Genomic DNA, 47,117 nt, shown 5'->3' with positions numbered 1-47,117 from the left:
TCAACTTCGACGGCAGCTGGACAGAGGCAAGCAGTGGCTCCGACTTCTGGTATTTAGGCGACTTCAACGGTGACAACCGAGACGACATCTTCCGCTACGTGCCAGGTGTATCCGGAGCCGAAGTTTTCTTGTCGGACGGAAACTCGTTCGAGCCTGCCGGTAGCTGGACAGGGGCTGGATCCGGTGCTGACGGCTGGTATGTCGGTGATTTCAATGGTGACGGTGCGGACGACGTCTTCCGCTATGTGCCCGGCCGGTCGGGAGCCGAGGTCTTCCTGTCGGACGGGAACTCGTTCAACTTCGCCGGCAGCTGGACAGGCGCAGGCAATGGCACCGATGGCTGGTACGTAGGCGACTATAACGGCGACAACCGGGACGACATTTTCCGTCAGACAGACACCTTCGTCGTTTAAGCGGAATACCGAATAGGTTCCGGACTTCTGTGCGGGCGACAGATGAACGCTTCATCCTGCCCCTCCAAGGGGCAGGCTTCTGCGACAGAAATCGACTAAATGAGATTGGGGAGAGGCCGAAGCGCACTCCAAGCCCATAGATCCAACTTCGAAACCTTGCGCCTAAAGCAGCCTCATCAGCCGTGCCGCGGCCATCATGAGTTGAGCATCGAGCAGCTCCTCGGCCGCGTCATAGTGAACCGCCCACCGCTCGTACGTGGCCTACCGCATCCCCAAGGAGCCGCGCATTTGCCTTCGCTTTCCTAGTCTTGAATTCGGAACCGAAATCCCTTGGCTAGTCCCATTTATTCGGCGGTGCCATTGCTGCTCAGCATGGCGCTTAGACCCCTCGATAATATGGCACATTCAACAGCAAATAACTGAGGCTCCGACGCTCTCGCAATGCTCGCGGATAATTAGTGAGGGAATAAATCGGCGAATGCCTCCGTTTTCTGTTCATGCGCCCTGGATTGACGAGGCAGAACTGGCCCATGAACCATTCCCAAGTGACAGGCAAGATTGAAGCACAGGCTGCTAATCCTTTGAGAATTCCAAGCGCTGTCCCCTCATTGCGATGCGCGGATCCCTCTTCTGCGTGTCTGTCAGCTCCTTCATAGAAGCAGGCCTTCTGCTGGCCGGCATCTGACACAGCTGCAACCCTAGTGCTCCCCAGGTCAAGGATAAATCCTGTTTCCCTCATAGAGGCTAAGATGAACGACCAAGTCGAACTAGTGGCACAGGCGATCTACGAAGCTGAGCACGGAGTATGTCTGTGGGAAGGCGAGCCTGCACGACACAAGGAACGATTCCGAGAGTACGCCCGCAACGCTATTGAACTGCTGGACGAAGACATCGGTGTTCTTCTTCTCGCGTTGCAAGAAGCCAATGCAGGCGCACGCTTGAGGCGATCCAAGGGCAGCGTTCGCAGGGACCCAAACTAACATGTGTCGGTTTGCCAGCCTCTTGAAGCTTAGCAGCGTGAGGAGCATCCGATGATGGCGTTAGCGTTGAATGCTGAGAACAGAACATCGGGAATCCGATCCGTGATCACCTCGGGCAGCACCACCTCTGTCACGAGATGGTAGGCGACCATCTTCCAAGAGAACTGGGCGGTCTGGCCCGGCGCTGGAAAGGACCCTTCAGACCCGCGCTGAAGGCTCTGTTCCCGAGTTCATGGCACAACTGATGAAGGCGGTGCTCAACCTGAGAGCGCCGGCTATGTTCCGGACTTACGACGTGCATCGGGCCGAGGATCTGGTTCAGGAGACAATCCTAAGGGCTTGGGACGAAAGAAGCAGCTTTGAGCGAGGCACCAACCTGGCGGCTTGGCTCCTCGCGATCCTGCGCGACGAGTTCTTCTCTTCCTGCTGACTAAGCACCCGCGGCAAATGACACGTTATCAGCGGAGAGCCACAACTGTGCCGCCAGCATTGAGCCGGCATGCCACGCGAGACTGGCGGACTTGGCGAGCATTCGCCCGGGCGTAAACAACTCTTACCTCGATAGGAGCCATGAGTCCTCCATCCTGCGTCCGGCTCGCCCGTCCGGCGCTCGCTGCGTCCACCCGCACAGCTCCATGGGGAAGTGCTGCCGTCGCAACGGAGGTGCGACATGCCTGGACAATCTGGCTGGGGACGCCGGGCCGCCAAGCGAATGACCCCGCAGAGTCTCTTGTAGAGCCTGATGCTTCAAAACGGGGCAAGAGAGGGGACGGCAGAGCCATTGCGGTACTGCTTCCCCTTACTCCGAGCGATGTCGATGTCGGTGTCACAGTTGCTGGAATGGAAGCAGCCGGTGTCACTCGCGGACTTGCTGGGCCTGTCGGATCTGTTCCTGTGGGTGCTGATGCTGAAGTTGATGCTCCGCCAGGTTTTCCGCTGCTGTTGTTGCTGGCCTGACTGCTTGTGCCCCCAGTGCCTCTGGCACCACCGCTACCTCCGTTTACAGTGCCTTGACTGCCACCCTCTCCGACATGTCCTCCGCTGTTTCCGGCTCCCCGACCGCCACCGCTGCTATTCCCATTGTTGCGACCGCCACCTCCGGCACTTCCACCACCTTTGCCGCCTTCACTACCTTCGCTGCCCTGACCGCCGCGTCCCCCGGCATTTCCACCACCGCCACTGTTTCCGTTGCCTCCGCTATTTCCGTTGCCTGAGCCTCCGCCTTTGCCGTCGCCACCGTTGTCACTGCCCTGACCACCGCCACCGGCATTACCGCCGTTCCCTCCTCCACCTCCGCCTTTGGCGAAGGCAGGCTGAGCTGCCAGCAACGCGATGGTAATGAGTGAAACGAGCGATATCCGAAGCATGGATCCTCCTGACAGATGCGCCAGACATATGCGTTGGCCCGGATCCCGGCGCTTAGCTCTAATCTGCCCCATCTCCCAGACATGCCGGGTCACAGGCATGGTCGCGCAGGCCCAAGTCATTGTTGCAGGCGTTGGATCTCCGTTGTGATCAATGAGACCATGAGGCGATTAGATTTCACCATAGCCTGTTGTCCGGCAGCAAAGCACCTGGCAGACGAAGAACGCCAGGACTGCGTGAGTTCTGAACGTCTTCCACGAGCAAACGAGGTCCTTGGCTTGGGCTGGGAGAAGCCTTGTCGATCGACTGGGCGGCTTGCTCTCGGGACACATCCCCCCGCTTTACCAGTCTCCGGGCGTCAGACCCCACTCGGAGTCGATGGCTGCGAATTGCAGCGGCTTCTGCGTTATTGTCTCGTTCAACCGGTGCTCTTGCCCTAGGCGGCAGAGAGGCTTGCCGAGCATTGCGGTCCGTTGCGCTTGGATTTATCGCCTGTAGAGTATCTGGTTCTGCCTCATTCTCTTGCCTGTCTGATGGAGCCGGGTACGCAGTCAGAGGCAGGGGGAGCTGGAAGATTCGAGTTGCTGGAAGCAGTTCTTTGCGGTTCTCATAGAGAGGAGCGACAACTTGTTCCTCCTTTGGCCGAAGTTGACTCTCGGTGTCTGCCCTGTTGCCCTCTAACGTGATGAGTGCGGCGAGCCGACCTTGCGCGGCCTCCAGCTGTTCGTATGCCGAAAGAGCCTTTTTCCTCTCGCTCTCTGCTGCATTCTGAGCATCAATGAGACTAGCTCTCAGCTTCGCTAATTCCACATGAGAGGCGGCCTCCCTCAACAATGCATTGTCTGTCTGTTCCTTCTCCTCGATAGCTTCACTCTGATGCTCGGCCCTTTGCAGCGCATTCGCCTTCGAGTCAGTAAGCTGTTCCCGCAGAATTATTACCTCCTCCTGCTTTTCTTCATATTTCTCCTTCTGCCTGGCCAGCTGCTCTTGGAGAGTCGCTATTTGAATCTGCGCAGCGCCTGCACGATCCCTCTCGCGCTCAAAAGCCGTCTGTAGTGAGGCAATCTTGAGCTCGCCGACTTCAGCGACATCAGCAGAATTCTGCAACGCCAGCAGAGGCAGGCCTTGCCATCTGCCAGCAGGCGAGAGGAGCCAAGTGAATGGCACCGGATCGCCGGCAGAGGCTTCGCTTGGGACAGAATGAGCGTTCATCATTCCCGAGAAGTAGTCTTCTGTTGCACGCCTGCCTCCTGCAAAGCCGGGCAATAGGTACGCCGTGGTACCCCCAAAGATGAGGATACCAACCATGCCCAACCACCACGGACTTCCGAACCGGGGTGAGGCAAAACTTTCGCGGTGTGCCGCACGTCTTTGCCAAACCATAGAATGTCCTTGGTCGTCTCAAATCGGTTGCAGCTATAGTTACCGCTCAGGGTACATGGCCAGACCGAAGCTGAAAATTTGCCATAGTGAACTGTTGAACTGTATTGTGGCTTCGTCTTGGCTCCTCATTGGCAATTCAGGACGATGATACTTATGAGTTTACTCATGTCCGGAAAGAGGAGATGATTTGTGCCTTCTGCTTAAGGTTGGCCAGGTACTTGGTTTGTCCCTGATGCAGTACGGCATGAATTAGGCTGTCATTGGCGGTCAGTCGAAATTTCTTGGCTAAAGCCGCTTCATCAGCCGCGCCGCTGCCATGATAAGGTGAGCGTCCAACATATGCTCGATCAAAAGCTGGCTCGTTCTATGGCTTAAGAGGATCACATCGGTCACGTTCTTTTTCGATCCACCATAAGGTTAAGCGGCGGGAATATGGTCCCACCGGCGCTAATACCACAAAGGTGTCTCAAATTATCAGCCGTGTTGGAACGAGACTATGCTTAGACCATGAAGTACAGATCGAGATCAGCGAACACATCGACCTTGTCGTAGATGCCTGCAACGACGCTGAGGGTATTGCCGGTGCCGATAATAAAGGCTTTTGCCGCCTGTTCGCTCCCAACAGATCGGCTCCAGCAACAAAGCGGCTCCTTTTGATAATCTGCTCAAGGGATGTGGTTCGTTCCGGCGTGAACATATGCCCGCATAACGCCCAAGTGACTGTCCCGGCAATCTGGCGGTCCACCAGTTCACTGACCCGTATCGGCCAGAGGATGCTCAACAAACATTCTACAGCTTCATTCCCGTCTATATAACATGCGATCCAACAGGTCTTCGGCCTCCGGATACACCGGCAGCGAAAGACGAAACCCGCTTCGAGATGGAGCTGAAGTCACGATGAAGTTTTGCCTGAAGGCGCCGCCTCCCCAAGAGACAGCATCAATCTGTTCGCCCAGTTGAAGAAGGCGGCGCCGTTGATGACGTCCACGATCTCCAGATCGCCCAAACCATTCTTGCGCAGATCCTCGATCTGAGCATCGCCAAAGTCGAGGGGTGTCGCTGTCAGCGCCACGGAGGCGTCGACGATGGCGTCCCAGCGTGGGTCGACACGCGCATCCACGCCTTCGTCGAGAAGGCGCTGAATGTCGTTGCCCCGCTTTGAATACTGCGTCGCAAAGCGCGAATGAACGGACGCGCAGTAAATGCAGCCATTGGACCGAGAGGCGGCCGTCGCTGCAAGCTCCCGCTCGGCTCGCGGCAAGCCATTGCTCGTGTTGTAGAAGATGTCCTTGTCGGCCTTCGTTCTTGCCTGAAGAACATCGGGATCGCGCGCAAGCAGCAGGAAATAAGGCGACCTGGCGCGCGACGGATCGACAAGCCCCGCCCAATGTCTTTCAGTCAGCTGATCTGAAGGGAACGGCTCCAGCCACGGCAGCCATCCCAGCTCAGCCTGGGTGAAGGCGGAAGGCTCGCGATTGTCAGGATAGGTCAGAGTTGTCTCGGTCATGGAAGCCTTTTCCTTTAAAGAGCGCCGGAGGCCAGAAGAGCCGTGAACACAGGAGCCTCGCCAGATGAGGCCGACGTGTGGTTTGACGTGGCGGCAAGGGCACGCAGACCTGCGACAACGCGGATCTGGAACGAAAGAAAGGCCACGAGCTGCGACAGGGTCACGATATCGGTTGTCGACCACCCGGCACCGAGCAGCTTCTGTAGGGCTTCAGGATTAGCGTCACGGGGATGGAACACCAGCAGATGCGCATGCTGCAAGGCAGCAGCCAACCGAGCTCCGAGGATTTCCTCGTGTCCTGGGAAAACGCGATAATCCGGCCCCTCTTCATCCTCGGTCGAAAGAGGCCCTTCCGGATAGCGGCCATAAGGCCCCTTCGCCAGACCTCGCGTGATCTCGGCATCGACGATGTCGGCAATATCGGGACGATCGAGTTTCTGCAGCGCGGCAGCATAAAAGTCCGCGGCAACGCTTTGGCGGTGGAGACCCGTCACGAACGTTGCGACGGCATATCGCTCGAGCGCGGAAACATTGCCGGCATCATCCGGATCGAAGAGGGCCGAGTAACTCTTCTGTGCATTCTCTCGCGCCTGAGGGCGCTGGGAGCGGAGTTCATCCAGATGTGATCCGGGCTGGATATCGGCCAGGTGATCGATGATATCGAAGCTGATGGTGCTCATGGATCTTCTTCCAGTTCTATTGATTGAGTGCTGCCTCAGCGGACGAGGGCAACGCGCTTTTCGGGCTTGGCGTGCAGCTTCTGCCAACCGAGAGCCGGCGCCACCTCACCGGCAATGAGTTCGATGGACCGCAGGATGTCATCGTGGGGCGGATCGACCGAGTGAACCTGGAAGACGACATCCGTCACGCGCGGCAGCGTCGTATCCTTGCTCAAGCTTTCGATGACGTCCGTAGGCGTACCTACATGCGTATCGAGAGCGGTGATGAGATCGGCCAGCTTATCGCCGGGGATCACGTGTCCCTTGGCGGCGAAGTCCTTGGCGACGCGGCGCAAGCCGATCTCCGCGAGGCGAAGTGCATCCTCGCGCTTGTCCGCCACGAAAAGCGAGCGAGACGCCATGATGCGCGGCGCTCTGCCAACCGGAAGGGCCTCGAGATAAGCATCGATAATGGGATGCTGAATCTCCGGAAGAGTTGCGTTCGGCGCATCCTTCGGCCGGGGTTGCGTGCGCGAGAGCATGAGACCGTCCCCAGCCTTGCCGGCTCGGATTCCGCCCGAGGTCGAGAAGGTCGCCTGCCAGACCCGGTCGTTCAGATAAGGGGCTGCAGGGTAGAGGGAATCACCGCCATCAAGAGGTTTTCCGTTCCAGGCGTCACGGACGAGCGCAAGAGCGCGCTCGTAGATCTCCGAGCGGTTGGCGCTGTCGAGACCGAACGCCGTGAAGGACGACGGTGTACCGCCCGTTCCGACACCGACCTCCAGGCGACCGTCGGAGAGAAGATCGAACACCACGGCATCTTCCGCAGCGCGGATCGGATGTTCGAGCGGCAATGTCACGACACCGGTGCCGAGGCGGATCTTTGACGTTTGTGCAGCAACGTGAGCCAGGAAGACGAAGGGAGACGGCAGGCCGCCTTCAGCCTCATGGAAGTGATGCTGAGCCACCCAGGCCGTGTCGAAGCCTTGCCGCTCTGCGTGAATGATCTGCTCGGCTGCCAGACGGTAGCGCTCACCCGCACTGCCTTCGTCCAGAAGACGGGTAAAGAACCCGAGCCGCTTCGGCTGCGATGATGTGGTCATTGGCTTGCTCCATTCAGAACCGAGTTTTCGAGGAAGGCATTGCGCTGCCCAGGGATTGCGGCAATGAGTTCGCGCGTGTAGGCGCTGCCAGGGTTCTGGAACACGTCCTCCACAGGGCCCTCATCAACCAAGCGGCCGTTATGCAGAACGGAGACCGTATCCGAGATCTGCCGTACGACGGCGAGATCGTGGGAGATGAAAAGGTAGGTCAGGCCAAGTGCCTGCTGCAGCTCGTCGAGAAGCCTCAGGATCTGCGCCTGCACCGTGACGTCGAGAGCCGAGACGGCCTCGTCCAGCACGAGAATCTTCGGTTCGAGCACGAGCGCGCGGGCGATGGCGACACGCTGCCTTTGCCCGCCTGAAAGGGCATGCGGCTTGCGGGCCAAAACCGCTTGGGGGAGGCCGACCCGGTCGAGGATGGCTTCAACCTTTCGGACCCGCTCTTCTCTCGGCAGAGGATCGAAATTGAGCAGCGGCTCCTCGATCACCTGAAAGATCGTCTGGCGCGGATCGAGCGAGGCAAAGGGGTTCTGGTAGACGAGCTGGATCGTCTTGCGAAATCGGCGGAGGCTCTCTCCGCTCAAGCTTGTGACATCGATTCCATCGACGACGATTCGCCCTGAACTTGGCTTATTGAACCCGACGATGCTGCGGGCCGTCGTCGTCTTACCCGACCCGGATTCCCCGACGATGGCGTGCGTCGTTCCTCTTCGGACAGTGAACGAAATGTCATCGACCGCTCTGAATGTCGCTCGCCTGGCGCTGAGGTGAAAGTCCTGAACCAGGTTCTCGACGATAACGGCATGGTCGGCATCGGCCGGCGACCCGTCTTTCACGCGGGAGATAACATACCGGCCCTTTCCCAGGGAGGGCGCATCGGAAAGGAGCTTGCGCGTGTAGTCGCTGCGCGGCGCAGCCAGCACCTCATCGGTCGGGCCCTGCTCCTGGACTCGTCCGTTCTTCAAGACGACGATCCGGTTGGAGCGGTCGGCTGCCACACCCAGATCATGCGTCACCAGCAGAACGGCCGTGCCGTATTCGTCCCGTAGCTCATCGATGAGGTCGAGAATGCGCTTCTGCACCGTCACATCGAGAGCGCTCGTCGGCTCGTCCGCGATGATCAGCGCCGGCTTCAAGGCAATGGCAATGGCGATCAGGACACGCTGGCGCATGCCGCCTGACAATTCATGCGGATATTGCTTGGCGCGCAGCTCCGGCTGAGAGAGCCCGACACGGGCGAGAAGCTCGATGACGCGCGCCTCGATCTCCGTCCCCCTGCCCTGCCGATGAATCTGCAAGACTTCGGCCACCTGCTCGCCGATGGTTTTGACCGGATTGAGGGAACTTGTCGGATCCTGTGGGATCAGGCTGATCTTGCTGCCACGGATGCTGTCGAGCCGCTTTTGCGGCCATCCTGAGATATCCGTTCCATTGAGGCGGATGGAGCCGGATTCCACACGACCGTTCTGGGCGAGAAGCCCAATCGCGGCTTGCGCCGTCGTCGTCTTGCCTGACCCGGACTCGCCGACGAGAGCCACCACCTCGCCCGGACGCACCTCAAGCGAAACATCGTGAACGACACGGTGATCCTCGCCGTGACTGCGATAGGAGACAGCCAGGTTTCCGATCTCGAGAGCCGGAACGTTCGATAGCCTCGAAGTGGGAGAATTGATGTTGAGAGCCGTGCTCATGTCCGCACCTTTCCAAAAGACTGGCTGATGCGGTTCGCAGACAGGACCACGAGGATCACAACGAGTCCAGGCACTGTGGTGAGCCACCAGGCGCGGGCGATATAGTTGCGCCCTTCGGCAATCAGCAAGCCCCATTCCGGCGTCGGCGGAGGTGCGCCGTAGCCCAGGAAGCCCAAGGTGGAGATGGTGAGGATGGCCCAGCCGAATTGCAGGGCGGCGAAGGCAATGACGGACGTCAGAGAGTTCGGCAGGATATGGCGCCACAGCACACGGCTGAAGGTTCCGCCGCTGCCGAAGGCTGCCTCCACATAGTCGCTGGCACGCACGCGCACCACCTCGGACCGCGCAAGCCGCGCGAAACTGGCAATGGCGGTGACACCCACCGCAATCGCTGCATTGACGGTGCCGAAGCCAAGCAGGATGACGATGCTGAGCGACAGGAGAAGCTGCGGGATCGATAAAAGCACATCGACCCCGCGCATGATCACACCATCCATCCTGCCACGAGCGGAACCTGCGATGAGGCCCAAGGCCGTGCCAACCAAGAGGCCGACACCGACAGCAACGAAGGCTCCGGACAGCGACTGACTTGCCCCATGGATGATGCGCGCGAGAAGATCACGACCAAGGGCATCGGTTCCCAGCCAATGCTCGGTACTGGGAGCGCGCAGTTGCTGACGCGCCACGCCGACGGTGCCGCTGTGGCTCGTGAACCATGCAGGAAAGAGCGCCCACAGGACAACGACGGCGATCACGCACCATGAGGCGACAAGCCCGAGTTGAATGCTCCTGGCCTTCGTGACCAATCGTGCCCCTGCCAGCGCCAAGGATGAACGAAAAGAGGACGAATTTTCCAGGATGCCTGCATCACCGCGCAGCAGGCTTCGTCCCGTTGTGTTGATGCCGCTCATGCGACAGCTCCCTTTTGGATCCTGAGACGTGGATCGAAGATGGGATAGAGAAGATCCACCGTGAGATTGATGAGGACGAAGGCCGCTGCCGAGAAAACGACGAGCGCCTGAAGCACCGCGATATCCTGGCTGCTCACAGCATGTTGGGTGAGGCTGCCGATCCCATTGAGGCCGAAGACCGCCTCCGTGACGACAGCGCCGGCAAGAAGCTCACCGAAGAGGATGCCGCCAATCGTGAGGGTTGGCAGAACAGCGTTCTTCGCCACATGCTTCCACACCACCCAGCCATGGGATGCTCCCTTCGCACGAGCAACGGCAACGAAAGGCTCGGTGAGAACGTGATCGATGTTGCGCATCAGCACCTGAGCGAGCGGCGCCGAGATCGGAACAGCAAGCGTCAGGACGGGAAGAACGAGCACTTCCCAGGGGCCGGGACTAATGACGGGAATGAGTTTCAGCTGAAACGAGAAGACTTGGATGAGCAGGATGCCGAGCCAGAATACGGGCGTGGAGATGAAGAGCGATGGGATGGAATGAAAGAATGCGCGCAGCCGGGGAAGCGGGAGCAGCACGGAAACAAACGAGATGGAAATGGCCAGGATCACGGCCAGCAGAAAGCCGAAAGTGGCAAGCCACAGGGTCGGCGGCAAGTTCGCCAGCAACAGAGCGCTGACAGGAACGCCCGCCTGAACGGAATAGCCGAAGCGACCGGTCAGGAAGTTGGCAATCGTGTGCAGATACTGAGACCAGAGCGGAGTATCGGCTGCATATGAAGCGCGGATATCCGCGATCTGCTCGGGTCCCAACCCCAGCTCGGGATTGAGGAACTTGATGAGAATGGCATCGCCTGGCAGCGCCTGGAGAAGAATGAAGGAAACCGTGAAGGCTGCCCACAGAACGACAAGGGCCTGCCCGATCCGTCCGATCACATATCGCGACATGAGACATCCTGTCTGAGAAGATCGAGTTAATCCGCCTTGCGGCCGGATGCCTTTCTCGACACCCGGCCGGTTTGCTTGGTCGTTAGCGACGGGGTGCCAGCCAGGTGTTGTAGAAGCTGGGGCGCCCGACGGCCTCGAAGGACACGCCTTTCACGTAAGGCGCAGCGGCGAAGGCCTGCGGCTCCTCAAAGATCGGAATGGCGTAGGCCTGATCGATCACGTAGCTCTGTACGTCGCCGGCAATCGCGAGGCGCTTGGTGCGATCGGGCTCAGAGGCGAGCTTCTCCAGAAGCCCATTCAGCTTGTCGTCAACGAAGGATTGAACCTTGTCGCTGTTGCCGCCCTTCTGCAGCAGCACATTGCGATTGGTCGGGTAGTACTGGCTCTTGATCACATCAGGATCGGCCCGGCCGACCATCGCCGGAGAAACCGGCGCCTTGACGGGATCGAGGTTGTTCACCGTCGCGCTGCCGGAATCGGCGGTGAGAACGTTGAGTTTTACACCGACCTTGCCCCATTGCTGAGCAACGAGCTGCAGCGTTTCCTTGTTCTGCGGCTGCGGCAGAGACTCGTAGGCCGAGAGCTCAAGCGTCTGCCCATTCTTCTGGCGCAGGCCGCTCGCTCCCACTCTCCAGCCGGCCTCATCAAGAAGCGCCTTCGCCTTCTCAAGGTCATGAGTGAGCTTAGAGGAGAGGTCCACATAGCCGAGTGCCGTCTTGGCGATGATCGAGGTGGCCTTCGGGTAACGGGTCGAGAACAGAGTCGAGACGATCTCATCCGTATTGGTGGCATGCAGCAATGCGCGACGCACGCGGACATCAGCCACCAGCGGGTTGTCGGGACGGAAGACGACGCTGTTGTTCACGCCACGGGTGGACGGGGCATAGATCAAATAGCCCTCATCCTCGACCTGCTTCTCGTCATAGGCCTGGATCTGGCGGATGACATCAGCCTGGCCTGCGAGCAGGGCACCGATGCGCACGCTGTCTTCAGGCGTGACGATGTACTTGATGCCGTCGAGATAAGCACGCCCTTGGTGGGAGAGCTTTGCAGGACCCCAATTGTAATCGGCCCGGGCTTTAAGCGTGAGCTCGCGTCCGAGCGTTTCACTCGCGACCACGAAGGGACCCGAGCCGATGATCTTGGTCGCATCGCCCAGAGCCTCGTAGGGCAGCGCCAGAGTCGCCGGGGAGACGAGTCCGGAGCCGATCACGGATGTCCCCTGCAGGAAGCCGGGCGACGGCTTCTTGAAATAGAACTTGACCGTATAGGGATCGATGACCTCGCTGCGGTCGTAGTTGTTGATCACTTCGGAGATCGGGAGCTTCAGCTCCTTGTTGCCGCGCCCGAAGGTGTCATAGTTCTTGGCCACAGCCGCGGCATCGAGCGGCGTGCCATCCGAGAATGTTATCCCTTTCCGGATCTTGAACGTGTACTCGGTGGCGTCGGCATTGACCGTCCACGATTCAGCAATCCAGGGTTCGATCTCGAGAGTTTGCGGATTCTGATACGTAAGCTTGTCAGTAATCTGGTTCAGAATGCCGCCGTTCGGATAGAAGCCGCCCGCCGGAGGATAGAGGTTCGTGTGGGCCTGCTGCTCGAGGTAGATCAGCGTACCGCCCTTGACCGGTGTCTCATCCGCGCCGGCTGCCCATGCAGTGGCGGCCCAGCTTGCACTTCCTGCCAGCAACGTGGCCCCGAGCAACGCGAGGCCAGCTCTGTTTCTGAAACGAGATGTAAGTGACATGACGGTTCCCCTGCCTGTGCTTTGAGCCTGACTGACCCTCGGATTATCCAGGCGGAAACCTTGAAAAAGCAACGGGAACGTTCTTTTTTTAGAACAACCCCCATGAGCAAGATATTCTCCCGATTGGGGCGGGAGGAGCATAATCCGTTATTTACTCATCTATTTGCTCATCTTTTAATCGTAGCAACTTGCCAGCGGCCAAGCTGGCTGAGGCTTGATTCATCCAAAATGTTCGTTATAAAGAACCTAACCATGATGAGAGTGATAGGTTCTAAAAGGTCGGCTTATCGAGAGGTTTCTTCTGCCAGACCAGGATCGAGCATGGACGCGACGGACACGAAAATCCTGATGCTCTTGCAAGAGAATGCCAATATCTCGATTGCAGAGCTCGCTCAAAGCGTAAACCTGTCGCAAACTCCATGCTGGAAGCGCGTACAGCGCCTTGAGGCAACAGGCGTCATCCAGAAGCGTGTTGCCCTTCTGGATCCGGAGAAGATTGGTTTCGGACTGACGGTGTTCGTTTCCATCCAGATCTCCGATCATTCAGGAGAATGGCTGCAGCGCTTCGCAGATGTCGTCTCCGCGATTCCGGAAGTGATGGAATTCTACCGCATGGCCGGAGACGTCGATTACATGCTGAGAGTCGTCGTGCCGGACATGGCGGCCTATGACAGCTTCTACAAGCGCCTGATCGATGCGATCCCGCTCAAGAACGTGACGTCGCGCTTCGCCATGCAGCGAGTCAAATCCACGACCGCCTACAATCTTGCACCCGCTGTAGGTCGCTGACAGGTCGTGCTGCGCGAAGGCTACGCGACAGACCGCGTGCTTTAACTACATCGATGCCCTGATGGACGAGAGTCGACAATCGATTTTGTAGCGCGACATCCTCGATGCGCACGTTGATGAAGCTGCTTTGTATGTTCATGTGCCAGGAATGTCGTAGACGGCACTGAAGGTTGCCCTGCAGACCTCGTATAAGACGATGCCCAACATCATGCTGGAACCACAGGAATTGCGGAATGTGACGGCCTCTATTACGAGCCTACAGCACCAACGTTAAGGATCTACCCTCGCAACGCTCTCAAGGCGCTCAGGATAACGGCGATTCGACAGCCTCGGCCGCTGGAAGTCAGAACGATCCGCTTGATCCCAAGCCGACATGGGATCTCGGATCTGTTCCGCCGCTATCGGCTGCAACGGCGACCAGCACTGCTCCCACAGGGCGATCACCATCCGCCCGGGCTCAAGAGATCCGCACAAAGAGCAGGCCAGGAGATGATTTACTGGTAGCGTGTATCAGGTAAGGCCGTCTTGAGCAGATCACATCAATGATTTCGATCAAAGGACGGCCTGGGGCGATAAAGCCTCTCCCCCTTGCAGTTTGAAGCCATCAAAGCGCGATCCCGAATGAAGCATCGATCCGAGATCGTCAGTGGCGACACACTCATCCCTCGCAGCAGATCAGCCCCAGATTTCCTTGGCGGCATCGACGATCAGACGCAGCTTCGCCCACTGCTCTTCCTCTGCGGGAATATTGCCCTCCTCGGTCGAGGCGAACCCGCATTGAGGGGAGAGGCAAAGCTGGTCGAGATCGGCATACTTGGCCGCCTCATCGATCCGGCGCTTGATATCGTCCTTGCTCTCGAGTGTGCCTGTCTTGGAAGTGACGAGGCCCAGGACGACGGTTTTGCGCTTGGGGAGATAGCGCAAGGGTTCGAATCCGCCGGCCCTGGCCGTGTCCCGTTCCATGAAGTACCCGTCGACCGGCATGGCGTTGAACAGCGTGTCGGCGACGGGATCGTAACCGCCCGATACGATGAAAGTGGAGCGGACATTGCCGCGGCACAGATGCATCATAATCGTCAGATCATCAGGCTTGCCCTTCAAAGCCTCCCGCACCATGCCGGCATAGATGTCGGGCTGCTTCTCCGGATCGTCACCTCGCTGGCGCAGCATCTCGCGCTAATCGATAAGGGATCGACTCGGCCCCGCATGGACGATCGTACCGCGATCAAGGACGATGGCGCTATCCGTCACACCCAGGATCCTTTGGGCATGCTGCTCGACCACAATGGTGGACATGCCTTCATCGCGGATAATGCGCTTCAGGGCAGCCAGCAGTTCCTCGATGATAATGGGCGCAAGACCCTCCGTCGGCTCATCCAACAACATGAGTCTCGGGTTGAGCACGAGCGCACGTGCAACCGCCATCATCTGCTGCTCGCCACCCGAGAGCTGATTGCCCATGTTGGAGCGGCGTTCCTTCAGACGCGGGCACATCTGATAGACTCGTGCTCACCGCCACAACGCACGAGGCCATGGGCCGCGTTGGTCTTGTGAAACCCTATATGCGTCCGATCTGGCCAGGCGCTCAGGTGGCCGGAAGTGCTGTGACGGTGCTGGCGCAGCCAAGCGACAACTGGATGATCCATGTGACCATTGAGCAATGTCGTCCGGGCGACATTCTGGTCGTAGCCGTGACCGCCGATAACACCGACGGCATGTTCGGCGATCTCGCGACCTCTCTCAAGGCCCGGGGAGGAATCGGCTTGGTGATCGATGCTGGCGTGCGGGATGTCAGGATCCTTTCTGAAATGGGTTTCCCCGCATGGCCCCGCGCCGTCTCCGCGAAAGGAACCGTGAAGGCGAGCATCGGCGAGGCATGTGCGGGAGCCGATATCGTCACCTCGGCCATCACGGCCGATGCCGCGGTCACGGCCGCCGAGCAGGCGGCGCCCTCTCTCGAACCTGGCCAGATCTATATCGATCTCAACTCGATCTCACCGGCGACGAAGGAGCAGGTCGCAGCCCCCGTCCGCCGACGGGGAGCCGACTTCGTCGAGTTCGCCGTCATGGCGCCAGTGAGCGAACCCGGGATTGCGGTGCCGATCCTGAGCGGTGGCGAGAGAGCCGAAGAGGTCGCGCGCCGGCTGAACACGCTTGGCATGACGATCACGGTTGTCAGCACTGCCATCGGAACGGCGTCCGCCCCGAAGCTGTGCGGCAGCATTGTCATCAAGGGCATGGAAGCACTGATGGTAGACTTTACCCTTGCGTCGCAGCGAGCCGGTGTGGCGACGGTCATGCTCTCCCGCGTGCGACAGCACGGCATCCGTCGCGCGGCAGAAATGCGCGAGGCCAGCCGCATGATCTCAGAATCTGGCCTCGACGGCTCGCTTGCCAAGGCGATTGCCGACTGACACGAAAGTTTTGCACGAGGAAACGCCGAGCCGAAAAAGGCGTCCCAAGAAGGATAGCGATCATGCAAGCGGAACCCGTTCTCGACCTCGGCCATCTGGGCCCATCTCGAACTGCTCACGCCGAAGCCGGAGGAAAGCCTCCGCTTCTTCGTCGACGTCATGGGTATGACGGAGAGCGGCCGGCAGGGTGATTCCGTCTATCTTCGCGGTTGGGACGATTACGAGCGCCACACCCTCAAACTCACAGCCTCGAAGAAGCCCGGCATGGGGCATATGGCGTTCCGCGCCCGCGGCCAGCAAGCATTGGAGCGGCGTGTCGCGGCTCTCAAGGGGTCAGGCTATGATATCGGCTGGACGGATGGAGATCTCGGCCATGGACCGGCCCTCCTCTGCCGCGATCCTGACGGACACATGATCGAGCTCTATTATGAGACAGAGTGGTATGATCCACCGCCGGATCTCAAGCCCGCGCTGAAGAACCAAGCCCAGCGCTATCCCGCCCGCGGCGTCAATGTGCGCCGGCTCGATCATCTGAACTGCCTCGCATCCGATATTCGAGCGAACCGTCTCTTGTTCGAGGAATATCTCGGCTGCCGTCTCACCGAACAGATCGTCATGGACGACGGCACCGAAGCGGGCATGTGGATGACGGTGACCAACAAGAGCTACGACTTCGCCTTCACCCGCGACCATATGGGAGCGAAGGGCCGCTTCCATCATCTGACCTACGCTCTCGACAGCCGTGAGGATATCTTGAGGGCTGCAGACATCTTCCTCGAGGCTGGCGTTCCCATCGAATCCGGCCCGCACAAGCATGCGGAGCAGCAGACGTTCTTTCTCTACGTCTACGAGTCTGGCGGCAATCGCGTCGAGGTCTGCAACACCGGCGCGCGCCTCATCCTCGCCCCTGATTGGAAGCCGATCGTCTGGACGGAAGAGGAACGCAAGAAGGATCAGGCTTGGGGCATAAAGGCCGTCGAATCCTTCCACACCTATGGCACGCCTCCTGTGGAGGAGATCGAATAGGCGGCCTAAAGCATCGGACGTGAAAAGTGGAATCCACTTCTGGGACCCATCCGATGCTTCCTCTTTCAAGCAGAGCATCGTCTGCGCGGAAAACCGGGTCCACTTTTCGCTGATGCGGACCTCCGGTTCCGCACGATGCTCTAGAGCCGTTCCCCTTGCGTGGAACCGGCTCTCCTTCTGGCTCTACCGCATTTTCTGACGGCGAACCGGAGCCACTTCGCCGGAAAATGCTCAACTTATTGGCTCCATGAATCGCTGCGATGACCGCATCCGTGACCTGACGCGTTGTCGCCGATCCGCCGAGATCCGGCGTGTGGAGATCGGGATCGGCCGTGACGCGTTCGATCGCCTTCATCAGGCGCTCGGCTGCGTGCTTTTCTCCGAGATGTTTCAGCATCATCGTCGCCGACCAGAAGGTGCCGATCGGATTGGCGATGCCCTTGCCGGTGATATCGAAGGCCGAGCCGTGAATGGGCTCGAACATGGAGGGGAATCGGCGCTCCGGATTGAGGTTCGCCGTCGGGACGATGCCGAGGGAGCCCGCGAGCGCCGCAGCGAGATCGGAGAGAATATCGGCCTGCAGGTTCGTCGCAACAATGGTGTCGAGGGACTAGGGCTTGAGCGTCATGCGCATGGTCATGGCATCCACGAGCATCTTGTCCCAGGTGACATCAGGGTAGTCTGTCGCCACCTCGGCGGCGATTTCATCCCACATGACCTGCCATGCCGCTGCGCGTTCGACTTGGTCACGACAGTGAGAAGCCTGCGCGGATGCGAGCGAGCTAGCTCGAAGGCAAAGCGCATGATCCGCGTGACACCCGCCCGGGTGAAGATCGTCACTTCCGTCGCAACTTACTCAGGCAATCCCCTGTGTGAACGTCCTCCTTGGCGGGCATATTCACCCTACGAGTTCTCGCGGACGATGACCCAGTCGAGATCCTTCGCTTCCACATTCCTCAAAGGACTCGTGATGCCCGGCAGGATCCCGGTCGGGCGGACATTGGCATATTGATCGAAAGGTTGGCAGATCGCGAGGCGAAGGCCCCAGAGCGTGATGTGATCGGGCACATCCGGCGCGCCGACGCGCTGAAATAGATCGCGTCGAAGGGCTGAAGGATCTCGCGGCCGTTCTCCGGCATCATGATCCCGTGCCGCTTGTAATAATCCGAGCCCCAGTCGAATGTCTCGAACGCGAGGTGGAAATGTCCCTCACGTTCGGCAAGCGCGTGCAGAACCTCGACGCCTGCTGCAATGACCGCCTTGCCGATCCCGTCGCCTGGAATGGCAGCGATCCTGTAGCTCTTCACGACAATCTCCTCCCTCTCGAAGCCGTCAGCCAATCGCCTCGGCCACAGCCTTGCCCGTCGTTCCGGTGTCGGCATTTCCTCCAAGGTCACGGGTTCGCAATGTCCGCTCGCTCAAGGTGCTCTCGATGGCGGTCACGATGGCGGCCGCAGCCTCGGTCTCCCCGAGATGTTCCAGCATCATCGCGCCGGCCCAGATCTGACCGATGGGGTTTGCGATCCCCTGCCCTGCAATGTCCGGAGCCGAGCCGTGAACCGGCTCGAAAAGAGACGGAAAATCGCTGTTCGGATTGATGTTGCCCGAAGGGGCGATACCGATGGTTCCCGTACAGGCCGGACCGAGATCGGACAGGATGTCGCCGAAAAGGTTGGAGGCGACGACCACGTCGAACCAATGGGGGTGCAACACGAAATGGGCGGTCAGGATGTCGATATGGTACTTGTCCCATTTCACACCTGGATACTTCCTGGCCATCTCCTCCACACGCTCGTCCCAGTAAGGCATGGTGATCGAGATGCCATTGGACTTCGTGGCCGACGTCAGATGCTTCTTGGGCCGCTTCTGAGCAAGCTCGAAAGCGAACTGGAGGACACGGTCGACGCCGATACGCGTCATGACGGTTTCCTGAATGACCACCTCACGCTCGGTGCCAGGAAACATCTTGCCGCCGATGGAGGAGTATTCACCTTCCGTATTCTCGCGAACGACCCAGAAGTCGATGTCACCGGGCTTGCGGTTTGCGAGCGGAGAAGGAACCCCGGGCATCAGGCGCACGGGTCTCAGATTGACGTACTGGTCGAACTCGCGCCGGAACTGAAGAAGCGAGCCCCAGAGCGAGATATGATCCGGGATCTTCTCCGGCCATCCGACGGCTCCGAAGAAGATGGCGTCGTGACCACCGATCTGCTCCTTCCAATCCTCCGGCAGCATGTGGCCATGCTTCTCATAGTAGTCGTAGGACGAGAAATCGAAGTGATCGAGTTGCAGATCGAAACCGAATTTCGATGCAGCGGCTTCGAGCACGCGCACCCCTTCCGGAACGACCTCCTTGCCGATTCCATCGCCGGGAATGACGGCCAGCCGGTACTTTTTCTTCTGATGGAGAGACATCGCGACACCTGTGCTTCAATCGGGAGACCTGGTCTTCCGGCGGACGCTTCCCCAGCCGCCGCCAGCGGTCTATCTGTTCAAACTCTTAAAGAGCCGTCACGCAGCCAAGCGGTTTCCGTCCGATCCGGCAAGCCTCGCTGCCAAGCGCACAGCATTTTCCAAGGCGCCTGTCGACGCAAGGCCTTTGCCGACGATGTCGAATGCGGTGCCGTGCGCCGGCGTCGTGAAAACGGTGTCGAGACCAGCCGTCACCGTGACGCCACGGTTGAAGCCGCGCAGCTTCGTCGCGATCTGCCCCTGGTCGTGGTACATGGCGACGACTCCGTCATATTCCCCGGCGAAGGCCTTGAGGTAAACCGTGTCGGCCGGGAATGGGCCGCGACAGTCGATGCCGTTCTGCGCGGCGGCAGCCACTGCAGGAGCGATGATCTCGATTTCTTCCGTCCCGAACAAGCCACCCTCCCCGGCATGGGGATTGAGCGCAGCAACGGCAAGGCGCGGCCGCGCGAATCCTGCGCGCCTCATTGTGCGGTCGGCGAGTTGTATGGCATCCGTAATGCTCTGGAAATTGATCTGATCAAGAGCCTGCCGAAGAGAAACGTGAGAGGTCACGCGCGACATCCATTGATTATCGAGCACGTTCATCTCGGAGAAATAGCCGCGATGGTCCAGGAGGTGAGCGAACATCTTGTGCTCGTCGGGATAGCGCCAGCCGCCGGCATGCAGCGCCGCCTTGTTGAGCGGCGCGAAGGTGATCGCGTCAACCTCTCCCCAGCGAGCCAGGTCGATGGCATGGGCCAGGGTTTCGCCCGTAAGGCGCCCGGACTCCGCCGATACGACTCCGCGGGGGATCTCGGTCGGGTCGATGTTCTTCAAATCAATGAGCGGTACTTCCGGACGGCTCCAATCGATCCCGGCAACCGAAGAGGCCGCGTACCAGGACAGAGAGACGCCGGCATCCCGCATGCCCTGCTCCAGCACTCGCGCATCGCCGACGACGACCAGGCGGGCCGCATCGTTCAAGCGCCCATCGGACAGGACCCGGGCACATTGTTCCGGCCCGATCCCCGTACAATCGCCGAGCAGCAGTGCGACCCGGGGCAGCCTCTGTCCATCAGCATTCAAGGTAGCCACGATCAATTTCCCTCGGTGAGTTCGCTTCGGGATGGTTCAGAGTGAACAGCGCTCTGATCTCGTCCCAGCAACCTTCGCCAGAAGCATGGCAAGTCAGCAGAAATAGTCAATCGAAGATTGTTGACAATTTACGGAATAGGCTCGACCTTGGCGCGGCCAGCCAAATCAGCGGTCAGCCATGAATCAGCCCCTGTTCGAGCAAGATGCCTCCATGCCGCCTTTGCGCCCCCACGGCAGCGCGCTCATGGAAGGCTTCACCCACAGGACCATCAAGACATCGGGTGCCGAGATCCATGTCGCGACAGGAGGAAGCGGCCCGCCGCTTCTTCTCCTCCATGGCAATCCCCTCACCCATGTCAGCTGGCACAAGATCGCTCCCAGCCTCGCGGAGAGCTTCACCGTCGTTGCCCCTGACCTGCGCGGCTATGGCGACAGCTCGAAGCCCGATGGCGGCCCCCATCACGAGGCCTATACGTTCCGCGCCATGGGGCAGGACAACATGGAGATCATGGCAGCCCTTGGCTTTGATCGCTTTTCGGTCGCCGGGCATGACCGGGGCGCACGAGTTGCCTTCCGCATGGCGCTCGATCATCCCGATCGTATCGAGCGTGTTGCTGCTCTGGACATCGTGCCGACTCATCATGTTCTGACCAATGTGACGCTTGGATGGGGCCTGGAGTCGTATCACTGGTTCTTCATGGCGCAGAAAGCTCCTTTCCCCGAGAAGCTGATCTGCGCCGACCTCGATTATTACATCCATTACAAGCTCAACAAGAAAGGCGTGGGACTCGAGATCTTCTCGCCCGAGGCCATGGCCGAGTATGTGCGGTGCACGACTCCGGAGCAGATCCATGCGGTCTGCGAGGATTACCGGGCGACCGTCACGCTCGATCTCGCCATGGACCAGGCGGACTTCGGCGTGAAGAAGATCCGCTGTCCCGTCCTGGTGCTGTGGGGATCGAACAGCCATTGCGGCCGGCATTTCAAACCGCTGGAGGCCTGGGCCCCATGGGTGCCGGATCTGAGAGGTTGGGCGATCCCCACCGGCCACTATCCGGCGGAGCACCGGCCCGATCTCGTCTATTCTGCGTTCTGGACCTTCTTTTCAGGAGCCGAGCCGCTGCCATTCCATGAGGAAGAGGTCGAGCCCGCAGCATAATCATGCGAAGCATCGATGCCGTTGCAGCAAAAGCGCTGATCCACGCTCCTGGAGAGCTCGCTTTCCTGGATGTGCGTGAGCATGGTCTCTACGGAGAAGGCCACCCTCTCCTGGCCGTCTGGTGTCCGTACAGCCGGCTTGAAGTGGTGGCGCCGTTCCTGATTCCCAATCCAGGAGTTCCCGTCATCCTGATCGATGCCGGGAACGGCATCGCAGAGAAGGCGGCAGAACGACTGGAGCAGTTGGGCTACCAGATCGTCATGGTCGTGGTGGGAGGCGTCCAGGGTTGGAAGCAGGCGGGCTTTACCTTGTTCGAGGGAGAATACGTTCCGAGCAAGACATTGGGTGAGCTTGCGGAGCACGCCTTTCATCCGGCGACGATTGCCCCTGAGGCCTTGGCGGAATGGCAGAGGGAGGGACGCGAGCACCTCTTGTTCGACGTGCGCCCACCGTCCGAACATCGCAAGATGACATTGCCGGGAGCCCAGTGTTTGCCGAATGGCGAACTCCCGCACCGGTTTTCAGCCGCCGTTCCCGACACCTCCAATCCGATTGTTCTCACCTGTGCCGGCCGCACCCGGAGCCTCATCGGCGCCATCAGCCTGAAGCTGCTCGGGATCGAGAATCCTGTCTATGGCCTGCAGAACGGCACACAAGGATGGACCCTCGCGGGTCTCGATCTCGATCGTGGGCGAGAACCTGAGGAGTTCCCGGCTCTGTCCCGCATGGACCTGGAGGCGAGCCGCCGTCGTGGACAGGACTTCGCGCGAAATGCCGGCATTCCCGTCATTGGCGCGAGGGAGCTTGGCGCGCTGGCTGCGGACAGGAGCCGCACGCTGTATCTGCTCGATGTCCGGAGCGCGGAGGAGTTCGCGGCTGGACATGTGAAAGGCGCAATCCATGCGCCATGCGTGCAGATCGTGCAGGCCACCGATCGGTGGATCGGCGTCAGGCGGGCACGGATTGTCTTTGCCGACGACACGGGCCTGCGTGCCTCCCTCGCTGCGTATTGGCTCAAGCTGTTGGGCTACGAGACCTATGTGCTGCCGGGTGCGGACGGCTCCCCTGAATTTGAGGAATGGCAGGTCTCCGGGTGGAGGCCCTCGATCCTGCCTCGCACATTGCAAGGGATCGCGCCGGAAGAAGCCGCGACAGCGGACGCTGCGGGCGACGCGATCCTTCTCGATCTGCGATCATCGAGCGAGCATCGCCGAGAGCACCCGGCCGGCAGCCGTTGGGCGATCCGTCCTGAGCTGACGAGCGCTCTCGGTTTCTGGAAAGGGCAGATTTGTCTGATCGGAGACGATGATGAAGTCGTGGGCCTCGCAGCCCTCGATCTCAACGAGATGGGATATGCGGATGTGCGCATCGTGAAGGGCGGCTTTCCTGCATGGAAGGCCGCGGGACTTGCCATCGATTCTGGCTGGCCGGAATCGGCGCTGCATGCGATCGATTTTCTCGCCTTCGTTCATGACAGGCACGACGGCAATCTCGATGCGGCACGGCGCTATCTCGCTTGGGAGACCGGCCTCGTGCACCGTCTCGATCCTCAGGAACGCGGCGAATTTCTGGTGTGATATCTTTCGCAGAGACACGGCAGCCTGCCCCCGCGGCTGCCGTGTCCTGCTCCGCAGCGATCGCCAGTTATGCGACTGCGCGGGTTTCCTCCTCGATTCCCTGAATGATGGCCCGCGTCATGTCCTCGGTTCGTCCATGGCCGCGAATATCTGTCGTGCGGCTCGCCGGATCCATCAGAGCCCGTGTCGTGGCGCGCTCCATGGAGGCCGCGGCGGCAACGGCTTCGGGAACATTGCGGTCACGTCCCAGCCAGTCGAAGAGCATGCGGGTGGACTCGATCATGGCGTATGGATTCGCAATACCCTTGCCGGCGATGTCGGGTGCCGAGCCGTGGGTTGCTTGAGCCATGGCGATATTGCCTTCACCGATGCAGAGACCTGGAGCCATACCAAGCCCGCCGACAAGGCCCGCCGCTTCATCGGACAGGATGTCGCCGAACATGTTCGTGGTGACGACGACGTCGAAACTTTGCGGGTCTCTCACGAGGCGCATGGCGAAGGTGTCGACGATCACGTCGTCGACGAGCACGTCCGGATACTCCTTCGCGGCGCGCCGACATTCCTCCACGAACATGCCGCACCCGAGTTTGAAGACAGTGTCCTTGTGAACGAAGGTCAGATGCTTGCGTCGATGCCGAGCCAGCTCCAGAGCGGCCTTCGCCACCCGATAGCTGCCTGCGCGCGTGATGACTCGGACCGAGATCGTCACATCCTCCGTCGGGCGAAACTCGCCCGAGCCCGCAACCACGTTGCGGTCCGGCTGGAAACCCTCGTTGTTCTCGCGCACGATGATGAGATCAACCCCATCATGCAGGCAGCCGATATCCGGATAGGACCTGGTCGGCCGCACATTGGCGAAGAGATTGAAGTGCTTGCGAAGGATCGGATGCGGGTTGATCGCACCCGGACCGCGGGGATAGGCGCGGTGACCGATCGGCCCGAGGATCCAGCCGTCAAGGGTCGACAGCGTCTCAAGAGTTCCGTCGGGCAAGGTGGAACCATGGGTGTCCAGAGCGCGCCGTCCGATCGGCATCGGGCGCCAATCGATCGACAGGTTGTGCCGCCGCGCCGCTGCCTTGGCCACCTCGACGGCGGCCGGAACCACCTCATGCCCGATGTCATCGCCCTCCAGGATTCCGATCTTGAGAGTCTTGCTGCTCACTGTGTGTCTCCGCTTCTGGACCAGCGATGCCAGGCAGCCCGGCAAAATGGTGTCCGATGTTGTTGCAGTGAAAAAGGCAGCTCCGCTCCTTCGGGGAAGATTGCGCGGAGTTGAGGGCCCGGCATTGCCGGACCCGATTGTCGTGAAATGGCGAAACGACCGACTTAGGATTCGACGCGCAACTGGCTCGTCAGCTGATTGATGGATTTCAGCGTCTCGAGATCCCTGACCATGGCGACGATGTCTTCAGCCCGCTGGCGTGGGAAGCGCGCGAACTCCGCGCATTCGCGGAACTTGTCAGCCACCTCATCATAGGTCATCGGGTTGGATGGGCTGCCCTTGCCGAAATCCGCGCGGCCGGACACCTTGCGTCCATCCGCAAGCTCGATGTCGATGATTGTCGTCATCTTGTGATAACCGGCGCGCTCGGCCTCGTCATCGACGACGAAGTCGACTTTCTCGATCATCGCCTGCACATCGGGGCGCAGAACCACCTCATCGGTGAACTCGCTCAGGCCTGCCCTCCCCTCCAGCAGGAGGATCGCCATGCAGAACTCCATCGAGAACTTCGCCTGCAGCTCATTGGTCGGGCGATGATGAATCAGAGCATTCGGCATGTTGGAATTGGTGCCGACGCGAACACGCCTGACGTCATCGGCACGAATTCCATTCTCGCGGATCAGCCTGAGCATTTCAGTCATGCCCGGATGCGTCAGAGAGCCTGATGGATGAGGCTTGATGGAAATACCGGGATCCGCGAAGGTCCAGGGTGCGCCGAGCTTGCCAACGATGGCATTGGCGTCGAACCCGCCGCCTGCAGCCCGGAAGAAACCGCGCGGGGCTTCGAGGATCTTGTCGGTGGCCGTCCAACCGTAGTTCGCAAACTGAGCTGCAGCCACGCCGCTCTCGGATGAGCGCCCTGCATGGAACGGTTTCGTCATCGTGCCGAAGTTTTCGCGCAGACCTGCGGACTGACTGCCGGCAATCGACAGGGCTCTGTTCGTCGTTTCTGCATTCAGCCCCATCAGGCGCGACGAGGCTGCCGCTGCGGCGAATGTTCCGCAGGTTGCGGTTGCGTGGAAGCCTGTCTGGTAATGGCGGGGATTGATCGCTTCCGCGATCTTGCACTCGACCTCGACGCCGAGATGATAGGCCAGCATGACCGAACGTCCGTCCGCACCGACCATCTCACCGACCGCAAGGGCCGCCGGAAGCGCAGGAGCCGTCGGATGGGTCAGAAGGCCATAGACGCGGTCGGCCGCGACGGCCAGCTGAGTGTCGTCATAATCGTCCGCATGGATTCCCACACCATTGGCGAAAGCGGCGAACCGCGGCGCAACCCGCAGGGACGTGCCGATGACCGTCGATGGGCCGGCTTCCAGCCCGAGATCCGCCAAATGGCGGCGGACCAGCTCACCCGATTTTGCAACGGAGCCCGAAAGAGCCAGCCCGATTCCATCGAGGATGGACTTCTTGCCGAGTTCAACGACGTTCTGCGGAAGATCCACGGCCGCCGTGTTGCAGATGAAATCAGCGACGTACCACGTGAGCGCGCGATCCGCGGTTTCGACCTTCGTGTCCATACTTTTCCGTCCCTCGTGTCTACCCATTCGGGCCTTTTGGCTCTCTGAGCATTTTGCATTCATTGTTTATTGTCAACAATCTTTTGCAGACTGGCGCTGGAATGCGGTATCATCTAAAGGAAAGCCCGACACAAAGGTGGTGGCACTATGGATACGACCTTAGATCCAGGACTTGGTCTCAGAATTCGACGGACAGAATCCTTGACCTCCCTGATCCGGCGCGAGCTTGAGCGCATGATCGAGGTTGGAGAGCTCAAGGCTGGCGACCGCCTCAACGAGAACGCTCTTGCGGCGAAGCTCGGCGTGAGCCGTGGCCCGGTTCGGGAAGCATGCCGGGGTCTCGAACAGAGCGGTCTCGTGCACGTCATCGTCAATCGCGGCGTGTTCGTCCGGGAAATCAGCAACCGTGAAGCAGCCGAACTCTACGATATCCGCGCTGCGCTCTACGCACTCGCGGGCAGGCTCCTGGCTTCGAAGATCACCAAGAAGCAGGTCACGGAGCTGCGGCGCATGGTCAGGGAGATGGAAGAGGCCGCCGACAAGGGTGAACTCAACGTCTTCTATCCGCTCAATGTGCGCTTCCATGAGGCGATCGTTCAGTTCAGCGGCAATGGACGCCTCCTCAGCATGTGCACCTCAGTCCATCGTGAGATGCACCTGTTCCGGCGCCGGACGCTCGACATGCCAGGCCGGATGAAGATCTCCAATGCCGAGCACGCGAGCATTGTCGATGCGCTCGAAGCGAAGCACGGGGATAGAGCGGCCCGGCTGATGGAAGATCACGTTCTGAAGAGCCGCGAGCTTCTCTTTGGTCCCCTGGGGACCCCGGCCGACTGAGCTGTTGGGCTCAGCCGGCCAAGCCTTGCCTTCGCATTAACGCGCAGCTGGCAGGCGCTGCCCACCCAGCACGGGAAGCCGGTTGGCAATGATGACGACAGCGAACGAGATCACGAGCAGCATGATCCCGAGGACGGAGATCGCGCCGAGATCGCCGCTTTCGTTGAGGTCATAGATGATGACGGAGACGAGCTTCGTCTCGGCCGTCGTCAGCAGGATCGTCGCCGAGAGTTCACGGATGGTGCCGATGAACACGAAGCACCAAGTGGCGACGACATTCGAGCGGAGGAGCGGAGCCGTGATGAGCCGCAGAGTGGTCATCCGGGTCCCGCCCAGGATGCGGCTCGCCTCCTCAAGCTCGGGATGCACACTTTTGAAGGCCGATGACAGTTGCTGATACCCTGCGGGCATCTCAATCGTCAGAAAGGCGATGAGAAGGATCCAAAGGGTACCATAGAGCATAAGGCTCGGATTGGAGTAGCTCAGGAACAATCCGACACCGAGAACGATACCGGGAATGGCGACGGGCGCCGTCGCGAGATACCCGAGCAGCTGACTTCCCGGAACGGATCGCCGGGTTACCAGATAGGCAATCACGAGAGCAATCGCCGTCCCGATCGTCGCTGTCAGAAAACCGAGCAGGAACGTGTTGCGGAGAGCGAGCTTCGTGGCCGAGAACTCGAAGAAGACGAAGTTCACGTGATGCAGCGTGAAGCTGCTCCAGGTGAGCGGCTCGGCAACCGTGCGCGTGAGAGCCGTCTTCAGCAACGCCGCATAGGGAAGAAGAACCGTCAGCAGCAGCACGGATACCACGAACGCAATCGCGAGCCAGCGCCAGCGCCCGAGCTTGGCGATCCGAGGATCGCTGCTCTTGCCGCCGAGGGTCGTATAGCCGCGACGTCCCAGGATCCGAGCCTGCCCCCAGAGAAGCATGATGGTGACGATGAGCAGAGGCAAGGCCGCAGCCGCGGCAAGGCCGGGCTTGGGCGGGTATTGGAACAGGCTCCAGATCTTCGTGGTGATCACATGGAAGCCGGCGGGAAGCGCCAGGATCGCAGGTGAGCCGAACATGGTGAGCGCCTGAAGAATGGCGATCATCGTGCCGGCCAGAATTGCCGGGAGGACCAGAGGAATCGTCACCCGCCGCAACGTCGTCGAGAGGCGCCCGCCCAGCATCGAGGATGCGTCTTCAAGGTCCGACGGAACACGCTCCAAGGCATTCACGACCAGGGTGAAGACATAAGGAAACGTGTAGCATGCGATTGCGAACACCAAGCCTTCGAACGTGTAGATGTCGACGAGATATTCGTAAGGTTCCAAGCCCAGGAGGCTGCGGTAAGCCACATTGATGAGACCGCTGTTGGGAGCGGCCAGGATCTCCCAGGCAATCGCACCCAGAAACGGTGGCGTCACGAAGGAGGCGGTGACGAGCGCTCTGATCGCCGTACGCCCGGGCAGGTCCGAGCGCGCGACGAGCCATGCGAGCGGTGTCGCGATGACACAGGAAAGGACCCCGACGCCGAGGGCCATCCCAAGCGCCGTCAGAAACGGACGGCGCAGGGTTGGATCGGTCACCAGAGCCGAGAAGTTGGCCAGGGTGAACTGGCCGTTCTGGTCCAACAGGCTGTAGTAGGCGAGCCAGAACAGGGGCAGGACGACAAGAAGGCCCAGCGCCAATACCAGCACGACGAAGATCGGTCGAGACAAGTCGATGCGTCCGTGCCGTGCCGGCATCGGAAGTGAGATCGAGACGTTCATTCACTGCTCCGGAAAATCTAACCCGCACTACCGCCGAGGATCGATGCTCAGGTGCCGAAGTTCACCTCGTACTTTTTCTTGATCTCCTCGATCTGAGGCTCGAGCTTCGTCGGATCAGAGTAGAGAATCTTGATCTGGGACAGTGGGGTGCGCCCCTCCTTCTCCTTGACCTCAGGATGGAACGAGCGCAGCCCGCCAACATCGCTGATCAGCTGCTGAGTGTCGCGGGAGAACAGGAACGCATAGAAGAGCTTCGCGGCATTCGGGTGAGGAGCATTCTTCAGAAGGCCCGCATGCCCGATGGCGATCGGCGTGCCTTCCGTGGCGTAGACGACCTCGACAGGAACGCCCGACTCCTTGAGCATGAACATGTTGTACTCGTTGCCGTCGGCCATGACGGAGCGCTCGCCCTGAGCCAGTTTCTTCGGCGGCTCGGTGGACGATTGCACCTGCATGATACGCTGCTTTCCGAGCTTCTCGAAGTAATCCCAGCCAAGAGCTTCACTCAGGGCGTGCGTGCCCGTCATGATGGTGCCGCTGTAGCCGGGGTGCGCCTTCACGATCCGATTGCGCCACTTGGGATCCAAGAGATCAGCATGGCTCTTGGGCGCTTCTTCCTTCTTGACCTGCTGTGTGTTGTAGCCGATGACCGAAAGATGCGCGCGGTAAGCGGCGAACTGCCCGTCGGGGTCCTTCACCTGCGCCGGCCATGACTTGGCGACATCGCTCGGAACCGCTGGCTGGAGCCAGCCCTGCCGCTTGAACAGGAGGAAATGAACGGCATCGGAGGTCTCAATAACGTCTGCCTTGTGAATGCCTGAGCCGTATTCCTGGCTGATGCGCTGGAAGACGCGCTCGGAACCAGACCGCTCGACCTGCACCTTGATACCGGGATGCTTGGCTTCGAAAGCATTGCCGACTTTTTCCGAAACCTGCACGTCTGTCGCCGTGTACCAGACGACGGTTCCCTCTTTCTTGGCCGCGTCGATCATCTCCTGATTGGGCTCGTAAGGAGCTGGCGCCTGCGCCCAGGCGAGACCGCCGGCACCGAGGAGCGCGAGGCCGCTGACGAGCGCTCCGCTCAGAACAGTTCTGCGTTTCATCATGTCTTTCCTCCCTTAATGTGCGAGCGCACGGCAGTGCTCCGGCGGAAGATGGAGCCAGACCGGTTGCCCTTGTGGGACGGCGATATCCGCCGGCGTGACGGTGCGGATCGCCTCCCCATTGCTCAGCGTGACCAGATAGTCGCGGTGAGATCCGAGATAGACCTGACGGGTGACCGTGCCGGGCACCCAGTTCGTTTCGCCAAGCGCGGGAGCGGTGGTGGCGAGATTGATATCGTGGTGCCGGATGGCAACCGAGGTGGGACCCTGAGCGGCAAAGTCGCCGCTTCCACAGCGCAGCACGACACCCCCCACGTCCACGGCATCGCCCGGTAGGCGCTCGCCCTTCAGAACGTTGGCGCCCCCGATGAATTTCGCCACGAATTCCGAGCGCGGCCTCTTGTAGATGTCTTCCGGAGAACCGGCCTGCTCGATGCGTCCCTGGTTCATCACGACGATCAGATCAGCGGTCGTCATGGCCTCGGACTGATCGTGCGTCACGTAGACGGTGGTGTATCTGTACTGGTCGTGGAGCCGCCTGATCTCGAAGCGCATCTCCTCGCGGAGATTGGCATCGAGATTGGACAAGGGCTCATCGAGCAGCAACGTCTCCGGCTCGACCACAAGGGCGCGGGCGAGAGAAACACGCTGCTGCTGACCGCCGGACAACTCGCCGGGATAACGGTCGGCAAGAGGCTTCAGCTTGGCGACATCGAGAATGCTTTCGACGCGCCGGGCGATTTCTTCACGGGGGAGTTTCCGCAGGCGCAGGCCATAAGCGACGTTCTCGAACACCGTCATGTGCGGCCAGAGCGCATAGCTCTGGAAGATCATCGACATGTTGCGCCGCTCAGGCGGCTCGCTACGCCCTGGAGACGAGATCGTGCGCCCCCCGACCCTGATCTCGCCTTCACTTGGCTCCACGAAACCAGCGATCAGGCGCAGGGTCGTGGTCTTCCCACAGCCGGATGGTCCCAATAGACAGACCAGAAGGCCTTTTGCGATCGCGAGGTTGACATCGTTGACTGCGGCGAATGTGCCGTACTTCTTGGAAAGACGCGTCAGCTCGACGTAGCTCATCTCACCTCCCTCTTTAGCCGGCATGCCGGCCAGCACCTCTTTGAGTGCCCTAGGGTGAGCTTCAGCGACATATCCCGGATTGTCAACAATTTACTTTCCGCAAGTTCGCTGACTTGCCTCCGAGGAGACTGGCGTTGCTGAAACGTGAACGCGCGGGAATGCGGCCGGAACCAGGATCCCCGGGCCAACGCGTCCTGCTGCATGCTGGAAAGGGCAGCGCCGGGATGATGCTCAAGTTCGGTCTGGCTTGCCTGCCTCAGCTTCGATGACATTCAGCAGGCGATCCCGTGCCGAGACGACATGGCGGCAATGCGCCTCGTGAGCCCAGACGGGATCCCGGGCCGTTATGGCAGACAGCATCTCACGGTGCTCCTTGTTCGAAACGCCGAGACCTCCACCCTGGACGAGACTGCGGGCTCGGAACAGGTGCAGCTTTTTGACGAAGCTCCGGTATTGCTGCGCAAGCATGGCATTGCCGGCAGAATCCACGATGAACTCGTGAAAGGCCAGGTTGAGTGGATAATAAGCGTCGAAGTTGCGTTCCCTGGAGGCTTCCTCCATCCCGGTGACGTAACCGTTCAGACGCTCAAGCTGATCTGCCGTGACCCGCTCGGCGAGAAGCTTTCCGGCAAGGCCGAACAGCGCAGAACGGATCTCGTAGACCTCCCTCACCTCCTGAACCGACAGGCGGCGAATGAACGAGCCTCGGTTTCGAACCGAGACGATGAGCCCCGAACCCTCCAGGGCGCGGATCGCTTCCCTGACCGGACCTCTGCTCGTCCCCAGCTCCGACGCCAATTTGTTCTCGTTGATCCGTTCACCAGGGGAGAACCGCCCATTGAGGATCAGGCGTTCGACTTCGCGTTCCACGACGGCAGCAAGGGAAGATGTGCGAAGGACAGCCAGTTCTTCTGAGGGAGAGCGAAGCATCATCGAATGGGACACCTTCGGCATGGGTTGTAGGACCCACTCAGGATAAAGCATTTTTTCGTTAACTGTTGACAATTTTTTTGGGACCCTCCATCACCCTAGTGAAGCGCAATCGGAGCCGCATCCGCTTCGGGTTACTTGGAGAACACCAAAAATGGATTCCGCAGTTATCGACCGGTCGAAGGTCACACAGGTTCTCGCGAACTTCGTCGTCGCGTCGAAGGCAGACGACATACCCGAGCACGTCTATACGGAAGCGGTTCGCTCGTTCCTGAACTGGGCCGGTTGCGCTGTCGGCGGCTCAATTCACCCGACCCTCGACCGCACGCTCGCCGCGATCCGCCCTTTTGCGGGCCAGGGACAGGCAACGGTTCTCGGTCGGGGTGACAAGCTCGATCTGCTCCACGCTGCGCTGCTGAACGGCATCTCGTCACACGTCTTCGACTTCGATGACACGCATCTGAAGACGATCATTCACCCTGCTGGTCCCATCGCCTCGGCCCTCCTTCCGCTCGCCGAAACGCGCCTCATGAGCGGCAGGGAATTTCTGCATGCCTTTATTCTCGGCGTCGAAGTGGAATGCCGGATCGGCAATTCCGTCTATCCGGAACACTACGACCGGGGCTGGCACATCACGGGAACGGCGGGTGTCTTCGGAGCGGCGGCTGCAGCCGGCAAGATTTTGGGCCTGAATGCGCAGCAGATGACGTGGGCGCTTGGCATTGCGGCGACTCAGTCGTCGGGTCTTCGTGAGATGTTCGGCACGATGTGCAAGCCATTCCATCCGGGTCGGGCCGCCCAGAACGGGCTTCTCGCGGCTCATCTGGCAGCCCAGAACTTCACCAGCTCCGAGCGAGGCATCGAAGCTCCACGAGGATTCGCACATGTGCTGTCGACGAAGTTCGACCCTGCAGAGATCACGGAAAGGCTGGGAGAGACCTGGGAGATATCGCTCAACACTTACAAGCCCTTCGCCTGCGGAATCGTGATCCACCCGGCTCTGGATGGCTGCATTCAGCTGAGAAACGCCCATGGCCTGACAGCAGAGAACATTGCCTCGATCGAGTTGAAGGTTCACCCCCTCGTGCTCGAGCTGACCGGCAAAACCGAGCCCAGGACCGGCCTCGAAGGAAAGTTCTCTGTCTACCACTCCTGCGCGGCAGCGATCGTCTATGGCCGTTGCGGCGAACATGAATATGCAGATGAGGTGGTGACGGATTCCAAGATCGTCGCCTTGCGGCGCAAGGTGAGAGCCGAGGCGGAAAAAGGCATTCACGAGGATCAGGTCAAGGTCACGATCACCACGACGGACGGGAAGGCACATGAACTTTTCGTCGAGCACGCGATCGGCAGCCTTGATCGCCCGATGAGCAACGAAGAGCTCGACGGAAAGGTGCGCGACCTCTGCGAACCCGTTCTGGGAGCATCGGGCGCAGATCGCTTCATTGCACTTTGCCGGGATGTTGCGAACGCTTCCTCGCTTATGCCGATCATCGAAGCGGGCATCCCGGCCCGATAAGCTCAAACATTCAAGGCAGGTCCCGATGAGGACCTGCCCTTTTGCAATCATCTGTCTCTGAGAACGAGCGCGGACGACATATCCGCGCTTCATTCATGTTCAGCCGCGAAATGTCTCGATTCCAGAAAGGCTCGGAGCGTCGAAGAGACGCTCGCACCATTGCGAAAGAGCGTCGGCTTGGGACGGCGTCCAGCCGCCATACCGCGTATTCGCGTAGAACTTTGCGAGGATCTCCTCACGAGAAAGCGGCTCTCGCGCACCACCGCGCATGTGGGGCTGATGCGCACTTCGGATGCTTCCATCCCTCAATCTCGCAATGACAGTTCCGGTATAGTTCCTCGGATACTCGTCATTCGGGTCGATCTCGTATCTGACCTTTCCCGCAAGCGCCAGGATCTGGGGATCCCGAATCCTTTCCTCGGTAAACTGACCCAGCCCCGCCGCTTGGTCGACGAAGCCGGCTGCAACACCGAAGGGAACGCTGAACTTGGCGGAATATGGAGTCGATGGACGACGCTTCTCCGCAAGAGGCTCCCACAGCCGGTGTACGGTTCCCTCTCCGACCTTGCAGAGGACATCCTCGATGTCCTCAGGCTTTACGCCCTCCCGCGCGAGACGGATAGCGCAGTCTATGAACGGTTGAACCATCGTGCCGCATGCATAGGGCTTGAAGGCAATACGACTGGCCTTCCACTCGCGCCCCAAATCGGATGTGATGCGCGAGTAGTCCGGGGTGATGTCCGGCACGCCGAAGGCAAAGAAGAAGCCGTGCTCACCTTCGAAAACGGTTCTGGGCCCTTTGAATCCTGCGCGCCCGAGCGATGCCGCGCGCAATCCCGCCTGAGCAGCCCAGCCGGGATGGATGCGCTTCGTCCAGGTTCCCTCAGCCAAATACTCGATGATGCCCGAGGCGAAGCTCGCAGCGATGCCGAGCGAGTCGACAAGCTGAGTTGGCGTCAGGCGCAGCGCCGTGCCGACTCCGGCAGCGGCACCGATGGCGCCGATGATCGCTGTCGGGTGAAATCCAGCCCGGTGCTGTGCCGTCGGCGCGACGATGGCCATGCGGCACATCAGTTCTGCGCCAGCCGCTATTCCTCTCAACGCATCGGCGCCTGTTCTTCCGTGACGCTCACAAGCGGCCAGCACGGCCGGTACGATGACCGCGCTGGTGTGCACGGGCGTGCCTTCAAAGGTGTCGTCATAATCCTCACCATGCGACGCCGTTCCGTTGATCAGAGCAGCACCCGCTGCATCATAGCCGCGCGCGTGCCCGAAAGCCGTGCAGGATCCCCCCTCCTCCCAGGCGGATACGATGGCTTGTACGTAGTCCTCATGACGGGCCGAGACGGCCAATCCGGCGTGGTCGATGAGGGCCGCTGTTGCAGCGTTCCGAAGCTCCTGCGGGAAAGAAGCATCGTCCAAGGCCGATACCCAGCTTGCAAACTGCTCCGCAATCGCCTGGCCGGGCGGAGGCGTGTTCTCTTTTGCCATGTCGTCTATCCGTATCGTCAGGTCAGGATTGAATGCATCGTCTTATGAAGGAAAGGATGCTGCATCGTGCTTGTTCTCCTGAATCTGCGATTCAGGCAAAACAATCGGCTTTCTGTAGCGCCGGACCTCCCTCAGGGCAGAGAAGAAGATGATGAGAGCAGCACAGATCAGGAGACCCAGGCTCACGCGATCCTGCAGGAAGACGATGTGGTCACCGTTGGTGATCAGCAACGCGCGACGGTAATTGGACTCGATCATGTATCCGAGCACGAGGCCAAGGATCAGGGGCAAGTGCGGGAAACCGAGCACGCGCATCACGTAACCGACGATGCCCGCCACAAGGACGATCGAGAGATCGAAGAGGCTGTGGTCGATCGAATAGACGCCGGACACGACCAGGCCGAAGATGGCGGCCATGAGATATGGCTTCGGCCGCTGCACGAGCCAGATGCACGGCCCTAGGATCACGATACCGAGCAGGAACATCATGATATTGGCCGTGAACAGGCCGCCGAAGAGCCCATAGACGATATCGGGATTGGTGGTGAACAGAAGCGGTCCTGGCTGCAAGCCGTGAACGAGGAAGCCGCCGAGAAGAATGGCGGTCGAGTTCGACCCCGGAATGCCGAAGCTCAATGTCGGCACGATTGCGGTCGCAGACACGACGTTGTTGGCAGTCTCGGGCGCAATGACGCCCTCCTCCGATCCTTTGCCGAATTTCTCGGGCTCTTTCGACCAGCGGCGAGCTTCGTTGTAGGACAGGAAGGCCGCAACGGAACCGCCCCCGCCGGGAATTGCACCTTCAACGGCTCCCAGAACGCAACCAATGCCCTGCGCCTTGCGCAGACGCCACAGGGTCGCGAGGCTGGGAAGCTTGAGGCGCGCGTTCGTCGTATCGGGCCTGCTGCCTTCCGTCCAGCGCTCCTCGCCCGCTTGTGTCATGAGCTCCGCAACCGCGAAGATGCCGAGCATGATGAGAATGAAGTGAATTCCTTCGAGCAGATTGGGATTTCCGAAAGTGAACCTGCTCACACCCGAAATCGGGTCCGTGCCGACGGTGGCGATCATCATGCCGAGCACACCGGCAATAAGACCTTTCAGGAGTGCTCCCTCCGACAAGGAACCGATGATGCTGATGCCCAGAATACCGAGAGCGAAATAGGCCGGAGGCGTGAAGACCAGCGCGAGACTTGCAAGCGGTTCGGTCAGCGTCGACAGCAGGATGAGACCGAACAAGCCGCCGATCGTTCCGCCGACAAGCGAGAGACCCAAAGCCTCGCCGCCCCGCCCCTGACGCTGCATCTCATATCCATCGATCACCGTCGCCGCGGCGGAATTCGTGCCGGGAGTCCTGATGAGAATGGCCGGAATGGAGCCGCCATATTCGGCCCCCACATAGACAGCCGCGAGGAGGACCACTGCAACGAGAGGCGGCAGATTGTAGGTGAACGGCAAAAGCAGAGCCATCGCGATCGAAGGCGAGATGCCCGGGAGAGCTCCTCCGAGGATGCCCCATAGGACGCCGCCTACAGCGGCTGCCAGAACGGGCATGGATGTCACTGCTTGCCAAGCGTAGAAGAGGCCTTCCATCGATACGCTCCTGAGACAATTCAAGGAGTGGGCAGCCGACTACTCGTCGGCGCCCATGCTCAGCCAATGAGACTCGGCCAGATCCCTGCCGGCAGAGGCACTTCCAGAAGCCTGACGAACAGCAGGTAGAATCCGATCGCGCCGAGAACGGCAAACAAGAGCAGTCCACGGGAAGGACGCTTGCCGTTGTAGAGAGCAACGCTCAGCAACAGCAGAGCAATGCTCGGGATGTAGCCGAGATAAGGGACGATCGCGACATAGACGGCTCCGAGAACAATCATGCCGATTGCCCTGAGATGGCGTGTGTAATCCACCGTCTTGGTTTCGCGCCTGGGTCCTACGACGGGTCCCGCCATCCGCGCCGTCAGCAATGTCTGGGCCAGATAGCCGATCGACAGAACGCCCAGTGCGATCGCCAGCATCTTCGGAAGACCATCCGCGCCCACGCTGCCGCTGAGGCGGCTTTTCGGGATTGCATCAGCGCCCAACCAGAAAATCACCGAGAAGACGAGAAGAAGAACCCCTGTGATCAGATTGCTGCGCATCATCACTCTCCCGAAAAGCCTCGCTTCTTGCTCAAACAGGTCACTCGGTCGTGATGCCGTACTTCGTGAAGAAGGCCTTCTGTCCTTCCGCGAAATCAGCGGTGAACTTCTTGTATGTGGCCTGATCCATATAGGCCGGGATGAGGGCATCCTTCTCATACCAAGCCTTGAACTTCGGGTCCTGAAGCACCTTCTGGGTCGCATCTTCCCACGCTGCTACAATCTCGCGCGGAAGTCCCTTCGGTCCCGCGATGCCACGGAACTTGCGGACAACGAGATTTATTCCCTGCTCTTTGGCAGTGGGCACGTCGGGGAATTGCGGCAGCCGCTGTTCGGTATAGGTCGTGATCAGCCGGATCTTCTTGGCATCGATCTGTCCGCGCAATTCGGCAATCTCGCCGATGCCGACATTGGACGTGCCGTTCAGAACGCTCAGCATCACGTCGCCACCGCCGTCATGCGTGATGATGGTCACCTCCGTGCCGGTCTCGGCCTTGAACTGCTCCATGACCTGACGGTCGAGGGAGCCCGGCGTGCTGACGCCGACACGCACCTGGTTCGGGCGTTTCTTGGCATCCTCGACGACATCCTTCAGCGTCTTGTAGGGGCTATCCGCGCGCACGAAGACGATCTGCGGATCCTGGAAGAGGTTCACGACCGGATCGAGATCCTCAAACGTCTTCTCAGGTTTGCTGAGCAGCGACGTGTTGATGTAGCTCGGCGTCGTTCCATAGAAGACGCTGCCATCCGCGGGCGATCCTGCGAGATACGCGATCGCCTTGGCACCGGCGCCGCCGCGAACGTTCTCGACGACGAACGTTACGTCCATGATGGGCGAGAGGTGCTTGATCAGCTCGCGCAGGAAGACATCGGTCCCGCCGCCTGGGCTGGAATGCGTCACGAGCTTCACGGTCTTGTGCGGGTAATCAGCAGCGAGAGCGGGCTGCACCAACAGGCCGACGGCCGCCAAGCCTGCGCAGAATGCTGTTTTAAGCCGAGAGAATGTCACCGTTTCCTCCTTGTTCATCGAAGCCGCCTTTCCGGCGGTCTATGGGTCAGCTTATTTTGCTAACTGTCGACAATTTTAGATACCACACCAGTCCTGCTTGAATGGCAAGAGCTATTCTGGAACTTACTACCGTTACGGCACAGCTAGCCGGCTTACGGCATGTACAGGCCGCCATTCACATGAATGGTCTGGCCGGTAATGAAACCACCGGTTGGAAGGCACAGGGTTCGCACAACTTCCGCCACATCTTCTGGCGCGCCATCATGGCCGACCAGGGGCTGCCCGCCACCCGGGAGCGACACGCTGTGCCCGGAGGTTGCCGAGCGCTTGCCGCCGATCTTGCCGGGAACGACGCAGTTGACCGTGACTCCCTGCGCAGCGAACTCGACCGCAAGCGCCCGGGTCAGCCCTGTCAGGCCACTCTTGGCAGCCGCCACATGGGCGCGGTTGTAAGCCCCCGTATGCGCGCTCACCCCACCGATATTGATGATGCGCCCATATTGCGAGCGGACCATGTGGGGGAGAACGGCGCGAGATCCCAGAAAGGCTCCTTCGAGGATGACGCTCGTGATCTCACGCCACTCGGTCAGCGTCATCTGCGTGAATGGCACTTCCCGGCGGATCGCTGCATTATTGACGAGGATGTCGATCCGTCCAAACGCCTCCAGGGTCGCCGAAACCATTCCGGCGACAGCCCCTTCGTCTGTGACATCCGCGATGTGAACCATGGCTCGCCCACCGATGGCCTCGATCTCTCGTGCCGTGGCCTCGGCTTCGTCTCGGGAAGACCGCGCGTTGATGACGATCGCAGCCCCGTCGCGGGCCAGGGACATCGCAATGGCCTTGCCTATGCGTCGCACGCCGCCCGTCACGATGGCGACCTGTCCATCAAGCAGTTTACTCTCGGCCACAGCTTCCTCCCCATTTGCTCCGTTCGCCCGAGCCAAAGCTCAGCGGCTTTGCTGGACGGTCCACCGATCTTGTCGCAGGAGCTTTCCGCTCTCTTCCGGGAAGCCAGGGCGAGTTCGTTCCGAGCGGCCCTTCAACGAACTCTTTGCCTCAAGCCTCCGCGACCTTATGGCAACCGCAGACAACTTATTGTATACATTAGTGCACAGTGTATAAAGCCGGTCAAGATCACCTCTTCGCATCGGATCTATTTGCCCCTCAATGGTGCCGGCGGCCGCCAAGGATGGCCGCGACGCCTGAAAAGAGACCTATCCAACTGAAGAACCTGTAGAAATAGAGTGTGAAGCCGTTCACGAAGAAGGCACGAATGACATGGAAGGCGATCACGAGCGCGACGTTGAGGTGAAGCACCTGCGCCGTCAGAGCCATCTCGGCCATCCCCCCGGGAGATGAACCGAGCGCGACACTCGCAAGATCGATTCCGGTCAGGGCCGACACGAATCCGGCATAGGCGAAGAGCAGGATGGACAGCAGGATCGTGAACAAGCTGCTCACGATGAAGATGCGCGGGAGCCGTACAAGGCTTTCCCGCCGGAAGCGAGCGCCGATCGAAAGCCCGATCAGGAATTGCCCAAGCGCGAACAGACTTCCCGGCATGCGCCCTGTCAGCAAGCCCGCTGCCGCCACGATCCCGGTGCCAAGGATTGCTCCGACAGTCCAGGGATTGTTGAAGCGCAGCAGCCCTGTGATCACGACGCCGGCCAGTCCGGCCGCAAGCGCCGCTATGACGTGCAGCCAGGAAAGCTGGATCTGACCCGCCTGGTTTATCAGGCCTCCGTCGATGCCCAAGGCTATGATCAGAGGGGGCATGAGACAGACCAACAGAGCGACGCGCAGCGCTTGAGAAACGGCAATCGGCTCCGGCTCGGCGCCCACGGAGACGCCGATATTCGCCATCTCGGAGAGCCCGCCTGGGGTGAGAGAGAAGAAGGCCGTCTTGTGATCGATCTTGCTGATCATGGACATCGGCACGGACAAGGCTGCCGCAAGCAGGATTGCGACGAGCGCCGTCACAACCATCCATGGGGCCCACATGACCAGGACACCAACGGCTGCTGCGGTGATGTTGAGGCCGACACTGGTGCCGACGATAGCCTGTCCAAGACGTCTCCCGAGAGCAGGCGCGAAAACGGGATACCCGGCGATGGAGATCAAGGCCGTCGCGATCAAAGGCCCGAGAACCCAGGCCAGCGGCACATGAGCATGGGATGCAAGCCAGCCTAGTCCGACGGCCAGGACAAGGCTCGGGATGACACGCCAGGACGGGAGGAGATCGTCTCTCAGGCGCATAGGTCTAACAGGCCGCGAATGTCGCCAAACTGATCGAGGTGCCAGACCACGTCACGGATGCGCGACGCTCTCTCCTGCCCGATCACCGGCATCGCGTTCGCCAGGAACTTCGCTTCAATGGCAGCATCGGACATCGGATTGTCCACGGTGCCGCTCGCATGGACGACCTGATGTTCGTAGCGGTCGCCATTGCGCATGGCGACGGCAGCCCAGGCCTGGTCTTTCCCAAGGCTCTCATCCGTTTGGACGCCGACACGATCACGCAGAGCGGCGACATCTGGATGGCGGGCCCGCTCATCCGTGTATTGCGCAATGCCCGCCGCACGGTCCAGGAAGGCGACGGCCGCGGTATGAGTGAGACTGAATTTTGATTTGAGACCTGTCTTGGGATCGGCAACGCCGGTGATCGATACGGCCAAAGGATTCACTCGCAGTTCGATCGTCGCGACCTGATCCGCAGCAGGCGCTCTTGCGGCGAGCGCAATCATCGCGTCGATGGTTGGATGCAGCACGACCCCGCACGCATAGGGCTTGTGGCCATTTCGGGTGATTTCCCAACGCTCGCCGAGCTGGTCGAGAATAAGCTCGGTCTTGGCGATGCTGCTGTAGATCCGGCAGAAACCGCGCTTCCCCTCGAGGATTTCATCCGAGCTGTCGAAACCCTTCTGTGCGAGCAGCGCAGCCAGGACGCCGCTCGATGCCGCCTTGCCGGCATGGAACGATTTGCACATCGTGCCTCGGTTTTGCTGCATGCCCGCCGCCTGCGTCGCCGCGATGCCAAGAGCATGGACCATCTGCTGAGAGTTCAACCCTAAGAGCTGTCCCGCAGCCGCTCCAGCGGCGATCGAGCCGAGCGTTCCTGTCAGATGCCATCCTCCCGCATGATGCGCCGGCGCCCCCTGCCCCGCGCGAACACCTGCTTCGAACCCAGCGGCATAGGCTGTCAGGAGATCCCTGCCAGTCACCGCATTTCTCTCAGACAGGGCAAAGAGCGCCGACAGGATGGGGGAGCTGGCGTGAAGCACAACCCCTCCCAAATGAGTGTCGTCGAAATCGAGCACGTGGCCCATCTGACCATTGGCAATCGGCGCATCGAGCAACCCGAGCTTGGTTTGTCGTCCAAGCACCGTTGCCCTTGCGGGGCCGCCGACCTCCTCGAGAACGGAAAGCAGCTTGGTGATCGTCGGGTGCCTGCTCCCGGCAAGAGCACAACCGAGCCAGTCGAGTACGCCCCGCCGGCCCGCATGCACGGCGGCCTCAGGCAGATCCTCGAACGAGAGCACCGCCAGAAAGGCACACAGGTCTTTGGTGATGTTCAGATCAAGGGCCGCAGCCCCGTATTCTGCCCGAGTGACCTGACTGCTCATTTGGCTGCTCCTCCTCAACAGGCAAAGCGATCTTTTGTCCGGCCACAGCCTTGTATTGCTTTGCATGCACGAGTATTCATGTGCGAAACTCGGATTGTCAACAATCTACAGCCAATCTCAGGATCTAACGAAACTCCAGCAATCAGCCGATCCGCTGAGGGGAAGGATCATGATGAACAGGGCGAAGCTGCCTGCTTCTAACGATCTGGGCGGACACAGAGGGCAATGAGCTGGAGGAGGACCCAATGCACAATCAGTCAGCCCACGAGATTTCACATGAGAGCTCCGTTCTCTCGGAATACATCGCCGGCACGCTTGATCGCGACATACCGCGGGACGTTGCGCTCAAGACGAAGCATCACATCCTCGATACGATTGCGGCTATCCTGTCGGGATCACGCTTGAGAGCAGGCCGCCTTGCGGCAGCTTACGTTGGCTCCTTTGGAGGCAATCCAGAAGCAGTGGTCCTCGGAACCTCCCTTGTTCTGCCGGCCGCCAGCACCGCTCTTGCCAATGGCATGGCCGGTCATGCCGATGAGACGGATGACTCGCATCTAGCAGGGCGGTTCCATCCCGGCTGCGGGATCGTACCCGCAGCTCTGGCGATCGCAGAGCACCAGGACCGCAGCGGACAGGATCTCCTGCGTGCCGTGGCACTTGGCTATGACATTGGCGCCCGTACCACGATGGCACTTGGCTTCAACCGACCCGACACCGCCCGTCACAGCACCCATAGTCTAGGACCCGCCTTCGGCGCAGCCGCTGCGGCTGCCGCCCTTTTCCGTTTCGATGCAACGCGTGTCCGGCATGTCTTGTCATATGCGACCCAACAGGCATCGGGCGTTCCATTCTGGCAGCGCGACAAGGAGCATGTGGAGAAAGCTTTCGACTTCGGCGGCATGGGCGCGCGCAATGGTGTCGCGGCGGCAACCATGGTCGCCGCTGGTTTCTCGGCCGTAGATGATCCGTTTTCGGGTAAACACAATCTCTTCACCGCTTTCGGTGAAAATCCCAATCCATCCCAACTGACGGACGGGCTTGGGTCTCGTTTCGAGATCATGCGGGCCTCCATCAAGAAGTGGTGCGTGGGATCGCCCATTCAAGCCGTGCTGGATGCGACGGTAGCCCTGATCGAAACCAATAATCTGAAAGCGGAGCATGTCAGGCGCGTGATCATCACGATGCCCGACGATCGGATTCACATCGTCGACAACCGGACGATGCCGGATGTCTGCGTTCAACATCTCGCCGCGCTTGCACTCGTCGATGGCACGGTGACGTTCGAGAGCTGCCATGACCGCGAGCGGATGAATGACCCAGCCGTCACGGCCATTCGCAGGCTGATCGAACTCGTTCCAAGCGCCGAGCTCACGATTGCCACTCCGGCCCGACAGGCCATCGTGGAGATCGAGACGACCGATGGTCGCCACCTCCGGCATCATGCCAAAGCTGTGCGTGGCACACCAGACAATCCAATGGACGGCAGCGAGATCGAGGCGAAGGCTCTCGATCTCATGGAACCCATCATCGGGTCCGGGCGGGCGGCTGAACTGATTCACAACGTGCTCAGGCTCGACGAGCTCACGAAGGTACGCGATCTGCGCCGGTGGCTTGCTGCCTGAACGTTGCAGAAGTCCGACATTATAAGGCGCGCCATAGGCGCGCCTCACAGTTTTAAATCTGGCTGTGATTACTTCACCAGCCCGACATCCTGAAGCACTGCGGCGGTTCGAGCCTGCTCTTGTTTCACGAACTCGTCGAGAGCCGGCCCCGTCAGGAAGATGTCATCCCAGGCTTTGGTCTTGAGCATTTTCTTCCACGCGTCGGACTTGGCGAGATCCTCGAACATTTTCGTGAGGCGAGCGCGCTCATCGGCACTGATGCCGGGCGGAGCGACGATCATGCGCCAGTTGGAAAGCTCGAGATTGATCCCACTCTCCTTCAGGGTCGGCGCATCAACGTCCGGCAGGCGGTCCGGGGTGGAGATCGCCAGCAGACGCAGCTTGCCCGCCTTGACCTGGCTCATGAACTCGCTGAGCGAATTGATGCCGGCCGTCACCTTGCCGCCGAGAAGCGCACCGAGCGACTCGCCGCCTCCAGAAAATGCAATGTAGTTGGTCTTGCTGGGATCAGCCCCGACATTCTTCGTGATCAGCGCAGCAAGGATATGGTCCGGCCCGCCGGCCGAACCACCGGCCCAGGTGACCTTTGCCGGGTCGGCTTTGATTAGCTCGCCGAGCTCTTTCATGGTTTTGATCGGAGAGGACGCCGGAACGGCAACCGCCTGCCACTCGCCGGTCAGTCGTGCAATCGGGGTGACCTGATCCAAAGTGACGGGCGACTTGTTGGTGATGATGGCACCTACCATGACGTATCCGCTCGCCATCAGCTGGGTTGCATCGCCTTTCGCGCTGTTCACGAATTGAGCGATGCCAATCGTGCCACCTGCACCCGGGACGTTTGCGACTTGCACGGATCGGGCCAAGCCCGCCTCCGTGAGAGCCTGTCCGACTGCCCGTGCCGTCTGATCCCATCCACCGCCAGGAGCAGCGGGCGCCATGATCTTCAGGTTGCCCTCCTGGGCGCTACCTGCCGACGGCAGAGCCGCGCCAGCAATCAACGCCAATCCTAATAATGTCCTCCGGTTAAACCCCATATTCGCCTTCTCCTTGTGAGATGTTGTGACCGCCATCTTTGTCGTGGCGGCTTTTGTGGAGTTGATACTGGCTCAATCGCGCCCTCAGATCCCTGCTTTGGCGTCAGGAACTCCAAGTGCTCGAGCCTTCGATGGCGTAGGCTCGTGAAGGGCACGGCGCTCCTTCGCGTATCGAATGAGCGCGCCGAAACGGTAGATGCCGTGGACGAACTTGCTGTAGGGCATCGTGATGAAAAAGCCGAACACGAATCCCATGTGCAGCGCGAGCACCGTTCCCATGGCGGGGGTTGCCCTCAGCACCAGAAGCAGCAGGCCGGTCAGGCTCACCAGGAACAGCATCGCGGTGAAAGCCATCTCCATGCTGCGACCATTCTCATCGCGCAGAGCCGGATCGCGCTTGACCTTCGCCCACATGAGACCCGCCGGCCCGATGACGAGCCCGATGCCACCCAAGGTTCCGAGGACGACTGGAAGGTCATACCAGGGATAGGGTGCCTGCATGCCGAGCAGGTAATGGTAGAGGGTCGCCGTGCTCGTCGCGGCGAGACAGAGAAAGAAACCGTAGAAGGTCAGGTGGTGATAGAGGCGGCGACGGTCGGTCGGCCGGTCGTCCTCGTTGAAGCAGCCCGGTCCGCCGCCGTCGAGATATCGCAGCGCCATCGTGTCCTTCATCGCCTGCCAGACCGAGACACTGTTGGTCAGCGTTTCGCGCGTCTCGCCGATGTCGCGCCAGAACATGCGGAAGCCCATGATCATGGCGGCGATGGCATAGAAGAACGCGGCGCCAAACACGCCCGCCATCGCGTTGTGCGACATGATGCGGTAGAACGCCCCCGGCCCCGTCTGCACTCCGAACATCACGGCCGGATCGTTGATGGCCATCAGGCCGAAGAAGAAAAGCCCGACACTGAGCGCAGCGATGAGGCTGATCGCGAGCCCATTGCGCTCGAAAATGGGAGCGAGGGCGCGCGGCCAAACGTAGAACTTGTATGAATCGTTACGCACCTTCGCCAAGGTTTGGGGAACATTGACGTTGAACTCATGTGGCGGCGAGAACTGGCAATCGGTGTAGCACGCGCCGCAGCTATGGCAGAGATTGGCCAGGTAGTTAAGGTCGCCATCCGTGAAAGCGCGCCGCATCTCCATGGCCGGAAACACTGCGCACAATCCTTCGCAATAGCGGCAGGAATTGCAGACCGTCATCAGACGATCGGCTTCTTCAAGAGCTTTAGTTGCGTGCATTTTTTGCGGCCTCCCGCCCGGCAATCCGTCCGAAGACGCTGCCGATTGTCATTCCAATGCCGGCGGCATAGCCTTTGCCCAGCACATTTCCTGCCATGATCTCTCCGGCGGCGAACATGTTTGCTGACGGCTTGCCATCGGACATGAGCATCCGCGCCTCTTTGTTCACGCGCGTGCCCAGATAGGTGAAAGTAATGCCCGGGCGAACCGGGTAGGCATAGAAAGGAGCGGTGCGGATCGGCCGCGCCCAATGGCTCTTCGGCGGCGTCAGCCCCTCCGTCCGGCAATCGTCCAGGATCGTGTGGTCGAACGTGCCGGGCCGCACCGCCCGGTTGAAGGTTTCAACAGTGGCCTCGAGCGCCTGAGGGTCGAGCCCGAGCTTTCCGGCGAGCTCCCGGATGCTGTCCGCTTTCACGGGCGGATAGAGCGATGGCATGAAGAGCTCAAGAGAGGGCTCGTCGAAGATGATGTAGGCGATCTGATCCGGTTGAGCCGCGACGAGGCGGCCCCAGATCGCGTAGCGCTTCGGCCAGACATCCTCGCCTTCATCATAAAAGCGCTCAGCGTTCTTGTTCACCACGATGCCGAAGACGACGCAGTCGAGGCGGGTGATGATGCCGCCGTCGAACTTCGGCGCACGCGCATCGATGGCGACGGCGTGGCACTGCGTCGGATCACCGATCTGCTGCACGCCCTTGTCCAGCAGCATCTTGAGCACCGAGCCACGGTTGTAAGGCGTTCCGCGGATAAGGAAGTTGTCGGCAACTTCTCCCCAGTACTGCTTCAGCCATTCGATGTTGGCCTCGAAGCCTCCTGCGGCGGCAACCAAGGCGCCGGCACGAACGTCATGCCGCTGCCCGCCATGGGCAACCGTAGCGGACGTGAACCTGCCGGCCTGAATGTCGAGGTCGACAACCTCCGCATCATAGAGCACGTTGACGCCCAGGCGCTCCGCCGTGAGATAGAGCGCGTTCAGCATCGCTCGTCCGCCCCCTAGGAAGAACGAGTTCGTCCGCCCGAGGCTGAGCGTTCCGCCCAGAGAAGGCTGCCAGCGGACCCCCTGCTCGACGATCCAGTGCAGGATCTCTTTCGACTCACGGATCATGAAGCGGGCGAGTTCTTCATCCGTCTGGCCGCCCGTCACCCGCAGCAGATCCTCCCAGAACTCGTCCTCCGTGTAAGGGCCTGTCAGGATTTCGGTCGCCGTGTCATGGGCACAGCGCATGTTGCGGGTATGCCGGGTATTGCCGCCCCGGTAAAATTTGGGTGCGGCCTCAAGCACCAGCACGGAAGCACCTGACCGGCGCGCGCTGATGGCCGCACAGAGTGCAGCATTGCCTCCACCAACAACCAGGACGTCGTACTTCCGCGTCAACTCGACTGGAACGCTCTGGTCTTGTGCGTTCGTACGCAATGCCGAGTACGCCCCCTCCGATGGCGGCAGGTCTCTCGACAGGGCGGTTTCAACCTTCATCTGCCTCAATCTCCAGCAGGCTTGCCAGCGCAACTCCAGGCGAGACCGTTCCCCGATATGGATCATGCGGTCTCAGCATCGCTTTCTCTCAATGGCGGCAGAGCTCGCCCTCCCCCTTGAGATATTGAGCACGTTTGTATACAAAAATATCCAAACGGATGAACTGGTCAAGTAAGATCTTCTTTGCTTCAAAGGTTGGAAGCATCAACCCGGGAGCTTGGATGTCAGATCAAGGGCCTACCCCGTTGGAATTGGTCGACCGGGATACGGGAATCCCGCTGAGCGAAGCCGTTTATCG

Annotated in this window: 37 protein-coding genes and 5 pseudogenes; 12 read left to right on the top strand and 30 right to left on the bottom strand. The window is 60.2% G+C overall.

Annotation, left to right across the window (positions count from 1 at the left end; all coding sequences use genetic code 11):
• From AA309_RS01840 to AA309_RS01830, 3 genes are all read left to right on the top strand, one after another.
• Positions 1-413 (top strand): FG-GAP repeat domain-containing protein (locus AA309_RS01840; protein ID WP_047187279.1); only part of this gene is annotated, 413 nt, incomplete at its 5' end.
• 749 nt (positions 414-1,162) lie between these two features.
• Positions 1,163-1,393, top strand: a complete 231-nt coding sequence (locus tag AA309_RS01835; RefSeq protein WP_047187278.1) for a hypothetical protein — start codon at positions 1,163-1,165, stop codon at positions 1,391-1,393.
• 232 nt (positions 1,394-1,625) lie between these two features.
• A complete protein-coding gene (locus tag AA309_RS01830) occupies positions 1,626-1,823 on the top strand; it encodes a sigma factor (RefSeq protein WP_052954425.1) in 198 nt (65 codons plus the stop codon).
• A gap of 570 nt (positions 1,824-2,393) precedes the next feature.
• Here AA309_RS01830 and AA309_RS01825 read toward each other — a convergent pair.
• The 9 genes from AA309_RS01825 to AA309_RS01785 form a co-directional block, all read right to left on the bottom strand.
• Positions 2,394-2,663 carry a hypothetical protein gene (locus tag AA309_RS01825; RefSeq protein WP_052954424.1) on the bottom strand — a complete coding sequence of 90 codons (270 nt, stop codon included), beginning with the start codon at positions 2,661-2,663 and terminating at the stop codon, positions 2,394-2,396.
• A gap of 272 nt (positions 2,664-2,935) precedes the next feature.
• A complete protein-coding gene (locus AA309_RS01820; protein ID WP_047187277.1) occupies positions 2,936-4,066 on the bottom strand; it encodes a coiled-coil domain-containing protein in 1,131 nt (376 codons plus the stop codon).
• Positions 4,067-5,033: 967 nt separating this feature from the next.
• Complete coding sequence (locus tag AA309_RS01815) at positions 5,034-5,648, bottom strand: alkylhydroperoxidase domain protein (RefSeq protein ID WP_047187276.1); 615 nt, start codon at positions 5,646-5,648, stop codon at positions 5,034-5,036.
• Between the two features lie 14 nt (positions 5,649-5,662).
• Positions 5,663-6,328, bottom strand: a complete 666-nt coding sequence (locus AA309_RS01810) for a CMD domain protein (protein WP_047187275.1) — start codon at positions 6,326-6,328, stop codon at positions 5,663-5,665.
• 35 nt (positions 6,329-6,363) lie between these two features.
• A complete protein-coding gene (locus AA309_RS01805; protein ID WP_047187274.1) occupies positions 6,364-7,410 on the bottom strand; it encodes a putative FMN-dependent luciferase-like monooxygenase in 1,047 nt (348 codons plus the stop codon).
• Positions 7,407-9,101: a dipeptide ABC transporter ATP-binding protein gene (locus tag AA309_RS01800; protein ID WP_047187273.1), complete on the bottom strand. Its 1,695-nt coding sequence runs from the start codon at positions 9,099-9,101 to the stop codon at positions 7,407-7,409. The genes AA309_RS01805 and AA309_RS01800 overlap by 4 nt, the downstream gene beginning before the upstream one ends.
• Positions 9,098-10,012 carry an ABC transporter permease gene (locus AA309_RS01795; protein WP_084730798.1) on the bottom strand — a complete coding sequence of 305 codons (915 nt, stop codon included), beginning with the start codon at positions 10,010-10,012 and terminating at the stop codon, positions 9,098-9,100. The genes AA309_RS01800 and AA309_RS01795 overlap by 4 nt, the downstream gene beginning before the upstream one ends.
• A complete protein-coding gene (locus AA309_RS01790; RefSeq protein ID WP_047187272.1) occupies positions 10,009-10,953 on the bottom strand; it encodes an ABC transporter permease in 945 nt (314 codons plus the stop codon). Before AA309_RS01790 ends, AA309_RS01795 begins: the two co-directional genes overlap by 4 nt.
• An 82-nt stretch (positions 10,954-11,035) precedes the next feature.
• Entirely contained in the window at positions 11,036-12,700 is a 1,665-nt protein-coding gene (locus AA309_RS01785; protein ID WP_047187271.1) for a TIGR04028 family ABC transporter substrate-binding protein, read from the bottom strand.
• Between the two features lie 321 nt (positions 12,701-13,021).
• Here AA309_RS01785 and AA309_RS01780 point away from each other — a divergent pair, with 321 nt between their 5' ends.
• A complete protein-coding gene (locus tag AA309_RS01780) occupies positions 13,022-13,489 on the top strand; it encodes an Lrp/AsnC family transcriptional regulator (RefSeq protein ID WP_047187270.1) in 468 nt (155 codons plus the stop codon).
• Between the two features lie 675 nt (positions 13,490-14,164).
• Here AA309_RS01780 and AA309_RS01775 read toward each other — a convergent pair.
• Together AA309_RS01775 and AA309_RS37155 are read right to left on the bottom strand one after the other, a co-directional pair.
• Positions 14,165-14,653, bottom strand: a pseudogene (locus tag AA309_RS01775) (uroporphyrinogen decarboxylase/cobalamine-independent methonine synthase family protein); the annotation flags it as partial.
• A 12-nt stretch (positions 14,654-14,665) separates the two neighbouring features.
• A pseudogene (locus tag AA309_RS37155) lies at positions 14,666-14,995 on the bottom strand (ATP-binding cassette domain-containing protein); the annotation flags it as partial.
• Here AA309_RS37155 and AA309_RS37555 point away from each other — a divergent pair.
• The 3 genes and pseudogenes from AA309_RS37555 to AA309_RS01760 form a co-directional block, all read left to right on the top strand.
• Positions 14,995-15,546, top strand: a pseudogene (locus AA309_RS37555) (4-carboxy-4-hydroxy-2-oxoadipate aldolase/oxaloacetate decarboxylase); the annotation flags it as partial. The pseudogenes AA309_RS37155 and AA309_RS37555 sit on opposite strands and share 1 nt — an antisense overlap.
• Before the next feature lie 9 nt (positions 15,547-15,555).
• Positions 15,556-15,903, top strand: a complete 348-nt coding sequence (locus AA309_RS37550) for a DUF1932 domain-containing protein (protein WP_425286843.1) — start codon at positions 15,556-15,558, stop codon at positions 15,901-15,903.
• 62 nt (positions 15,904-15,965) lie between these two features.
• A pseudogene (locus AA309_RS01760) lies at positions 15,966-16,929 on the top strand (catechol 2,3-dioxygenase).
• Between the two features lie 226 nt (positions 16,930-17,155).
• On the opposite strand, the pseudogene AA309_RS37145 reads toward AA309_RS01760, so the two are convergent.
• From AA309_RS37145 to AA309_RS01745, 3 genes and pseudogenes are all read right to left on the bottom strand, one after another.
• Positions 17,156-18,236, bottom strand: a pseudogene (locus tag AA309_RS37145) (tartrate dehydrogenase); the annotation flags it as partial.
• 25 nt (positions 18,237-18,261) lie between these two features.
• The gene (locus tag AA309_RS01750; protein WP_047187269.1) at positions 18,262-19,344 is read right to left on the bottom strand and encodes a tartrate dehydrogenase; all 1,083 of its coding nucleotides are present in this window, start codon (positions 19,342-19,344) and stop codon (positions 18,262-18,264) included.
• A gap of 96 nt (positions 19,345-19,440) precedes the next feature.
• Complete coding sequence (locus AA309_RS01745) at positions 19,441-20,478, bottom strand: PdxA family dehydrogenase (RefSeq protein ID WP_244470221.1); 1,038 nt, start codon at positions 20,476-20,478, stop codon at positions 19,441-19,443.
• Between the two features lie 178 nt (positions 20,479-20,656).
• Here AA309_RS01745 and AA309_RS01740 point away from each other — a divergent pair, with 178 nt between their 5' ends.
• On the top strand, positions 20,657-21,637 hold the full coding sequence (locus AA309_RS01740; protein WP_047187268.1) for an alpha/beta fold hydrolase: 981 nt from the start codon (positions 20,657-20,659) through the stop codon (positions 21,635-21,637).
• A gap of 2 nt (positions 21,638-21,639) precedes the next feature.
• Positions 21,640-23,214, top strand: coding sequence for a rhodanese-like domain-containing protein (locus tag AA309_RS01735; protein WP_047187267.1), 1,575 nt, complete (start codon positions 21,640-21,642; stop codon positions 23,212-23,214).
• Between the two features lie 67 nt (positions 23,215-23,281).
• Here the strand turns inward: AA309_RS01735 and AA309_RS01730 are convergent, their stop codons facing one another.
• Both AA309_RS01730 and AA309_RS01725 read right to left on the bottom strand, forming a co-directional pair.
• A complete protein-coding gene (locus AA309_RS01730) occupies positions 23,282-24,376 on the bottom strand; it encodes an isocitrate/isopropylmalate dehydrogenase family protein (RefSeq protein ID WP_047187266.1) in 1,095 nt (364 codons plus the stop codon).
• 164 nt (positions 24,377-24,540) lie between these two features.
• On the bottom strand, positions 24,541-25,959 hold the full coding sequence (locus AA309_RS01725) for an MmgE/PrpD family protein (RefSeq protein WP_047187265.1): 1,419 nt from the start codon (positions 25,957-25,959) through the stop codon (positions 24,541-24,543).
• Positions 25,960-26,160: 201 nt separating this feature from the next.
• Here AA309_RS01725 and AA309_RS01720 point away from each other — a divergent pair, with 201 nt between their 5' ends.
• Entirely contained in the window at positions 26,161-26,796 is a 636-nt protein-coding gene (locus AA309_RS01720) for an FCD domain-containing protein (RefSeq protein WP_160310379.1), read from the top strand.
• A 36-nt stretch (positions 26,797-26,832) separates the two neighbouring features.
• Here the strand turns inward: AA309_RS01720 and AA309_RS01715 are convergent, their stop codons facing one another.
• The 4 genes from AA309_RS01715 to AA309_RS01700 all read right to left on the bottom strand — a co-directional run bounded on the left by AA309_RS01715 (position 26,833) and on the right by AA309_RS01700 (position 31,670).
• Positions 26,833-28,554, bottom strand: a complete 1,722-nt coding sequence (locus tag AA309_RS01715) for an ABC transporter permease (RefSeq protein ID WP_047187263.1) — start codon at positions 28,552-28,554, stop codon at positions 26,833-26,835.
• 47 nt (positions 28,555-28,601) lie between these two features.
• A complete protein-coding gene (locus tag AA309_RS01710) occupies positions 28,602-29,660 on the bottom strand; it encodes an ABC transporter substrate-binding protein (protein WP_047187262.1) in 1,059 nt (352 codons plus the stop codon).
• A gap of 12 nt (positions 29,661-29,672) precedes the next feature.
• The gene (locus AA309_RS01705; RefSeq protein ID WP_047187261.1) at positions 29,673-30,737 is read right to left on the bottom strand and encodes an ABC transporter ATP-binding protein; all 1,065 of its coding nucleotides are present in this window, start codon (positions 30,735-30,737) and stop codon (positions 29,673-29,675) included.
• 231 nt (positions 30,738-30,968) lie between these two features.
• Positions 30,969-31,670 (bottom strand): FCD domain-containing protein, encoded by a 702-nt coding sequence (locus AA309_RS01700; RefSeq protein WP_047187328.1) that lies wholly within the window; start codon positions 31,668-31,670, stop codon positions 30,969-30,971.
• A gap of 151 nt (positions 31,671-31,821) precedes the next feature.
• Between AA309_RS01700 and AA309_RS01695 the strand changes: the two genes are divergently transcribed.
• Positions 31,822-33,186 carry an MmgE/PrpD family protein gene (locus tag AA309_RS01695; RefSeq protein WP_047187260.1) on the top strand — a complete coding sequence of 455 codons (1,365 nt, stop codon included), beginning with the start codon at positions 31,822-31,824 and terminating at the stop codon, positions 33,184-33,186.
• A 99-nt stretch (positions 33,187-33,285) separates the two neighbouring features.
• On the opposite strand, the gene AA309_RS01690 is transcribed toward AA309_RS01695, so the two are convergent.
• The 7 genes from AA309_RS01690 to AA309_RS01660 form a co-directional block, all read right to left on the bottom strand.
• Complete coding sequence (locus AA309_RS01690; RefSeq protein ID WP_047187259.1) at positions 33,286-34,677, bottom strand: MmgE/PrpD family protein; 1,392 nt, start codon at positions 34,675-34,677, stop codon at positions 33,286-33,288.
• A gap of 42 nt (positions 34,678-34,719) precedes the next feature.
• The gene (locus AA309_RS01685; RefSeq protein WP_047187258.1) at positions 34,720-36,267 is read right to left on the bottom strand and encodes a tripartite tricarboxylate transporter permease; all 1,548 of its coding nucleotides are present in this window, start codon (positions 36,265-36,267) and stop codon (positions 34,720-34,722) included.
• Positions 36,268-36,326: 59 nt separating this feature from the next.
• A complete protein-coding gene (locus tag AA309_RS31585; protein WP_160310378.1) occupies positions 36,327-36,815 on the bottom strand; it encodes a tripartite tricarboxylate transporter TctB family protein in 489 nt (162 codons plus the stop codon).
• A gap of 37 nt (positions 36,816-36,852) precedes the next feature.
• Positions 36,853-37,821 carry a Bug family tripartite tricarboxylate transporter substrate binding protein gene (locus AA309_RS01675; protein ID WP_200901923.1) on the bottom strand — a complete coding sequence of 323 codons (969 nt, stop codon included), beginning with the start codon at positions 37,819-37,821 and terminating at the stop codon, positions 36,853-36,855.
• 152 nt (positions 37,822-37,973) lie between these two features.
• Positions 37,974-38,732 carry an SDR family oxidoreductase gene (locus AA309_RS01670; RefSeq protein ID WP_047187256.1) on the bottom strand — a complete coding sequence of 253 codons (759 nt, stop codon included), beginning with the start codon at positions 38,730-38,732 and terminating at the stop codon, positions 37,974-37,976.
• A 256-nt stretch (positions 38,733-38,988) separates the two neighbouring features.
• Entirely contained in the window at positions 38,989-40,080 is a 1,092-nt protein-coding gene (locus AA309_RS01665; protein ID WP_047187255.1) for an AbrB family transcriptional regulator, read from the bottom strand.
• Entirely contained in the window at positions 40,071-41,447 is a 1,377-nt protein-coding gene (locus AA309_RS01660) for an MmgE/PrpD family protein (protein ID WP_047187254.1), read from the bottom strand. The genes AA309_RS01665 and AA309_RS01660 overlap by 10 nt, the downstream gene beginning before the upstream one ends.
• A 245-nt stretch (positions 41,448-41,692) precedes the next feature.
• Between AA309_RS01660 and AA309_RS01655 the strand changes: the two genes are divergently transcribed.
• A complete protein-coding gene (locus AA309_RS01655) occupies positions 41,693-43,069 on the top strand; it encodes an MmgE/PrpD family protein (RefSeq protein ID WP_047187253.1) in 1,377 nt (458 codons plus the stop codon).
• Positions 43,070-43,137: 68 nt separating this feature from the next.
• Here AA309_RS01655 and AA309_RS01650 read toward each other — a convergent pair whose 3' ends face one another.
• The 3 genes from AA309_RS01650 to tcuA form a co-directional block, all read right to left on the bottom strand.
• A complete protein-coding gene (locus AA309_RS01650) occupies positions 43,138-44,103 on the bottom strand; it encodes a Bug family tripartite tricarboxylate transporter substrate binding protein (protein WP_047187252.1) in 966 nt (321 codons plus the stop codon).
• 84 nt (positions 44,104-44,187) lie between these two features.
• A complete protein-coding gene (gene tcuB / locus AA309_RS01645; protein ID WP_047187251.1) occupies positions 44,188-45,345 on the bottom strand; it encodes a tricarballylate utilization 4Fe-4S protein TcuB in 1,158 nt (385 codons plus the stop codon).
• Positions 45,332-46,720 (bottom strand): FAD-dependent tricarballylate dehydrogenase TcuA, encoded by a 1,389-nt coding sequence (gene tcuA, locus AA309_RS01640; protein ID WP_047187326.1) that lies wholly within the window; start codon positions 46,718-46,720, stop codon positions 45,332-45,334. The genes tcuB and tcuA overlap by 14 nt, the downstream gene beginning before the upstream one ends.
• Positions 46,721-47,117: the final 397 nt, after the last annotated feature.

It is taken from the genome of Microvirga vignae (assembly GCF_001017175.1).
Classification (GTDB): Bacteria; Pseudomonadota; Alphaproteobacteria; order Rhizobiales; family Beijerinckiaceae; genus Microvirga; species Microvirga vignae.
Note: the sequence above shows the minus strand (reverse complement) of the source record. Positions and strands in the feature narration are given on the sequence as shown.

Excerpts from the sequence above, each read along its gene's own strand:
- AA309_RS01835 (WP_047187278.1), top strand. The coding sequence starts at position 1,163 with ATGAACGACCAAGTCGAACTAGTGGCACAGGCGATCTACGAAGCTGAG.
- AA309_RS01830 (WP_052954425.1), top strand. The coding sequence starts at position 1,626 with ATGGCACAACTGATGAAGGCGGTGCTCAACCTGAGAGCGCCGGCTATG.
- AA309_RS01825 (WP_052954424.1), bottom strand. The coding sequence starts at position 2,663 with ATGCCGGTGGCGGTGGTCAGGGCAGTGACAACGGTGGCGACGGCAAAG.
- AA309_RS01820 (WP_047187277.1), bottom strand. The coding sequence starts at position 4,066 with ATGGTTGGTATCCTCATCTTTGGGGGTACCACGGCGTACCTATTGCCC.
- AA309_RS01815 (WP_047187276.1), bottom strand. The coding sequence starts at position 5,648 with ATGACCGAGACAACTCTGACCTATCCTGACAATCGCGAGCCTTCCGCC.
- AA309_RS01810 (WP_047187275.1), bottom strand. The coding sequence starts at position 6,328 with ATGAGCACCATCAGCTTCGATATCATCGATCACCTGGCCGATATCCAG.
- AA309_RS01805 (WP_047187274.1), bottom strand. The coding sequence starts at position 7,410 with ATGACCACATCATCGCAGCCGAAGCGGCTCGGGTTCTTTACCCGTCTT.
- AA309_RS01800 (WP_047187273.1), bottom strand. The coding sequence starts at position 9,101 with ATGAGCACGGCTCTCAACATCAATTCTCCCACTTCGAGGCTATCGAAC.
- AA309_RS01795 (WP_084730798.1), bottom strand. The coding sequence starts at position 10,012 with ATGAGCGGCATCAACACAACGGGACGAAGCCTGCTGCGCGGTGATGCA.
- AA309_RS01790 (WP_047187272.1), bottom strand. The coding sequence starts at position 10,953 with ATGTCGCGATATGTGATCGGACGGATCGGGCAGGCCCTTGTCGTTCTG.
- AA309_RS01785 (WP_047187271.1), bottom strand. The coding sequence starts at position 12,700 with ATGTCACTTACATCTCGTTTCAGAAACAGAGCTGGCCTCGCGTTGCTC.
- AA309_RS01780 (WP_047187270.1), top strand. The coding sequence starts at position 13,022 with ATGGACGCGACGGACACGAAAATCCTGATGCTCTTGCAAGAGAATGCC.
- AA309_RS37550 (WP_425286843.1), top strand. The coding sequence starts at position 15,556 with ATGGCGCCAGTGAGCGAACCCGGGATTGCGGTGCCGATCCTGAGCGGT.
- AA309_RS01750 (WP_047187269.1), bottom strand. The coding sequence starts at position 19,344 with ATGTCTCTCCATCAGAAGAAAAAGTACCGGCTGGCCGTCATTCCCGGC.
- AA309_RS01740 (WP_047187268.1), top strand. The coding sequence starts at position 20,657 with ATGAATCAGCCCCTGTTCGAGCAAGATGCCTCCATGCCGCCTTTGCGC.
- AA309_RS01735 (WP_047187267.1), top strand. The coding sequence starts at position 21,640 with ATGCGAAGCATCGATGCCGTTGCAGCAAAAGCGCTGATCCACGCTCCT.
- AA309_RS01725 (WP_047187265.1), bottom strand. The coding sequence starts at position 25,959 with ATGGACACGAAGGTCGAAACCGCGGATCGCGCGCTCACGTGGTACGTC.
- AA309_RS01715 (WP_047187263.1), bottom strand. The coding sequence starts at position 28,554 with ATGAACGTCTCGATCTCACTTCCGATGCCGGCACGGCACGGACGCATC.
- AA309_RS01710 (WP_047187262.1), bottom strand. The coding sequence starts at position 29,660 with ATGATGAAACGCAGAACTGTTCTGAGCGGAGCGCTCGTCAGCGGCCTC.
- AA309_RS01705 (WP_047187261.1), bottom strand. The coding sequence starts at position 30,737 with ATGAGCTACGTCGAGCTGACGCGTCTTTCCAAGAAGTACGGCACATTC.
- AA309_RS01700 (WP_047187328.1), bottom strand. The coding sequence starts at position 31,670 with ATGATGCTTCGCTCTCCCTCAGAAGAACTGGCTGTCCTTCGCACATCT.
- AA309_RS01695 (WP_047187260.1), top strand. The coding sequence starts at position 31,822 with ATGGATTCCGCAGTTATCGACCGGTCGAAGGTCACACAGGTTCTCGCG.
- AA309_RS01690 (WP_047187259.1), bottom strand. The coding sequence starts at position 34,677 with ATGGCAAAAGAGAACACGCCTCCGCCCGGCCAGGCGATTGCGGAGCAG.
- AA309_RS01685 (WP_047187258.1), bottom strand. The coding sequence starts at position 36,267 with ATGGAAGGCCTCTTCTACGCTTGGCAAGCAGTGACATCCATGCCCGTT.
- AA309_RS31585 (WP_160310378.1), bottom strand. The coding sequence starts at position 36,815 with ATGATGCGCAGCAATCTGATCACAGGGGTTCTTCTTCTCGTCTTCTCG.
- AA309_RS01665 (WP_047187255.1), bottom strand. The coding sequence starts at position 40,080 with ATGCGCCTGAGAGACGATCTCCTCCCGTCCTGGCGTGTCATCCCGAGC.
- AA309_RS01660 (WP_047187254.1), bottom strand. The coding sequence starts at position 41,447 with ATGAGCAGTCAGGTCACTCGGGCAGAATACGGGGCTGCGGCCCTTGAT.
- AA309_RS01655 (WP_047187253.1), top strand. The coding sequence starts at position 41,693 with ATGCACAATCAGTCAGCCCACGAGATTTCACATGAGAGCTCCGTTCTC.
- AA309_RS01650 (WP_047187252.1), bottom strand. The coding sequence starts at position 44,103 with ATGGGGTTTAACCGGAGGACATTATTAGGATTGGCGTTGATTGCTGGC.
- tcuB (WP_047187251.1), bottom strand. The coding sequence starts at position 45,345 with ATGCACGCAACTAAAGCTCTTGAAGAAGCCGATCGTCTGATGACGGTC.